We start from the raw sequence: 57,671 nt of genomic DNA on the forward strand, positions 1-57,671 counted from the left end.
GCAGCCAAAAGTAGTGGCTATGCCAACCCAGATCTGCTGGGTGCCGGCTACGGTATTGCTAAAGGCCGTATCCGGGCTGATAGGAGCCTGACCTGCAAGGGCATCTTCTTTAGTTATGTAATAGGCAACGGTAAGGCTGGTGTCTCCCCCATTGGCTTCTGTGTTTTTTGTGGTAAGGTCAAATACCTGCACCCCGTCCGTATCGTCATCGCAAAGCACATAGTCGCTCAGTACCGGTACTGCAGGCCTTGGGTGTACGATAAGCTCAATAGGAACTACGCTGCGGCAGTTGGTTGTAGTGCCGCTCTGGATAACACTTGCATACACAGGGCTTACAAGGTTGTCATAGTTTGATGGGTTCTGGATCTCGTTTGTGCCGAACTCCGCACCCTCAGGGGTTTCATGGTAGGTGATCGTCAGGCCTGTCTGCCCGTTTAAGATCTCAGCTCCGGCAACTGTTAAATCAAAATACGTCTGCTCATCGGCATTGTCCGCGCAGCGCTCTAATGGCGCGGCAGGGGAAACTGCAGGGGCGTAATTGATGGTAACTACAAAGTCTGACTCATCCTCGCATACCGTAGTGGAATCCCCGCTTACAGCATAGATATAGATCGTCTGGGTAGCAGTTATTATATCGCCCGCAAAAAGCTGGATGCCTGTACCGCCAGGGCCGGTATAGTAGTTACCTTCGGAAAGGGCCGGAAGAGTATAAGAATCACAAACTTCAACATCTTCCATCTGCTGTGCCTGTGGACTATCAAAAATAGTTATATTGAAACTGGTTTCATCAGTACAAATATTAGGCACAGTGCCTGTTACTGCATAAACATAGATTGTCTGGCTTGTTGTAATTACAGTGCCTGCAGGAAGCATAGTACCAGTTCCACCGGCCGCTGTATAATAATTACCTGTTGTTGCAGGCTCAAGCGTATAAGAATCACAAGATGCTACATCATTATAAACTCCAACTTCTGGCTGAGGATTTATAACAAGTGTAAGCGGAGCAACATTATATACAGTTGAATCTGTAGCAGATGTATCATCAATTCTTACCCATATAACTTCATTAGTTCCTGGATATGATGAAGGATTTGCTATAGGGTTTGCAGGAGCTTCTGCATCAGCCTGATTATTGTAATACGTATATACATATTCTGCAGGTATAGGATCTGCAACAGTCATTTCATCTGTGTATGAAGTAAGATCGAAATTTTCAACCTCATCATAAGGAGCAGGCTCACAAACATATGCTGTATGTGGCTCCATATCAATGTTACATTCATTAATATGAAGAACAAATGTTTTTACTACATAACACGAAGTAGAAAAACCAACAGCTTTTGCATAAATTACTTCGCCATCATATCCTTCATACCCTACATTCTGATCATAATAAATCATAGGATATTCGTCATCAATTTCCTGTTGGCTATGATAATACTCAATATCATACTGATCGGGATCGGCGAGTGTTGCCTTCATAACTGCATCATTTTCATGAAGGTCGAAAAAAGAAGTCTGGGCAGGATCACCACATACTGTAAGATCATTAGGATCTGCCACATTAACCTGGTCTATTGTAGCTGTAAATTGACGTTCAAATGTTTGTCCGCAATTGTCAGTTACAGTAAGTGTATATGTAGTTGTTTCCGTAGGAGTAAAAACCGGATTAGGTAAAGTTGGATCACTCACTCCTGTGGTTGGTGACCATTGGTAGCTTGCTGCACTCACATATGTACCATCAATATCTGTAATACTGCCACCATTACATACAATCTGATCATAAAAACCGGAAGCAACAAAGGAAATATATTTAAAACAAACGGACTGTTCATTTGAAGATCCGCCTGTTGAACCAGTAAAACCAAAATATACAGTAGGATATCCTCCGAAAACAGAAATAATTATCTGATCTGAATAATTAATACGCTCAACACAATCAAAATATACTTTTAAAGTATGGGTACCGGCTCTCCAAGTTATTTTTACTTCATGCTGCTGATTATCTTTTATATTAGTAGAAGTTGATGAAGCCTGAACCGGGGAAACAAGGTTATGAGTAACACTACCTCCACTTTCTACACCAATATGATCATATGAAGGATCGCCCTGATTTGTATTACTATATGTATCAAACTCAATCGCCAATGACTGTCCCGGAATATTTTGATAACCAAGTCCCTCGCCAATATTACCTATTTCAGCAGTAGATGTAGACTTTAACACAAATGCAATACCGTCAGCCCCGTTAGGGTTTGCTCCAAAAAAAGCATTGAATACTATATCAAAATCTTCAGACAGATCAATAGCATTACCATACCATGCGGCTCCTGAATTAGATTGTGTATTTGTTGTAATTGTATAACAATTACCACCTGTGGAAACAGCACTTCCTATGTATGTAGGTGTAAGCTGTGCAAATCCTGCGAGGGGAAATAATACACAAAATAAAAAGACTTGAGATCTTGAATTAAACTTATTAAACAACTTTTTCATTATGAATATATTATCAGCTTTAAATAATAATTATTTATTCCGGAAAAAAAATAATCTTAAACTTTAAAATACCTCCTTTATAAGGAAAACTATATAAAAGTCCCCAAATCTAAAGATTTTTATTAAGATTTAAATCATGTAAAATTTAACATCATAAAAAAATATTAAAAAACTTTATAAAAACGTTTTACTATACTGTATTTATTAGCAATTTAAATTTAACATATAACAGCCTTGCACAGATTTACCCTCACAAAAATTATTAAATTTATATACAACTCCGGCAACGGCACATATTATTAAGAATATAATAAACTGTAACCTGCAATTCATAAAAAAAAGCAGCTATACAGCTGCTTTTAATTTTAAATATCTTTTTAAAGTGAATTCAAAAACTTAAGTACATCTTCCCTGTCTTTTGCAGAAAGTTTTTTAAACTTATTTTTAGAAGCCTGTGCCTCTCCTCCGTGCCAAAGTATAGCTTCTGTTAAATTTCGGGCTCTTCCATCATGAAGAAAATTGGTATGCTTATTTACTGTTTCAATTAATCCTATACCCCATAAGGGAGGTGTGCGCCATTCGTTACCGTTAGCAAGAAAATCTGTAGCATTATCTGCAAGCCCTTCCCCCATATCATGCAATAATAAATCTGTGTAAGGGCGTATTGTCTGATTGCGGAATCCTGAAATAAAATAACTATTCCCTGTTTCCATCTTTGGTTTGTGACAAGCAGCACATTTCATATCATTGAAAAGTTTTTTACCGTTAAGAACATCCTGATCTTTAAAATTACGTCTTATTGGTACTGAAAGTGATCTTGAATATAAAACAACCCTGTCAAAACTTTCATTTGTTATTTCAGGTGATCCACCGTTGGGATAAGATCCACAATCTACTCCGGGAGGACAGTGTTCATCTGGAAAAAGATAAGATGTTATTCCCATATCATTAGAAAATGCTCCTGCTACCTGCTGCTTAACATTAGGCTGATTTGCTTTCCATCCAAAGCGTCCCATTTTTTGAGAATTACTTTCAATATCATACACATAATTTGGCCTTCCGGAAATACCATCACCATCACTATCATTTTCATCGGCAAAAGCTAAAATAGTAGCTTCCGGAACTGCTTCCAGTAAACCTAAGCCTATTATCTGGCTTCCTATACGCGGTGATATCATTACATTTGATGCCAATGGCCCGTAACCAAGATTATTTACTGTATATACAGGCTTTTTTAATTCTACAGTAGTACCATCATCAAACGTTTCAGTAATTGTTTGATAAGTTATACTCATTTGTCCTTTTGCAGTAGGCCCCAAAATAACATTATCCTGAAGCTGCACCCCATAAACAGGATCTCCTAAAGCAGCACCATGAGCATCTGTACCAGGTACTGTTAATCTTAATAATAGTCCCCTACCCAGCTCACCATCAAACATTGGCGGCCTTCCGCGTCCGTCTTTAAAGTGACAACTTGCACATGCTACGGCATTATAATAAGGCCCCAACCCATCGCGTGCTTTAGTTGATGAAGGCGCAGAAACCCAACTCTGCCTGAAAAAAGAGTTACCCACACCAAAATCCGTAGCTTCTTCATTTGTAAGTCCGCTATATGCAAAACCAAACGCTTCTTCTGTAGCATTGTTTACGGTAGCAACACCACCTGAAAACTCCTCACCGTCTTCAGCAGTAAGTTTTACATAATCATCATCATTTTTGCTGCATCCTATACTTACAAAGGAAGCCAGCAAGAGTGTGGAGATAAGTTTTTTCATCTTTTAATTATAACCGAAAAAAGTGCCCTTGTAAAAAAGGCACTTTTAAATCTTATTTTTTTCTAAGCCGCAAAGTTACTCACCTGAAACCGTAATTCCAATTGATGAAGCTCCTGCAATTAAATTAGCGCTTAATTCATCACGTAAAACGTTTACAACAGCTTTAACTTTTGCTCCTTCAACAGATTCTGCTCCACCTGAAATAGCAAAATCAAAAGGTATAGCCATAGCAGCAATATCCGTTCTTGTTTTATTTATTGCAGTTTCTGTATCTGCAGCGAACTGAGGATTAGCCTGCTCAACAAGATCTGCAAGAGACGGGCCGCTTACAGAGCCATATTTACCTGTATAAACATTTGCAACACCTTCAAAATTTAATGCAACATCTCTGTGTGTATTATCGCTAAAACAAGAATGCTCATCTTCCTGATCTTTGTTTGTAAGCGCAACATCAATACGCTCAACAGCTAACTCTGCATAAGAAAGTGTTACTATTCCTAAATACATATTTTGTAACGCTGTATTAACAGGTAAAGCAAGAAAGATAGTTCTGTATTCTCCTCCAGTTTTCCACTGGTCTACAAGATATGCCAAATGATCAGTAAGTAAATCTGCAACAACATTAAGATAGTCACGTCTTCTGTCCTGATTCATAGCTGTACCACCATCAACATAATCTGTATATTCTCTGAGTCCTGCTTTTTTTTCAGAAGGCGCAGTTAAGTCCTGTCCCCAAAGTAAAAACTCAATAGCATGATAACCGGTACTAATATTTTTCTCTCCTCCATCTTCATTAAGACTGATTAAAAGATCTTTAGTTATATCCGGAAACGACACAGCATCATTAATGATACCTCCATTTAATACTGTACCGTTATTATCAACATAATCAATATAGTTTTCATCCAGAGGCCATGCGTTTATTAACCCTTCAGGTCCGTCTTCATCATCAATCGGCCCGTTTGCAAAACGGAATGCCTCTGTAGTACCGTAGCTCTCCCTGGCTTCTTTCCATTTTGTTTTTGCATCTGCAAAACCTTGCTCAGTTGGATTGGCAGTAAATGCGTTAATTGCTGTTTCAAGCTCTACAGCATCATCGTAAGCATCTTTATAATTTTGATAAACAATATCAGCGTAGTTTGCAACAACTTCAGCTTTAGAAACGTTATTAGTGTTTGTGTTTTTGTCATCATCGCTACTGCATGAAGCTATAATAAGTCCGGTAGTGGCAAGTAACGCAAGACCAAGGGTAAGTTTTTTCATGTTTAAAACACTTTTATTTAGATTGATTAAAAACAAGGCAAATGTAAAAACTTTTTTATCACTCCAACAAGAAAATACATCAATATTTTTTTTAAGATCAAAATTATTTAGAATAAATCCATTTAAGTAATCTGACTTTTATATTTTTGCACCAAATTTCAAGGCATGAAAAAAATAATAATTGCATTCTGCATTTTTGCTTTTGCTGTAGGGTGCTCTTCCAGCGACAATAACGAGACAGAAACCACTAAAGGGTACGACCGTACAGCTATACTTACTAACTGGGCAGATAATTTAATAATTCCTGCATATGAAAATTATCAGGCTAAAGTAACTACCCTTGCAAATGCCACCCATAGTTTTACAATTTCGCCGGATGAAACCGCACTCGCTTCATTAAGAGCAGCCTGGATGGACGCTTATATAGCTTATCAATATATTTCTATATACGATTTTGGAAAAGCTGCTGACCTTTACCTGAAACAAAGTGCCAACACCTACCCTACCGACGTTGCAGGTATAGAAGCAAATATTACAGCTGGTACTTATGATTTAAATTTACAGGCCCAGTTTAGCAAACAGGGTTTTCCTGCTATTGATTATTTAATTAACGGACAAGGAACAGATAATGAAACTATAGCCTATTTTTCAGGTGCTAATGCTGCAGCCTATTTAAATGCCATAGCCAGCCAGCTTAAAACAATTGCTGCTACTGTCACAAGCGACTGGAAAACAAATTATAGAGCACAATACCTTGCCAATAATGGTACATCGGTAACAAGCTCTGTAAATAAGACCACTAATAATTTTATTAAAAATCTGGAAAAAGATATTCGTACAGCCAAGCTAGGCATACCGGCAGGACTTTTTTCTAACGGAATTACTTATGCTGATAAGGTGGAAGCTTATTACAAGAATAATATTTCTAAAACTTTGCTAAATACAGCAATACAGGCAGAGGTAGATTTTTTTAATGGAAAAGCTTTCAACAGTAATTCAACAGGAGCAAGTCTTAAAAGTGCGCTTGATGCTGTAAATGCTGTAAGAGAGGGCAAAAAACTTAGTGATGTTATAAACACTCAGTTTACAACAGTTGCAACAACTAATAATGCTTTAAGTGATAGCTTCTCTCAGCAGGTCACAAACGATAACAGTAAAATGGTGACTTCATATAACACACTGCAACAAAATATAATTTACCTGAAGGTTGATATGATGCAGGCGTTAAATATGACAATTGATTATGTAGACGGCGACGGCGATTAATCATGGTTTCCAGCATAAAAGCATATTTAAATACCTATACAAATGCAGCTACACTTGCATTTTACCGAATAGCGTTTAGTTTAATGATGCTTTTAGGCCTTATACGATTTACTTTGAACGGCTGGATTGATAAATTTTACATTCAGCCGTCTTTTCATTTTACATATTATGGTTTTAGCTGGGTTAAACCCCCGGGCACATATACCTATCTTTTATTTATTATTTGTGGACTAGCTGCTATATTTATGGCTATAGGCTATAAATACAGATTGGCGGCAATAACCTTTTTTTTAAGCTTTACCTATATAGAATTAATGGATAAGACAACTTATCTTAACCATTACTACTTTATATCTGTTATAGCTTTTGTAATGATATTTCTTCCGGCAGGCAGTTATTTTTCCGTGGATGCTTATAAAAATCCCGACAGAAATTTTGGAAATATACCTCTCTGGACTATTGATATATTAAAATTTTTACTGGCTATAGTCTATTTTTATGCCGGGCTTGCAAAACTAAACTCAGACTGGTTAGTAAATGCAATGCCTTTAAAAATATGGCTTACAGCGCATACTGATTTACCCTTAGTGGGACCTTTAATGGTTAAAAGCTGGCTTCATTATACCTTTAGCTGGTTTGGTGCTGCTTATGATCTTTTTATAGTATTTCTACTTATAAATAAAAGAACACGGGCTATAGGTTTTATATTTGTAGTAGTGTTTCACCTGCTTACAGCCCTACTATTTCCAATAGGTATGTTTCCTTATATTATGATCGTTTCATCACTTATTTTCTTTAGTGGTTCATTTCATAAAAAATGCTTATTAGTATTAGCCAAAATAACACATTTACCTCAGTCAATACTAAACAGTACCAAAAGCTATATACCTCGTTATAAAACAACTTATAAACCAACATTGGTATTACTTTCTGCTTTTTTATTCATTCAGTTAGTACTTCCTTTTCGTTATTTGCTATATCCCGGAGAATTATTCTGGACAGAAGAAGGCTTCCGCTTTTCATGGAGGGTAATGCTAATGGAAAAAGCAGGTTACGCACAGTTTATAGTTACCGATGCAAAATCACATAAAAACATAATTGTAAACAACGAAGAATTTCTTACCCGCTTTCAGGAAAAACAAATGTCTTTTCAACCTGATTTTATTTTAGAATATGCCCATTTTTTACATGACCATTTTCAGGAAAAAGGCGTAACTAATCCCGAAGTAAGAGTACAATGCTATGTAGCCTTGAATGGCAGGCTTAGCAAACAATATATAGATCCAAAAATAAATTTAGCCGAACAAAATGAATCATTCAAAAGCAAAGACTGGATACTTCCCTTCCAAAATACAATTTGGGGTCTTTAGCATCCTGCTCCTGTTTAGTGTAACTGTAACTTTTGCACAAAACACTATTTCCGGTACAATAATTAATCCGGAGGGTAAGCCTTTGCCTAATGTTGAAATTTACAACAAAACATCTGGGCAGTCTTTTTCGGCAAATGCAAAAGGGGCTTTCAATCTTAAAGCTACAACACCACAAACGCTAGTATTTTATATTCAGGATTATGAAGTACTGGAGCAGACCATCTCACCTTCTGACACCCCTGTTACTATAACTCTTCAAAAAGTAATAGCTCTTGATGAAGTTCTTATTCAGAAAGAAAAGTTTTTTGCCCTTAACAAACTAAAAGATATTGACGGCACAACTATTAACGCAGGTCGGAAATCAGAAGTTATAAGTATAGAAAAGCTAACCGTAAATAAAGCTACAAACAATGCGCGCCAGGTTTATGCACAGGTAGTTGGCCTTACAATTAATGAAAACTCTGACGGCGGATTACAGTTGAGTATTGGCGGGCGTGGGCTTAACCCCAACAGAACTGCCAATTTTAATACCCGCCAGAACGGCTACGATATAAGCGCTGATGTTTTGGGATATCCTGAAAGTTATTATACTCCACCTGTAGAAGGTTTAGAAGAAATACAGGTAATAAGAGGTGCGGCTGCATTGCAATATGGCACCCAGTTTGGAGGTTTGGTAAACTTTAAAATGAAATCGCCGGCAGTAAAACCAATGGAAGTACTTTCCCGCACTACGGCAGGATCTTATAACCTTCTTACAAATTTTACCAGCCTTAGCGGTACAAAAGGTAAATTTAGTTATTATACTTATTTCAATTATAAGCAGGGTGACGGTTTCAGACCAAATTCTGCTTTCAATAGCCGTAATTTTTTTATAAATCTTAATTACCAGTTTACCGCTAAAACATCGGTACATTTTGATTATACCCTTTTTGATTATCTGGCACAGCAGCCGGGAGGATTAACTGACAAAGCTTTTCATGAAGATATGTTTCAAAGCAACAGAGCACGTAACTGGTTTGATGTAAACTGGAACCTCTTTGCTTTGCGCCTAAATCATAAATTTACAGAAAGAGCACGATTTTCACTCCAGCTATTTGGTCTGGATGCCAGCCGCCAGGCACTTGGATTGCTATCGAAAGCTGCGGGAACTCCTGATGATGGGGTTTCTGAAAGAAACCTGCTTAAAGGTGACTTTAAAAACTGGGGTGCAGAAGCACGTTTTTTACAACAATATACTCTGAAAGGGAATATAAGTGCATTTCTAATAGGGGCCAAATACTATCAGGCTCGTAATACCGCTGTGCAGGGAGCAGGAAGTTCAGGAAGTGGTGCTGATTTTAAATTTTATAATGATGAGTTTCCTAATTATCCTAACCAGTTAAACTACACCTACCCTAACCTTAATTTCGCTCTGTTTGCCGAAAATATGTTTAGGCTATCACCCTCATTTACCTTAACACCCGGAGTAAGAATTGAAAAAATACGTACAGAAGCTGAAGGATATACCCGAAAAACAAATGTTGATCAGGCAGGGAATATAATTTTAGATGAAATAATAAATGAAAATGTAGTTAAAGATCGTAACCTGATCCTGTTTGGCATAGGCGCAAGCTATAAACCCTCTGCCAGCATTGAATATTACGGCAATGTATCTCAAAACTACAGATCTATTACTTATAGTGATATTGCTGTATATAACCCTTCTCTTATTATAGATCCGAATATAACTGATGAAAAAGGTTTTACTTCTGACATTGGGGTAAGAGGTAAACTAAATAACAAACTTTCTTTTGACAGCAGTATTTTTGGCTTGTTATATAATGATAAAATTGGTGAATATTATGTGGCTCAAACTGACAAAAGAAACAGAACGAATATTGGTACTGCCATTACATACGGCTTTGAAACACTATTAGACTGGAATATTGGTAAAACCTTTTTTGAAAATAATGAATTTACATGGAATATATTTACAAATACAGCCATTACAGGTTCTAAGTATCTGAAATCAAAAATTAACAGTGTAGAAGGTAATGAAGTAGAGTTTGTTCCGCTACTTAACTTAAAAGCAGGCACAGGCTTTGGTTACAAAAGTTTTTTATGCAGTTTGCAAATAACACATTTATCGTCTCAGTTTAGTGAGGCTACAAATGATCCGGGATCAGAACTGGATGATACATCGGGTATTTACGGAAAAATACCTTCTTATTATGTGGCTGATTTTTCTGCATCCTACCAATGGAAAATGTTTAAGCTGGAAGCAGGTATCAATAACTTTACAAATAATTATTATTTTACACGCAGGGCTACCGGATACCCGGGGCCGGGTATTATACCATCAGATCCAAGAACATTTTATACCACTTTACAGTTTAAATTTTAAAATAATACTATTAAAAAACAGGCAGCCGGGTGGCTGCTTCTTTTTTTCCGATATTTGTCCCCTTATAAAACAAAAGCATGTCTGACAACTATATAATTGAACAAAATTTTAATGAAATTACATTTGGTATTGAAGATATAATATATAAGGATTTTGAGCGGTGTACATTTAATAACTGCGATTTTTCAGCCTGTAATTACACTGGTGTAGCATTTATAGATTGTACATTCATATCATGTAATTTCTATGAAGCAAAAATAAATTATGTAGCTTTTAGAGGTGCTCTGTTTACAGATTGCGATCTTAATGGTGTCAACTTTTCTATGTGCGACCCCTTACTGTTTGAGTTTGAATTTAAAGACTGTATTTTAGATTATGCTAAGTTTTATACCTTAAAAATTAAAGGAACAATATTCAGCAACTGCAGCCTTATAGCAGTCGATTTTATGAATACTGACCTTACCGGAGTAATTTTTGACAACTGTAACCTGCACAAAGCTGTATTTATTGATACTATTGCTAATAAGGCAGATTTTACCACCAGCTATAACTTTTCCATTGATCCTGAAAGAAATAAACTTAAAAGAGCTATATTTTCGGAAGTAGGGTTAAAAGGTCTGTTACTTAAATATGACTTAATTATAAAATAATTGTAGTTTTTATTAGGCTTTACAGTTTTAATAAAATACATTTGCAGCTCACTATTAACCATGTTACAACGGTTAGTAGTTTAAAGACCCAGGGGCTTCCACTCACGGGTCTTTTTTATTTTTACATTTTTTTATTTGAACAAATTGAATTACTCCCTGATAATGTATCTTGAAAACCTGAATTTATCAGAAGTTATAGTGAAAATATAAATTCCTGATTCAAAATTAGATATATCAACATTTTTCAAATTGTCAGAAATTGGTTCTTCCAATAGAGTTCTTCCATTTATATCCAGCACACTAATTTTAAGGTTCGCATAGCTTATTGCATCAGGAATATTTGCAAATACGAGAGATTTTGAAGGATTAGGATATATCTTGATATCTAAATAATCATAATTCTCCATACTAGCAGTATTGATATCAACATTAACTTCAGCCGAATACATATAACAGTTAACGCCATTACTAAGACGTACTCTATATTTATAACCATCGAAGCTTAATGGAAGCCCTGTAATACTCATTGTACCTGTTGTCGCTCCTGTGTAAGAAGGTGTTGTTCCTCCGTTGCTAATATCATCCCAATTTGTTCCATCTGTGGTAACCTGCCACTGGTATTGTTCTACATTTGAAGCGATGACCGATAACACTGTATCACTCCCCTCTATAACTGCAACATCTTCGGGTTGGTTGGTAATATTAATAGCTTCGGGTTCGTTAACAATAACACTTATATCATCTGTATTCCCAAAGCTATCTATTACTGTTACTACATAATTACCGGCAGCTAGGCCTGTCGCAGTAGCTTCTGAACCACCGGATGGTGACCAAGCATAAGTATAGCTTCCCGATCCACCTGTTACGCTTATTGTTACACTGCCATCGCTTGCCCCATTACAACTTACATCAGCTACTGTAGCTGAAATTTGGAGTGATTCTATATCTTCAACTATAGTGGTTGTAGTTGCATTAGTTATAATAGGCAGATTATAATCAAAATAAATGGAAGAAGCATTACCATTTATTACATCATCTATCTGTAGATTAGCAGCCGGTTTAATTTTGTAAGCAATAAAACCATGGCTTCCGGGTTCGTCAGCAGCTTCATTAGGTAGGTTGATATTATCAAAAGTAAATTCAACTTGATTGCCTTCTTTAATTTCTACTTTGCAATTATGGCTGGAGCTTACCATCTGGAATGTATTCCAGTCAAGGTTTTCACTAAGAACATCATTAATCTTAACTTTAATGGCACTGGCAGTACCGGTATTCTGGAACCTGATGATATAATCTAAATAATCATCTGTTTGACTTTCAAAAATTTCTTCCCCCTGTAAAACTCGTTTATCATTAGGATCAAAAGAATTAACAATCATCTGAGCCAAATTAAAAGTATTATCATCAGGTGTAAAATCGTCGTTATTTGGCGTAATAGTTGCCGTGAAATTGGAAATTTCGTTTCCATTTACAACAGGCGGTTCAAATAACTTTGTTTTTAAATCAATTATCGTCCTCTGAAATGGTTCCAGATTAGTAATTGTAAAGGTAAGCTCATTGGCAGTTGTTGTTGTAGGAGCCGGATTTGCACTAACAAATGTTTGTAATGCATCATCAAAACTTAAATTTACCGTTGCTGTAACAACATTTTGTGTTCCCATATTCTGAACAACGAGCTGATAATCTGTTTCAAAACCTGGGCGTGCCTCCGCTAGTGGCAGTAAGGTAATATTAAGATCATTTATTGTTTCATTAGCGGTAAAGCAGAAATTGAGGGTTTCAGTGTTTCCTGATCCTTCAATGGTAATTTCGGAAGTCGCAGGGGTAATGGTGTAGTAATTCGGCACATTAAGTAATCCTATTGTATATGTGCCTTCCAGAAGTCCCAGATTATAGTTTCCTTCATTGGTAGATGATGAATAAGAGAACGTACCACTATTAGCTGTAATTAAAAAATTACTAACTTTAATATCTTCGCTTGTACAGCCGTTATTATCCTGATCAAAGGTTAAATTGCCAGCCAAATAATTATTAGAACATTCTTCTCCTAAACTATCTCCCTGAATAGTCCATTGCATTTCGTTAACCAAATAATCCCGTACTGCGGTGTCACAGTACTTCAATCCTTCTGCACCTAACCATTTGCCTTCTATTCCCACTTCCACCAATTTATTTAGGAGTGAATCGTAATTATCGGTATCTAGGCCGCAATGGTCTAAGAAATTCTGAAAATTAAAATTTCCAAAATTCCATGTAGAAATATTCTGATTAAAAGCAGCAGCATTGTAGAACATACCATAAATTGCAGCTGTAGAAGATAAATTCCAATTATTCAGAGGCTGATTAAACGAGACTGCATCGGTAAACATATTAGACACATCATTAACTCCAGAAACATCCCAATCGTTTATGACTTGATTGAATGTGGCTGCTCCGGAAAACATATTTTGCATCGTATTTACACTATTAACATTCCACGATCCAATTTCTCCATTGAATACAACATTATATGCAAACATGTAGGCCATGTTTTTTACTTTGGAAACATCCCAGTTCCCTAGTGGTTGATTAAATGCTTCAGCGCCATAAAACATGGAGTTCATATTAGTAACACTTGAAACATCCCAGTTATTCAATGGCTGATTAAACGATTTTGTGTTATAAAACATCTCACGCATATTAGTAACATTTGCTACATTCCACTCATTTATAGGTTGATTAAACGAAACTGCATCCCTGAACATGTAGGACATGTCGGTAACATTAATACCCTCCCAATTATTAAGTGGCTGATTAAATGCATCGGTGGCATTAAACATACTCCCCATCCAAATTACAGCAGATACATTCCAGTTATTCAGGGGCTGATCAAAAGCAGAGGCCCAACTGAACATACTTTCCATACTTATGCAATTGGATACATCCCAGTTATTCAGTGACTGGTTGAAAGTATAAGCTGCGCGAAATAATCCTGACATATAAATTACATTAGATGTATTCCAGTTATTAAGTGGTTGATTAAATACACTCGCACCATTAAACATATTGGACATATTCGTAACACCTGATACATCCCAGTTATTAATTGGTTGATTAAATGCAACAGCATCATTAAACATATTGGACATATCGGTAACACCAGATACATCCCAGTTATTAAGAGGCTGGTTGAATGATGATGCCCCTTGAAACATGGCCCTCATTGTCGTTATATTTGAAACATCCCAATTATTTATAGGCTGATTTATTGCACTGGCACCCTTAAACATTTCTGTTAAGTTTGTTGTCTGGCTTAAGTCAGGTACATCGCTAGCATTTAGTGTTAAGTTAGAGCAATCCTCAAATGCACGATACATGTTGGTCCAAACAGTATCTCCCCATTGTTCTACCGTTTTTATGTTTCCTTTATCAGGTTGGGAAACAACTATCCTATTAAAATTACCTGATATTATAACAGTATATATACCTGGATTACTATAGATATGTGAGATAATTTGTGTTTGATCTGTTAATATAGTTCCATCTCCAAAATCAATAGTATAATTTGTGGTACTGTTGATTTCTAAAGGGGTATATAATTCCAAATCATCATCATTAAATTCCCATGTAGTAATAAAAGGTGCCTGTGCATTAGCAAATATTGACGAAAAAAGAAAAAATAAAAAGTAAAGTTTTTTCATAATATAGTTGGTTATATATATACAATATTAGTTATTTATATATAACAACTATTAAAAAGTCTATCTTTTCGTAAAAAAAATTTACTTATAAGCATTAATAACTATAACCTCATAAGTATTCTTTGAAAGAAGCAATTGAAGAACAGAACCGTCGTTTGCATTCCAGGCCAGATTTATTTTAGATTTATTTTTGAGTATAGAAGAATTTAAAATATCCTCATTTGCATTATTATTGTTATTAGAAACATCATTACTATTAATACTCCTGAAAATATCAGGTTTATCAAACGATAATCCGTTCTCAAACAACATGCCCTGTACCAATGTAGTAGCTGCACTTATTCCGTTTGGTGTTTGCGGGAACACCATAGTTACATTGTTAGATTTTCCCAGCCTTAACCACTGTCCTGTTACGGGAGCAGAAGCATTATAGTTACCCTTAACATCTAATCCGGTTGCCCCGAAAGTCTGGGCATTACAAAATACTCCTGCCAGCAATAATACTATCATATAAATATTTTTCATAATTAATGGTTTTTAGGTGAATCCTAAAATTAAAAAAAGCATATCCGCATTAAAAGCTTTTTAACAAAACAAAAAATCCCTTCCGCATAAACGAAAGGGATTTGAATATGTTTAAAAATAAATGTTAGAACACAAATATCGGTCTTTCACTCATCATTTCATTAACCTCATCAGCAACCTGTTCAAGAACCTCTTCATTGGTATGGTTCATTATAACACGGTCAATCATATCAACTATAGTTTCCATATCAGCTTCTACAAGACCGCGTGTTGTAATTGCAGCAGTACCTACACGGATACCTGAAGTTACAAACGGTGATTTATCATCAAACGGAACCATATTCTTGTTAACTGTAATTTCAGCTTTTACAAGAGCATTTTCTGCTTCTTTTCCGGAAATATTTTTATTTCTAAGGTCAATTAGCATCATATGGTTGTCTGTACCTCCGGAAATAATATCATAGCCGCGTTTTACAAAAGCGTCAGACATAGCCTGTGCGTTTTTACGGATCTGCATAGCATAGGTAAAGAATTCATCAGATAAAGCTTCTCCGAAAGCGACAGCTTTAGCTGCAATGATATGCTCTAACGGGCCACCCTGATTACCAGGAAAAACAGCTCCATCAAGAATAGACGACATCATTCTTGTTTCGCCTTTTGGGGTTTTAAGCCCAAACGGATTTTCAAAATCTTTACCCATAAGGATAAGACCGCCTCTTGGCCCTCTAAGGGTTTTATGTGTAGTTGTAGTAACAACATGGCAGTGAGGAATTGGATCATTCATAAGCCCCTTAGCTATAAGCCCAGCAGGGTGAGAGATATCAGCAAAAAGGAAAGCACCTACACTGTCAGCAATTTTTCTGAAACGCTCAAAATCCATATCACGGGAATAAGCTGAAGCACCGGCAATAATAAGCTTTGGCTGCTCTTTAGTAGCTATTTCCTGAATTTTATCATAATCTAAACGCCCGGTTTCTTTTTCAACACCATAAAATACAGGAACATATAATCTTCCTGAAAAGTTTACAGGAGAACCATGTGTCAAGTGCCCGCCATGAGAAAGGTCAAAACCTAAAATTTTATCACCCGGCTTAAGGAAAGCATGAAAAACAGAAGCATTAGCCTGAGAGCCTGAGTGTGGCTGTACGTTAGCATATTCAGCACCAAAAAGTGCTTTTGCCCTGTCTATGGCAATTTGTTCTATCACATCAACTACTTCACATCCTCCGTAGTACCTTCTGCCAGGGTATCCCTCAGCATATTTGTTAGTAAGCACAGAACCTGCAGCTTCCATAACCTGGTCGCTCACAAAGTTTTCTGATGCAATAAGTTCCAAACCGTGAATTTGCCTGTCTTGTTCCTCAAGAATAAGGTCGAAAATTTGTTCGTCGCGTTGCATTTTATAATTTTTCGTTAATTTGCCGTCAAAAGTACGAAAAACGTTTGGCATAACGAATGACTAAACTATATTTGACGATTCAAAACAATAAAAAAACACAACAAAATATGCCTATTACAGCAAATGATCCTTCAAGAAAATCCTGGCTTAATGTAGAGAAAGACAGTGATTTCCCTATACAAAATATTCCTTTTGGCGTTTTTATAACCAAAGATGATGTTGTTACTATAGGAACAAGAATTGGCGACTATGCCATAGATCTTGGTGCTCTTCAGCAGTTAAATTACTTTGAAGGCATAGAACTTACTGATGATATGTTTATGCAGGATACCCTGAATGACTTTATATCTGATGGTAAAAAAACATGGCGGCTGGTACGTAACCGCATAGCTGAACTTTTTGATGCAGATAACTCTAAGCTAAGAGATAATGAAGCACATAAAGCTATTGTTATTTTTAATATTGATGATGTTGAAATGCAGCTTCCTGTTCTTATTGGCGATTATACCGACTTCTACTCAAGCCGTGAGCACGCTACTAATGTAGGGATTATGTTCCGCGATCCGGAAAATGCTTTGCTGCCTAACTGGCTTCACCTGCCTGTAGGTTATCACGGAAGATCATCTACAATTGTGCCATCAGGAATTCCTGTACACCGCCCAATGGGACAAACATTGCCAAATGGTGAAACACAGCCTGTTTTTGGCCCTTCTAAACTGGTAGATTTTGAGCTTGAAATGGCTTTTATTACTACGGATGCTAATATAATGGGTGAATCTATTGCAGTGGAAGATGCAGAAGAACATATATTCGGAATGGTATTATTTAATGACTGGAGCGCGCGCGATATACAAAAATGGGAATATGTACCGCTAGGCCCATTCCTTGCTAAAAACTTTGCTTCATCCGTATCTCCGTGGATCGTAACTATGGATGCGCTTGAACCTTTCCGTACTGAAGGGCCATCACAAAATGACCCCCAGCCACTTGAATACCTTAGACAGGAAGGCGCTCATGCATTTGATATTAAACTACAGGTAGCTATTGAGCCGGAAGGTGCAGAAGAAACTGTAGTTTCTAACTCAAACTTTAAATACATGTACTGGAGCATGGCACAGCAACTTGCACACCATACTGTAAATGGCTGCCGTGTAAACAGTGGCGACCTTATGGGAAGCGGAACAATATCGGGCCCTACTTCTGACAGTTTCGGCTCTATGCTTGAACTAAGCTGGGGTGGTAAAAACCCTATAAAAATGAAGGATGGCAGCGAGCGTAAATTTATTAATGATAACGACACTGTTATTATGAGAGGTTACTGTCAGAATGATGATGTAAGAATTGGATTTGGTGAGGTATGCAGTAAACTTCTGCCGCCTTTCACTAAGAAATAATATAAAAATTAAACGCCCCGATTGGGGCGTTTAATTTTTATAACAGATTTGGTTAGCTTAGATAAAAACCAAAATATCTTTCACGAGAATATCTCCATGTGATGCAGAATAAACAGCCCTCCCCTTTTTAATAACAATTATTTGTGGAGACTGATGTATAACCTCAAAGCGCAATGCAATTTCGTTTGATACTTCCCTGTCTGCTATAACATCAAGAAAATAAGGCTTAGCACTATCAGCGTTTAAATTATAATCCTGCTCAAATCTTTTTAGCATAGCACTGCTCATATCGCAACGGGTGCTGTGTTTAAATACTATTATAGTAATAAGTTCTGATTCCTGAATGATTTCGTCCAATTCATTTAAACTGGTCAGATCATTCCATGCTGTTACTTCTACCGAATGGTTTTTGCTATCCTTATCAGAAGAAAATTTTCCTTTAATACTCATTAATATTAAAGTTTATATTTTACATCTTCTGCATCAATATCGCTATGCGATGCATTATAAACAGCTTTTCCTTCTTTAATAATTATTAATTGAGGTGATTGATGCTGAACGTTAAAACGTTCGGCTATTTCATTAGAAATATCCCTGTGCTCTAAAAGGTCAAGAAAGTAAGGTTTAGCACTTTCAACTTCAATGCTATACTCCCGTTCAAAGTTTTTTAGTGCCATGCGGCTTATGCTGCAACGGGTGCTGTGCTTAAAAATAATAACAGGCATTTTAAAAGATTCTTCAGCAATTGTATCCAATTGTTTTAGTTCTGTTAAATTATTCCAATCTATACCTGAAGATGAATTATCTTTATTGTTAGAATCGCCAAAAAGGTTACCAAATATACTCATAATGACACTTTTAAGACATATTGTCTGCTAAATTATTAAGAAACCAATCAAAATCAGACAATTAGTCAGATTTTTCATATTGGACTGTAAATTGAAATACACTTATCAAAATTAAAAAAATTAATATATGAACTTTGCCAATTTTACTATAAAATCTCAGGAAGCCATACAAAGGGCACAGCAGATTGCCCAAAGTTATGGACACCAGCAGATTGAAAATGAACATATAGTCAAAGCTATTTTAGAAGTAGATGAAAATGTAACACCCTTTCTTTTAAAAAAGCTTAATGTAAACCTTCCGCTTTTCCAGCAAATACTGGATAGCACATTACAAAGCTTTCCTAAAGTATCTGGCGGTGAAATGGGCCTTTCACGAGACGCATCAACAGCGTTAAATGAAGCCTCTAATATTGCCAGAAAAATGAACGATGAATTTGTTTCTATCGAACACTTATTGCTTGCTATTTTTGCATCAAAAAGTAAGGTTGCCCAGATATTAAAAGATCAGGGAGTTACAGAGAAAGCATTGAAATCTGCTATTGATGAACTTCGCAAAGGTGAAAGGGTAACATCTGCAAGTGCAGAGGAAACTTATAATTCACTTAATAAATATGCTAAAAATCTTAACCAGCTTGCTAACGACGGAAAACTTGACCCTGTTATAGGCCGTGACGAAGAAATACGCCGTGTGCTGCAAATACTATCCCGCCGAACTAAAAACAACCCTATGCTTGTGGGTGAGCCCGGAGTTGGTAAAACAGCTATAGCCGAAGGTTTAGCACACCGTATTATTCAGGGTGATGTTCCTGAAAACCTAAAAAATAAAGTAGTTTATTCTTTAGATATGGGTGCTCTTATTGCAGGTGCCAAATATAAAGGTGAATTTGAAGAACGGCTAAAATCTGTAGTAAAAGAAGTTACCTCAGCCGAAGGAGACATTGTACTCTTTATAGACGAAATTCACACCCTTGTTGGTGCAGGTGGCGGAGAAGGTGCTATGGATGCTGCAAACATACTTAAACCTGCCCTTGCACTTGGCGAACTTCGTGCCATAGGAGCAACCACCCTTGACGAGTATCAAAAGTATTTTGAGAAAGACAAAGCATTAGAGCGTCGTTTCCAAAAAGTGATGGTAGATGAACCTGATACCGAAAGTGCGATATCTATACTTCGTGGTATTAAAGAGAAGTACGAAACCCACCATCAGGTACGTATTAAAGATGAAGCCATTATTGCTGCAGTAGAATTATCTCAGCGCTATATTACAAATCGTTTCCTTCCGGATAAAGCGATTGACCTTATGGATGAGGCGGCATCTAAACTGCGTATGGAGATTAACTCCAAACCCGAAGAGCTTGACGTACTTGACAGAAAGATCATGCAGCTTGAAATTGAAATTGAAGCCATAAAACGAGAAAATGATGAAAGTAAGTTAAAATCACTTGGCCTTGATCTCGCCAATCTCAAAGAAGAGCGTAACGAAATATATGCACGCTGGAAAACTGAAAAAGATGTTGTAGATAATATCCAGGCAGCTAAAACAGAAATTGAAAACTATAAACTTGAAGCCGAACGTGCCGAACGCGAAGGAAATTATGGTAAAGTAGCTGAACTTCGATACGGTAAAATTAAAGATTCTGAAGAAAAGCTTAGCCAGATGGAACAACAGCTTGCCGAAAATCAAAATGGCCATAGCCTGATCAAAGAAGAAGTTACCCGCGAAGATATTGCCGAGGTTGTAGCAAAATGGACAGGAATACCAGTTACAAAAATGCTGCAGGGAGAACGTGAAAAACTACTTAACCTTGAAGATGAATTACACAAACGTGTTGTGGGTCAGGAAGAAGCTATAGAAGCTGTAAGTGATGCTGTTAGAAGAAGCCGTGCCGGATTACAGGATCAAAAGAAACCAATTGGTTCATTCCTTTTCTTAGGTACTACCGGTGTAGGTAAAACAGAGCTTGCAAAGGCCCTTGCCTCCTATTTGTTTGATGATGAAAATGCCATGACACGTATTGACATGAGCGAGTATCAGGAACGCCATAGTGTGAGTCGCCTGGTAGGAGCGCCTCCGGGATATGTGGGATATGATGAAGGCGGACAGCTTACAGAAGCCGTAAGGAGAAAACCTTACTCTGTAGTGCTTTTAGATGAGATAGAGAAAGCCCACCCGGATACATTTAATATTTTATTACAGGTATTGGATGAAGGCAGGCTTACAGACAACAAAGGCCGAGTGGCTGATTTTAAAAACACAATTATAATTATGACCTCAAATATGGGCAGTGCTATAATTCAGGAAAAATTTGAAAACCTGAAAGGTAATACAGAAGCCGCTATTGAGGCTGCCAAAACTGAAGTGCTGGGGTTACTGAAACAAACTGTGCGTCCGGAATTTATAAACCGTATAGATGATATTGTAATGTTTACACCTTTAAGCTCTGAAAATATTAAAGAGATTGTAGGTCTTCAGATAAAATCGGTTACCAAACTGCTTGCACAGCAAAATATAACGCTGGATGCTACGCCGGAAGCTATAGAATACCTTTCTAAAAAAGGCTACGATCCGGATTTTGGAGCAAGACCTGTAAAACGTGTAATTCAAAAAGAGGTAATGAATGAATTGTCTAAACAAATACTTTCGGGCAAAGTAACCACAGACAGCATTATACTTCTGGATAGCTTTGATGGTAATCTGGTTTTCAGAAATCAAAGTGATCTTGTAAATCAATAATTTCAGGAATTTTTATAAATATAAAAACCCACGCAAAAGCGTGGGTTTTTATTTAGCCCCTCAGATATTATATTTTTAACGAGCACTTTTATACTCATAATACTGTCTTATGGTCATAACATCTTTGGTAAGATGCCTGCGCTTTCTCGATACAAAAAAACCTACAATAGCAACTACTAAACAGGATAGTAGCAAAAAGAATAGTGTATTGATAAGATAATCGCTAAAAGTTATATTATCAAAATTAAAATCGTTTATGATAAGATAGCCAAAAACAAACAAAGCTATCAGCAAAAGTAAATAGTATAGTGGCTTCATAAATTGCAAGGTGTTTAAATTAATCTTCTCTCAAACAACACTGCAATTTCATAATTTAAATCATTACGTTATAGAACTTTATGACTATATAACTTTTGTTTAAGAATAATTTTGTAGCTATTATTTTATAGGATTTTTACAATCTCCTTAAATCATTGATACTTTCATAAAGCAAAAGTCATATAATTATATTTCATGTTAATATTTATCTAAACACTCTGCATAATATCTAATTTATAGTCAAATTTGTATAACTATTACTAAAAAAATACAGATATGAACTTAAAAAGAGTTTTTGGAGCTATACTAACCATTTTGGGTATTGTAAGCCTGATTTATGCCGCTTATATATTTGCAAATACTTCTACCGGTGAGCAAAATATCAAGACCACCGCAATATATGGAGTACTTGGGCTAATATTTTTTATTTCAGGAATAGGACTTATAAAAAGAACTAAAGATGAAGCTTAATATTAGGAGAAGCATATTACTCATTCTTTTACCTTTTCTATTGATAGCCTGTGGTTCAGCAAAGCAAAAAAGCAATAGTGATCTTTTTAAAAACAGAAGTGAGGAACTAAAATATATAGCTGCTTATAATAAAAGCCTGAAACTATGGCCTGTGCCCTATATAGAGAAAGATATTGAAACCAGTTTAGGAAAAGCTCATATTATTATTAGCGGCCCTGAAAACGGCGAACCCTTAGTATTGCTTCATGGTATGGATGCCTCTTCTACTATGTGGTATCCTAATATAAAATCATACAGCAAAAACTACAGGGTATATGCCATAGACTATATTATGGAAGCTGGCAAGTCTGTTCTTAAAGAAAATCAAGGCCTCAGCGATGAAGAAATTGTACAATGGTACAATGAAATTTTTGATGGTCTTAAAATAAACCATATTAATCTGTTAGGGACATCCCGCGGAGGGTGGCTTGCAACACTGTATACCATACACCATAAAGAAAGGGTAAAAAAATTATTACTACTGGCACCGGTACAGACCTTTAGGAATATAAGTATGAATACTGACCTTATAAATGCAGCCAACTTTAAAATTGCACCTAATCATAAGCGCTTAAAGAAACTGATAAACGATTTTTCTTTATATCCGGAAAAAATAGATCCTGCTGTTAAAAATCAAATCTATTTAGGCAATAAATACAGTAAAACCAAATTAGACTTTTTTTCTATGGTTCCGTTTAGTGATGAAGATTTAAAAAGTTTAACACTGCCGGTTTTGGTACTTGTCGGTGATCATGATATTTTAAATCCTATAGAAATTGTAGCTATTGCGGCAGAAAAAATTCCCGGCTCCCAAGGCGCAGTAATTGAAGCAGCAGGCCATTTTTTAACCATAGACCGGACTGAAGAAGTAGATAAAAGAGTAATTGATTTTCTAAAAGGCAAATAATATCAATAACTAAAGGGTTGTTAATTAACTCAATATTGGGTACGTGATTTTGTAATTTTAAGGTACAAACTAAAAAATTACAAGCTATGAAGTCACTTATTACAAAAAACAATATTAGAATAGATGCAACTGTTACAAGGGTTTGGGAAGTGCTTACTACACCCGAATATATAAGAAAATGGGATAAATTACCTGAAGATTTTGGTGATTATGAAATACACCCTGCTACAGTTATAGAATGGCCGGGAATGGCAAAACTAAGCGTAGTAGAATTTGAAATTAATAAAAAACTACGCTATTCACTATATGTGCCTACCTGGAATGATGAAAATATATCTAACATAGGCTACACATATTCGCTTACCGTAGATGAGAACGGATATACCTGGCTGGGTATAGAAATAGGGGATTTTGCAATACTTACTGAAGGTGATAAATATTACGATGAAAGTAATAACTTTGGTGAGACAGCTTCGCAAAAAATCAAAGCTCTCGCTGAAAAGAAACAAATAGCACTCTAAATAACTATTACGTTGAATATTACTATCACCAACCATAACCTTACGGCCCATATTAATCCTATGGGTGCAGAGCTTACATCATTAAAAGACAATGAAAACGAATATATATGGGAAGGTAATCCTGATTTTTGGGGTAAGCACTCTCCTATCTTATTTCCTATTGTAGGTACTCTGAAAAATAATACCTACGAATATAATGATAAGCAATACAACATAACACGTCATGGATTTGCAAGAGATAACAAATTTGTGGTTAAAGATCATGATAGCAGAAGCGTTACTTTTGGTTTTACATCTAACGAGGAAACTAAAAAGCAGTTCCCTTTCAATTTTGAATTAGAATTAAAATATACTTTAAAAGAAAACACGCTGTTTTTAGATTACAAAGTAAAAAATACAGGAAAAGAAACCATGCTCTTTTCTTTAGGCGCGCATCCTGCATTTGCTTTACCGGGTAATTTTGAAGATTATAATCTGCAGTTTCAGGAGAATGAAACGTTAAAAAGCAGTCAGCTTGAGAATGATCTGATTTCTGATAAAGAAATAGTAATTAAAACAAATAATGGTAAACTTCCTTTATCTTATAAGTTATTTGAAAATGACGCCCTAATATTTAAAGGTTTAAAATCTAAAACTATAGCGATAAATAAGAACGACAAAGAAGTTATAAAAGTTAGTTTTAAAGATTTTCCCCATTTGGGGATATGGACTAAAAAAAATGCTCCTTTTATATGCATTGAACCCTGGCAGGGGTTTTCAGACAGCTATAATTCATCAGGAATACTTAATGAAAAAGAAGGAATTGTGAATTTAAAACCTGACAGTGAATATAATGCCGGTTTTTCTATACAGATAATGCGTTAAATTTGCGTTTGCCACGCAACCCTGTTTTCATCTTTTCATCTATATAAAAACAAAGCAATATGAAAACTATAAAATTTAAATTCATCACACTTTTAGTAGTATTGTCAGGCATTGGTGCCGCATGCTCTGTAGATGATAACGACAATTATTGTTTCAGTTCAAGATATACTGAACCAAAATCTGTAAGCGGTCCCGAAACAACTACTGTAAACACACCTATTACTTTAAATGTGTCTTATATTCCACTGGGAACCTGCGGACAGTTTAACCGTTTTACTGAAACCGATACATTTCCAAAAGAAATTAAATTACTGGTAGATTATGTAGGATGTGACTGCCCTCCTACCGAAGAAGTTTCAATTGAGCCTTATACCTTTACCGCAACAACAGCAGGAGTATATGAATTAAAATTTCTCACTGCTAATGCAAATGCGCCTATAACTAAGACTATAACAGTTACAGAATAAATTAAAAAATCTTCCTTAAGGAAGATTTTTTAATTTAGGGAGAGTTCTTATATATAATTCCTCTACTTTTTTTCTGGCCCAATCGGTTTTACGCAAAAAGGTAAGACTGGATTTTACACTAGGATTATCATTAAAACATTTAATTTTTATAAGTTCGCCTAAAGTATCAAACCCATAAAAAGCTTCAAGATCTTCCATTATCTTTTTAAGTGTAACACCATGCAGCGGATCATTAGAAATTTTCTTTTCCATAGTGTAAATGTAGCAAATAAGCATTTTCTATACTGAATAACAAATCAAAAACATGCAAAATTTATATTAATTGTAACTTATCTTACAGTTGTAGCATTAAACTATTGTACTTACCTTTGCAAACCTTATGCAAAAAACGATTAACATATTAAATAAGAGAGCCAGGTTTGATTATGAAATAATTGAAACCTTTACAGCGGGTATTGTACTTGCCGGCTCCGAAATAAAATCCATTCGTTTGGGGAAAGCTTCTATTGCCGAAAGTTTTTGCGAATTTCACGGACACGAGCTTTTTGCAATTAATACTAATATAGAAGAGTATGCTTATAGCCGTAATTTTAGCCACGCACCTAAAAGCGAGCGAAAACTGCTACTTAATAAAAAAGAACTTAAAAGCCTTTTAAAAAGTGTTCAGAATAAAGGTTTAACTATTATTCCTTTAAAACTTTTTACAAACGAAAAAGGTATAGCTAAGCTTGATATAGGACTATGTCGCGGTAAGAAAAATTACGACAAGCGCGAAACAATGAAAGAACGCGATACTAAACGTGATATTGACAGGATTAAAAAAGAATACAAGTAAAAAAGCCTCTATGAGGCTTTTTAATTTTTATTTTCAAGCAGAGGCACAAATCTGAATTCTCCAAATTCATGCTTTTCAAACTGTGTTTCATTTTTACGGATAAGCATTGTCATTATCTGCGGATCTTCACCTACAGGTATAACCAGCCTTCCTCCTATTTTTAATTGTGCTAAAAGCGGCTTAGGAATTATAGGTGCTCCTGCCGTTACTATAATACTATCAAAAGGCGCAAAATTAGGCAACCCTTTATAACCATCGCCAAATGACAGATGTTTAGGGCGGATACCTAATTTAGGAAGCAACAAAGAAGTAGATTTAAACAGTTCGTTTTGCCTTTCTATACTATACACTTTCGCGCCCATAGCACATAAAACAGCCGTTTGATAACCCGAACCGGTTCCTATTTCAAGTACCTGATGCCCTTTTTCTACCTGTAGCAATTGAGATTGAAAAGCAACTGTATAAGGTTGTGAAATAGTTTGGCCTGCCCCGATAGGAAAAGCCTTATCCTGATAGGCATAATCTTCAAAACTGGAATTTAAAAAAAGATGGCGCGGTACTTTTTTTATTGCCTCAAGAACATTTTTATCTGTAATGCCCTTCTGCTCAAGTACTGCTGAAAGCTGATTTCGAAGTCCTTGATGTTTGGCTGTATCTTTCAATGGTAAGGGTATTAATTTCTGTAAAAATAGAAAACAATATGACATTTTCAAATCTTAAAATCTTCTTAAACCAAATATTTAATGGCTATAAAAGAAAGAAGCTTTTTTGACCGAAGCTTTTTGTTATATCAAACCAAATAGTAGTATTTTTGTTTTTAAAATATATTCTCATGCTAAAAGTTGGCGTATTGGGCGCTGGTCACCTCGGAAAAATACACCTGAGATTGCTAAACCAGTCTGAAAAATATGATCTTGTAGGTTTTTATGATCCTAACAGCGAAAACGCAGATAAGGTAGCAGCAGAATTTGGCTACTATAAATTTGAAACTATAAATGAACTTATACAAGCCGTAGATGTTGTAGATATTGTAACTCCTACTCTCTCTCATTACGATTGTGCAAAAGATGCCATACAGGCAGGAAAACACGTTTTTATAGAAAAACCTATTTCCAATACCCTTGAGGAAGCTAATGAATTAATACTGCTGGCTAAACAATATAACGTAAAGGGACAGGTAGGTCATGTAGAGCGCTTTAATCCGGCATTTATAGCGACAAAAGAAAAAATTGAAAACCCAATGTTTATAGAAACACATCGGCTTGCGGAGTTTAATCCGCGTGGTACAGATGTTCCTGTAGTATTAGATCTTATGATACATGATATTGATGTTATATTAAGCGTTGTAAAATCTAGAGTCAAATTAATTAATGCAAGCGGGGTTTCTGTTATTAGTGATACTCCAGATATTGCCAATGCCCGCATTGAGTTTGAAAATGGCTGTGTAGCCAATCTTACCTCAAGCCGCATTTCATTAAAGAACATGCGTAAATCACGTTTTTTTCAGAAGGACGCTTATATTTCTGTAGATTTTCTGGATAAAATATGTGAGGTAGTAAAAATGAAAGATGCTCCGGAAGTACCTGGAGATTTTGATATGATACTTCAAAATGCTGAAGGCATTAAAAAACAGATTTATTTTGATAATCCCGATGTGTATGCCAATAATGCTATATTAGATGAGCTTGAAACATTTGCCGATGCCATAAACAATAATACTACACCTATTGTAACACTTGAAGATGGTACTGAAGCTCTTAGAGTTGCACATCAAATTATTAATTGTTTTAAAAAATAGAGAACAAACAAACCCTACATACAAACAACAACAAAATGAAAAACATTGCAGTTATAGGTGCAGGAACAATGGGTAATGGTATTGCCCATACTTTTGCACAAAGCGGATTTAGCGTAAAACTGATTGATATCTCTGAAAAATCGTTAGATAAAGGTATGGCTACCATTGCTGCCAACCTTGACCGCATGGTTGCTAAAGGCACTATTACCGAAGAAGACAAAGCAAAAACTATAGGTAACATTATTACCTATACTGATATTAAAGACGGTGTGATTAATGCTGACCTTGTAGTAGAAGCTGCTACTGAAAACGTTGAACTTAAACTGCGTATCTTTAAAGATCTTAGTGATTTTTGTGACGAGAAAACTATTCTTGCTACAAATACATCGTCTATCTCTATAACACAAATCGCTGCTGTAACAAACAGGCAGGATAAAGTTATTGGTATGCACTTTATGAATCCGGTGCCTATTATGAAACTTGTTGAGATTATCCGTGGTTATAATACTTCTGACGAGGTTACTAAAGCTATCATGGATCTTTCTGAAAAATTGGGTAAAGTTCCGGTAGAGGTTAACGACTACCCCGGATTTGTAGCAAACCGTATCCTTATGCCGATGATCAATGAAGCTATCGAGACACTTTATAACGGTGTTGCGGGAGTTTATGAAATTGACACGGTAATGAAACTTGGTATGGCACACCCAATGGGCCCGTTACAGCTTGCTGACTTTATCGGCCTTGATGTTTGTCTTTCTATTCTTAACGTAATGTATGACGGATTTAAAAATCCTAAATATGCTCCGTGCCCACTACTTGTAAACATGGTAATGGCAGGTAAACTTGGGGTTAAATCAGGCGAAGGTTTTTATGACTATAAAGAGAGTAAAAAGGCGGAGAAAGTAGCAGCAATGTTTACTAAATAGTTTAGGTTACTTAAACAATATGTTCTGTCATTCTTAGTGAAGTGCAATGGAAATGAAGAACCTCTTCAGATTCCCCCTCTTCATAAGAATGACAGTGCTTTTTAAACAACAATAACAATTGGCAAAAATAGTTCCTTTTAAGGCAGTTCGACCGGCACGCGATAAAGTAAGCCTTGTTACATCGCGCTCGTATGACGAATACAGCCCTGCAGAACTGGCTTCACAACTGGATTATAATCCGTTCTCTTTTCTTCACATATTAAAACCTGCCTACATGAATATGCAAAAAATTGCAGCTCCTGTAAGGTTTAAATCGGTTAATACTAAATATGGAGAATATAAAGATGAACAAATACTAAAAAAAGAAGCTACGCCTGTATTTTATCTTTATGAAATACAAAGTAAAAACAGAACATATACAGGAATAATTGCAGGCACATCTATAGATGATTATAAAAATAATGTAATAAAAAAACACGAAGACACCCTGCCTTATCGTGTAGAATATTTTAAAGATTATTTACATTTAACAGGTTTTAATACAGAACCTGTACTGATAACCTATCCTGAAAACCCGGAATTAGAACAATGGATAGCTGTAAAAAAACAGAAGCGTCCGCTTTATTTGTTTACATCTTTAAACAGGGAAAAACATGTACTTTGGCGTATTAAAGATGAAGGCGAAATTAAATGGCTTCAAAAGCAATTTGAAAATATAGAAAGCCTGTATATAGCAGACGGCCATCATAGGTCTGCATCTGCGGAAATGCTATATGAACAGGATAAAGCATCGGGAAATGAAAACCTCAACTATTTTATGAGCTTTCTGATATCTGAAAATGATCTTAAAATATACGAATATAACAGGATTATACACGATCTGAACGGGTTGACAAAAAACCAGTTCATCAATGCACTTGCAAAAGATTTTATAGTAGAAAATAAAGCCCAGGAACTTTGGAAACCCGAAGAAAAATTTAGCTTCGGGATGTATCTGGATGGTGAGTTTTATGCATTAAAATTAAAAGATACAAAATTTGACTCCGTTCTTGAAGCATTGGATGCACAAATACTTTATGAAAAAGTGCTTCATCCATTATTAGGAATTACCGATCTTCGTAATGATACAAGAATAGAATACATACCCGGCAGCAGACCTATTACTACCATAAAACAAATGATTGATGAAACTGAATTTGAAGTTGGTTTTATGCTGTTTCCTGCAAGTATTAATGAAATAAAAGACCTTGCTGACAATAACCTTATTATGCCGCCAAAAAGCACATATATTGAGCCTAAATTTAGGAGTGGGCTGGTTATGTATGAGATATAAATAAATTAAATAGACCATGTCGATAGAATCTAATCTTAATGAAATAAAATCTTCCTTACCACCTTACGTAACTCTTGTAGCGGTAAGCAAGACCAAACCTGTACCCGACCTTATGGAAGCCTACAATGCCGGACAACGCATTTTTGGAGAGAATAAAATTCAGGAAATGGCAGGTAAATATGAGGAGATGCCTAAGGATATCGAATGGCACATGATAGGTCACGTACAAACCAATAAGGTAAAATACATGGCACCTTTTGTGAGCCTAGTACATGGTGTTGACAGCCTGAAGCTATTGGCAGAAATAAATAAACAGGCAAAGAAGAATAATCGTGTTATTAATTGTTTATTACAGATACACATTGCTGAAGAAGAAACAAAATTTGGGATGGATGAAAAAGAATTGAATGAACTTTTATCTTCGGATGAATTTAAGCTATTTCAAAATATAAAAGTTACAGGACTTATGGGAATGGCAACTTTTACTGAAAACGAAGATCAGATACGAAAAGAATTTATGCATTTAAAAACTATTTTTAACAGCTTAAGTGCCTTGTCAACGCATAACTGTCAACTGTCAACTTTATCTATGGGCATGAGCGGAGATTATACTATTGCTGTAGAATGTGGCAGTACCATGGTGCGCATAGGCAGCAGCATTTTTGGACACAGATAATTTATTTTAATAATTTTGAACCTAACAGAATAGTTTAAATTTACGTACTTTGTACCCTTAAACCTATAACCCTAAACCGTAAACTTTTTTTTGTACGCGATACTTGACATAGAAACTACTGGCGGACAGTATAATGAAGAAGGGATTACCGAAATTGCCATTTATAAGTTTGATGGGCATGAAGTAGTAGACCAGTTCATAAGCCTTATAAACCCTGAAAAAACCATTCAGCCATTTGTTGTAAAACTAACCGGTATAAATAATGCCATGCTGCTTAGTGCACCTAAGTTTTATGAAGTGGCAAAGCGCATTATAGAAATAACCGAAGGGTGTATTATTGTAGCACATAATGCGCAGTTTGATTATAGGGTGTTAAGAACAGAATTTAAAAATCTTGGATACGACTTTGAAAAGCAAACACTTTGTACCGTAGAACTTTCTCAAAAATTATTGCCTGAACAAAAATCACACAGCCTGGGCAAACTGGTTCGTGCATTAGGAATTCCTATGAGCGACAGACACCGTGCTACCGGGGATGCTATGGCTACTGTTCAGTTATTTAAACTGCTACTCTCTAAAGACACAGAAAAAGAAATACTTACCAGCCTTATAAAAACGGAAACAAAAAAAGGAATTTCACCAAAACTTATGGATCTGGTTGAAAGACTTCCTTCAGTTACCGGGCTGTACTATATTTATAAAGAAAATGGCGATCTTATTTACATTGGTAAAAGCAAGAATATTAAAAAAAGAGTTAATCAGCATTTTACCAGTGTTGCCAGAAAATCAAAAAAGCTACAGCGTGAGGCTTTTTCGGTACAATATGAAGAAACTGGCAGCGAATTGATTGCCTTACTTAAAGAATGCCAGGAAATAAAAGTAAATAAGCCTGTTTATAACCGTGCGCTTAAAAAAACTGTTTTCCCCTGGTCACTTTATGCCGAAAAAGACGAACATGGCTACATTTGCCTTAAAATACAAAAAACCGACAATCGTAAAAAAGAAATAGTTTCTTTTCCGGGCATTGTTGAAGGAAGAAATGCCTTTTTTGCAATTATTGATAAATATAGGCTTTGCCAAAAAATCAATGAAATTGAAATTTCGGGTAATGACAAGCCACACTGCTTTGCTTATGAACTGAATAATTGCAATGGTGCCTGTATTGGTAAAGAAACTCCACAGGATTACAATGTTCGTGTTATGGAATTTATAAATAATAATAGTTTTCATAACCAAAGCATGATAATTATAGACAGAGGCCGCACTATAGATGAAAGAAGTGCAGTGCTTATAGAAAAAGGAGCTTACAAAGGTTATGCTTTTTTCAATTTAAATTATCAGGTAACAAAAATAGATATTCTTAAAAACATTCTTATTCCGATGGAAAATAATAAGGATGCAAAAAAGATCATCCAAAGTTATTTACGAAAAAAGAGAGGCTTAAAAATAGTGCACCTCTGATAGTTTCTTTATTTTTGATACTGCTTGTTTATAAACAGCTGTTTTCACCGAACTGAGTAATAAATTTTATCATTCTTCAGTACAATTTCAATGAGTGCGCTTTCTCCAAAAAAAAATCTTATTACAATTATTGGCCCTACAGCTATAGGAAAAACTTCGCTTGGTATAGAAATAGCCAGTCATTTTAAATGTGATATTATTTCAGCTGACAGCCGGCAGTTTTTTAAAGAAATGACTATTGGTACTGCCGTACCTTCAAAAGAAGAACTTAAAGCGGCTAAACACCATTTTATACAAAATAAAAGCATCTTTGAAGAATATACTGTTGGTGATTTTGAACGTGAAGTCATAAACAAACTCGATGAGCTTTTCGCAGCCAACGATTATGCAGTTATGGCAGGCGGATCAGGGTTATATATAGATGCCGTACTAAAAGGATTTGACGATTTTCCGGATATCGATATATCAGTAAGAGAGCAATTAATTGCAAAATATGAAGAATTTGGGATTCAATATCTTCAGCAGGAACTCGAAAGACTTGATCCCATACATTATGAGAACGTAGCAAAAGAAAATCCGCAACGGCTTATGAGAGCCCTTGAAGTTTGTATAGGTTCCGGCAGGCCTTACTCCTCTTTTCTCAATATAAAAAAAAACAGCCGCAACTTTACTTCTATAGTAATTGGACTTGAAGCTGACAGGGAAATTATGTATAACAGGATTAACCAACGGGTTGATATTATGATTGAATCAGGCCTTGAAGAGGAAGCACGGGAACTATACCCAAATAAAAAATTAAATGCACTTCAAACCGTAGGTTACCGGGAATTGTTTAATTATTTTGACGGGGAGTTTTCAAGGGACTTTGCTATTGAAGAAATAAAGAAAAATACACGTCGTTTTGCTAAGAGGCAGATGACATGGTTTAAACGCAATGAAGCCGCAAAATGGTTTAATTTTACAACACCACCTGATGAAATTATTAACTACATAGAAACACAAACGCATGCCAATATCTAGCAAATTTACATCGGTATATTCACAGGACTGGGAAATAAATTTTTTGCAATGCACACCAAACGGGTTACTTAAACATACCGAACTATGTAACTTATTACAGCTTACAGCCGGCTCACATGCTGAACTGGGCGGATTGAGCTTTACCGATATGCAGGAGCATGATCAGGCTTGGGTTTTAAGCCGTATGCGTGTTGAAATTGATGAATTGCCTAAGTGGCGTGACACAGTTACCGTAAAAACCTGGATATATGATCTTCAGGGTTCACGCTCTATACGTGCACTTGAAATGTACATAGGCGAAAAAAAGATAGCAGGCTCCGTTAGCTACTGGGCAGTTTTTAATACAAAACTGAGAAAAGCTGAAGCTTTAGCTTTGCCTCATGAGCATTTTGAAAAATTCCCTGAAAAAGAATCTACAAAAGAGTCATTTAAAAGGATAAACCTTTTGCGAGACAACATTTCCCTTGCAATGGAAAAGAAAGTAGTATTTTCTGATCTTGATATTGTTTCTCATGCTAACAATGTAAAGTACCTTGAATGGTGCCTTGATACTGTAGATCCACGTCCTGTTCTAAAACAGCAGCTAAAAAGTTTTGATATGAATTATATGCGTGAACTTATGCTTGGAGATGAAATAAAAATACATACCGCGACTGAGGATAATCAAACATTTTTCTCGGTCAGCAAAGAAGATAAACCAAGTTTTGCACTCGAGTTGAACTGGAAATAAAAATGCCCCTGTTATCAGGGGCATTTTTATTATTTTTCTTCAGCTACCTTGTTCTTAACAACAAGTCTGAAGCCTTCACCGTGGATATTCAGTATTTCTACATCTTCGTCCGGTTTCAGATATTTCCTAAGCTTTGCTATGTAAACATCCATACTCCTGGAAGTAAAGTAGTTATCGTCTCTCCATATTTTTGTAAGTGCTAATTCTCTTGGCATTAAATCATTTTCATGAAGTGCAAGCATTTTTAGCAGCTCATTTTCCTTAGGTGATAATTTTATTGGTTCATCATTATCAAAAGTAAGAAATCTTAATTTTGAATTAAGGTGAAACTTACCGATCTGGAATTCAAATTTAGAGTTATCAGTTTTTGTTTCCGATGCTTTTCTCTGAATAATTGCTTTAATTTTCATCAGCAGGACTTCAGAGTCAAAAGGTTTATTAAGGTAGTCATCCGCTCCAACTTTATAACCTTTTAAAACATCTTCCTTCATAGATTTTGCCGTAAGGAAAATGATAGGCACTTCCTTATTCTTTTCTCTTATTTCCCTTGCAAGTGTATATCCGTCTTTGTAAGGCATCATAACATCAAGAATACACAGATCAAAATTATCCTTCTTGAATTTTTCGAAACCTTCCATTCCGTTTTTAGCTAGTGTAACATCAAAATCGTTGATTAACAAATAGTCTTTCAGTACGGCCCCAAAGTTTGGATCGTCCTCAACTAAGAGAATCTTTTTGTTTGCTTCTTCCATATTTTTTTTAATTAATTAATGGCATTTTTATTATAAAGGTGCTCCCCTTTCCTTTCTCGCTTTCCACATAAATGTGGCAATTATGATCTTCTATAATTCTTTTAACATAGGCCAGTCCTAAGCCATGCCCTTTCACATTATGTATATCTCCTGTATGCTCTCTGTAAAACTTCTCAAAAATCCGCTTTTGAGTAACTTTAGACATACCTAATCCGTTATCTTTTATTTTAATAAGAATAAAATCCTTTACATTCTCAGTATAAATATCTATAACGGGCTCATCAGGAGAATATTTGATAGCATTATCTAAAATATTAACAAGAACATTTGTAAAATGTACATCATTTAGCAATGCAGTTGTTCTCTGTGCATCAAAATGTCTTGTTAGGCTTCCCTGTCTTGCTTCTATAATTAAATATACATGTTCTATTGCCTCTTCAATAATATCATGAATGTCTGCCTGGTCTTTGGTAATCTCAAGTTCTTTTCTGTCCAGTTTAGAAATCTGGAGTACATTTTCAACCTGGGCATGCATTCTTTTGTTCTCGTCCCTTATCATTTGCAGGTAGCGCTGTACCTTCTCACCATCATTAAATATTTTTGGGTTCTTTATAGCATCCAATGCAAGGTTAATTGTTGCAATAGGCGTTTTGAACTCATGTGTCATATTATTAATGAAATCAGTTTTTATTTCTGATATCTGTTTTTGTTTTATCAACTGATTAATAGCGCTTAAATAAGCAATTATGATAATCAGGGTAAATATTATAGACAACAATGTAATACCAAATATTGACCGAAACAAAAATGTTTCCTTTTTGGGAAAATTTATTAATAATGCAAATCTTGGACCTTCATCATCTTCGAAAATCTTATGATCCTGGATATTTTCAAGATAGCTGAAATTCTTCGACTTTATTTTTGTAGGCATATCATTCTTGAATATAGCAAACTCAAAATCTATACCAACCTTTTTGTCTTCAAGCTCTTTCGCTATCATTTCACGAACTTTTTCAGTAGAAAGCCACGATTCAACTGAATTATACTCTCCAAAGTCTCTTAAATACAGCTTTTCTTTAACTACTCTTGCCTGTTCAATACTATTAGCCTCTTTCCCCGATATACTCTTACCGGTGTTTAGTTTTTGTTCAGGAACTTTTTTTTCTTTATCTCCCAGACTGTCAAAGCTAATATCCCTATAATCTTTTCCTGTTAAACGGTCAGAATAAATAACGTTCGAAAGATCTTTATTCTTACTGTATTCGTATAAGGAATATAAATCTACCCGTGAAGGCTTGTGCCCTGTACTATCTTCATAATTCTCAAAGATCTCTCTAAATTTTTCTTCTTCTTCTGCCCTTATTTTAAATGATGTTTTTTCAAGGACTTCCTGTATATTATATTGGAATTGTTCACCACTTGTTTTTAAAGATGAATTTACCCAATAAAGCTGTACCAGTATTATACCTACAAGAGATAAACTCATAAAAAAAACCAGTAAGCGAAACCTTGTCTTATTCATCGATACAAAATTAACATTTTAACATTTAAAGCTTAAATATATTAACCAAACATTAACATCAGTCCTTATTTTTCCATTTTATTTAGAATTTTAAGGATTTCGTCTGCTTTATTAAGTGCTGTTTTTAAATCATCATTAATAATAATAAAATCACTTAAAGCAGCCTTTTTTTCATCATCCCACTGAGCTGTCATACGTTCCAAAACTTTCTCTCTGGTAGTATTATCCCTTTCCATCACACGTTTTATTCTTACCTCTTTTGGTGCAGTAACCAGTATTATTTTATCGCAGTCTTTATAACTCCCACTCTCAAATAGTATTGCAGCTTCACGAATTATAAATTTAGCGTTGCTGTGCTGCTTCATCCAGGCTTTGAAATGCTTTAGGACCTTCGGATGTATAATACCATTAAGAATTTGAAGCTTGTCATGTTCTTTAAAAACCAGTGCAGCAATTTTTGCCCTATCCGGAAGCCCATCGGTAAAAACAGATTCTCCAAAAGCTTCTTTTACCTCTTTAATAACTTCCGGTGTAAATAATATTGCCTTAGCTTCTTCGTCAGCTATGTATAACGGGACGCATTTGGATTTAAAAAAGTTGGCTATGGTTGTTTTTCCACTACCAATTCCTCCGGTAAGTCCAATAAGTTTTGTTGCCATTACTTAAAAAATAATTCAGGGAAAGCTTTTTTTGGATCATTTTTTAAAACATGAACCAATATAAATGATTTTAAATACCCGCTGCCATATCCATAAAACTGAATCAATACTGCAATAACAGACAGTCCCCCTATTTTTATACTTTTATTTTGAGCTGATGATACACTAAATATCAAAACTATGTACAAAATATAAAGATATAGAAAGAAATACACATTAATTAACAATAAGATAAGAGAACCTGCCAATCCAAGTATAAAAAAAGAAGGAAAAAGAAAAGTGACTTTTTTATATTCAGGATGCCATAAATCCAGTATAGGCCTTGCCTTACCAAATTTATTTACCTGTTTTTTAAATTTTTCCCAGTCTATTCTTCTTTTATGATATACAAAAGAATCTGTAAACAATTTGGTCGCATATCCAAGCTTCCATAATCTTATAGACAAATCAGGATCTTCTCCCGGGTGTATATGGCCAAAACCACCGGATGCTTCAAAAGCCTGCTTAGAAAGCCCCATATTAAAACTTCTCGGCTGAAATTTCTCTATCGTTTCAGAGTTTCCTCTTATTCCTCCTGTAGTAAGAAATGATGTCATAGAAAAGTTAATTGCTTTCTGAACCTCGCTAAAAGAATCCAATGCGGCATCAGGCCCACCAAAACAATCTACATAATTATTCACGAGATTTTTGTTTACACTTTCCAGATAATGAGGAGGAATTATACAATCCGAATCTAATATTATAAAATAATCACCTTTAGCAATTCTCATCCCATAGTTTCTCGAATCACCAGGGCCACTATTTTCTTTATAGTAGTATGATATATTTAGTCTGTCAGCATACCTGTCAACTACATTTTTGCAGTCGATAGCAGAGCCGTCTTCAATAATTACAATTTCATATTCACCTTTAAATGTTTGCAGGGTAAGGCTTTCCAAAAGTTCTTCTATCTCATCAGGCCTATTGAATACAGGAATAATTAATGACAATAACATGAGTTCAATTTTTTAACAAAGTTACTCTTAAAAATAAAAAAGCCACCATAAAATGGTGGCTTTAATTTTTAACCTTAAGAATTATCTTTCGGTCATATTCAATTATTGTTTTTTAATAACCTTAATTGTTTTTACAGTATTGCCTGCAGTTACATTAACCACATAAGCACCATCTGCAAGAGAAGACATATCTAACTTAACTTCTGCAGTATTAGGATTTTGATTAACAACCAATTGTCCTAATAAATTAAATACCGTAACAGAAGTTATTTCTGTAGAGTAAGAAAGGTTTAATACATCTTTAACCGGGTTTGGATAGAAATCAAATGCTTTAACATCAAAACCTTCTCTTCCAAGTACAATATCTACCATTACAGTATATATACCTGTACTTGTACAGTTACCTACCGTCTGCGTAGCATAATATGTTGTACCCTGTGTAAGCTGCATATCTGAAGATAAAGGATTAGTACCAGCCATAGCATCTTCTTCAGATGCATACCATGTTACTGTTCCTCCTTCAATCAGACCAGCCATAAGATCTTCAACTGTAACATCTGACGCTACATCACCGTTAATAGTTTGTGTAGCCTCTCCTGTAGGAGCCGGTACATTTGCTATAGTAATAGTGAACATATTTTCATCAGAACATACAACATTCACACCTTCTTCAGCATATACATATAATGTAGTATCTTCAGTTATAACAGTACCTGCAGCAATTTCAGTTCCCTGACCATTACTTTCAGTAAAGTAAGCACCACTAACCAATTCAGGAAGTGTATACTCTGAACATTCATTTACATTTTCAGGAGCATCGGCAACTACATTATATACAACTGCAGTTACACCTAATCTTGTCATCCCTTCACAACCATTAATAGTCTGAGAAGCATAGTACATTGTACCATCAACAAGAGTAGTTTCTGCTGTAAGCATATTTCCGTCGGTTTCAGCATCATACCATGTAATGTTATCGCCTGTAACCATAAGATCAGCAATAGTTGCAGAATTACAGAATTCCTGCTCATCATCACCTGTTGGAGCAGCAGTAACATTAATAGTAGCTGTTACCATACCTCTTATTAAACCTTCACATCCGTCAACCGTTTGAGAAGCATAATACATCATACCGTCAACAAGAGCAGTAGAAGCATCTAAAGCATTTCCTCCTGTTTCAGCATCATACCACATAATTTCAGCACCATTAGGCATTAAGTCTGCCACTGTAGCTGAATTACAAAATGTTTGTTCTGCATTATCAATTGCCGGAGCAGCAACTACATTAATGTTAGCTGTTACCATACCTCTTAAAAGCCCTTCACAACCATTAATTGTTTGTGAAGCATAGTAAGACATTCCGTCAACAAGAGCAGCAGAAGCATCTAAAGCATTACCACCTGTTTCAGCATCATACCATGTAATACCTTCGCCATTAGGCATTAGGTCTGCTACTGTTCCTGAGTTACAGAATGTTTGTTCTGCATTATCAATTGTTGGAGCAGCAGTTACATTAACTGTAACAGCAACCATAGTTCTTGCTGCACTCTCACATCCATCTACTGTTTGAGAAGCATAGTAATTACCACTTGCCAAAGTAGCAGCAGGATCTAAAGCAGTGCCACCTGTTGCTACATTATACCAGTTAATGTTATCATCATTAGGCATTAAATCCGCCACTGTACCTAAATTACAAAATGTTTGCTCTGCATTTTCGATTGCCGGAGCAGCAACTATAGTAATATTAGGAGTAAGCATAGTTCTAAGTACGCTCTCACATCCATTAACGGTCTGAGATGCATAATATGGAGTATCATCTACTAACGCTGTTGTAGATGCTAAAGCATTGCCGCCTGTAGCTGCAGCATACCATTTAATTGCTGTACCAGTAGCCATTAGGTCTGCAATAGTACCTGCATTACATACTTCCTGTATAGGTGCAGCAACTGTAGGAGCAGGTGTAATTACTAATGTAATATCAACTGTTTTAACTCTCTCACAACCTAATGCAGTAGTTACAGTTGCATTATATGTAATATCTGCAGTAGGTTTAGTGTAAACTGTCGCAACGCTTTGTCCTGTATAAGCCACAGTAGCAGCTGCATCAGTAAATAGATTTGTGACAGGAGACCACACAACAGTATTGTTTGGATTGAATCCAAAAACTATATTAGGCCTTAAATTAGATGCAGAATCTATACTAAAACTAGTAAGAGCATCATAACTCTCAAGACCAGCAGGAGTAACACTATCCTTTGCTCCTGTATATACACTATTAAATGTTGTTTCTGTAGTATTGGTTGTGGTACCACTACCGTTACCACTATTACCCTGATTATGGGCTATTTCGACAATAAGGTTGCCTCCAGTCCATATGTATGGAGTAGTAAGCGTAAATGGTACTAATCCTGTAGCTCCATCTGTTGGAGTATAACTCATGTTATAAACAGTTGTTAATGTAGCCGAAGAAACAAAACCACCTGTTGTGTTCTGATTAGAAGTTGTACCAATTTTTATCCTGAAATCATTTAATGTGTTTGCTTCTGAAGCATTAAAATCAAAAGAAAGTGTACTTATTGTTGAGCCTGGCATTAAACCCTGAGCGTTAAGCTCTTCTGCTGTAAACAATATCTGCGTTTTAGTACCACCATAGTAGGCACTAAACGGATTTGGATAAGATGTTGTACCAGGAGCTGTTGTACCATTACCTATAGCAGCAGATAAAGCCCCAACAGCATTAGTTAATGTAAGAGGCTGGGTTGATTCCTGACAAACTGATGTTGCAGGCGTAATTGTTATTGCCGCTGAAGGCTGTAGATTTACACCAACGTTTACCACTACAGGTTCTGCATTACATAAAGCCCCTGAAGATTGAGAAGCCTGTAATGTATACGTTGTAGAAGTTGTAGGATTAAACACCCATCCTGTTGCAGCAGTTCCTGTAACACCAGCTGATGGTGTCCATACATAAGTATCATAATCCGCAGCACCTGTTAAAATTGTTACCGCTGTAGTAGACTGACCTTCGCAAATTACTGCAGGATCAGGGCTTAATGTTAAAGCTGGCGGTGTATTTACCGTAGCTAAAACCGGAACCCTTGCTGAACCACATCCAATCTGGCCCGCTAGCATAACATTCAACCTTTTAGTTGAAAGAGTGCCTGTTTCTGCAGTTGTATTTGTTGCATAAAGCAACATATTAGCCGTAGTAGCAGTATAATAGGTACGTGCATTATTAATATCATTAGCACCATCATGACTTACTTCTATCAATATAGATGATGTACCATCCCATGCATAAGGTGTACTAAATGTAATCGTTTGAAGTCCTGAAGCCGTATGGGTATAGGTTTGTGGACCATACACAGTAGTAAGACCTTCAGTTACAAATGTTGAAGATGTAATTGAATTGCCTGTACCCGGTCCCATCCTAACAGTAAAGTTATCATTACTGGCACCATCACCTAATGTTGTAATATCAAATGTTAGAGATGTTATATTACCTGCACTAAGCCCAAAAGCTTCAAGTTCATTGGCTGTATATAAAATTTGCATTTTATAGCCACTCCAACGGTTACAAAAAGCTGTTGGCTGTTCTGTATCACCTGTTAAAGTTGTATCTGTACCGGTTGTTATAGAACCCGGACTTGAAGTAACCGCAGATGCGTAAAAAGTTGTAGTTGAATTTATAGTAGGTGTAGTAAATGCAGTGCCAGATCCTAAAAGGTTACCACCTGTAATAGCATCATACCATTTTATAGTTGCATTAGCAGTTCCTGAAGCATTTAAAACAACAGTACCTGCTCCACATCTTGTAGCCCCTGTAGAATCTGTAACGCCATTAGGGAATGTTATTTGTACCGGAGCAGAGGTTCCGGTTGCAGGACCATCTGTACAAGTAACATTTACTCTGTAATATAGTGCAGCTGTTGGAACAGTTGTATATGTTGCGTTAGTTGCATTCTCAATATCAGTATAAGTAACGCCATCAGCAGAACTCTGCCATTGATAAACAACTCCTGAACCGGCAGTAGTATTCTGTGTAGAAAAAGTTACTGAAGTTCCCTGACAGATATTATTTGCTGATGCAATAGTATTTCCGGGAGCCGGAGTACCTGAACAGCTATTAGAATCAGCAAAAGAAAGGAATCCTGTAAAATTAGCTGCAGCTAAAGCATTATTAGACTGTGTAGTATTTGGAGTACCAGCTGTAAAGGTAGCGATACTTCCAAAAGAACTTGCATAAGCACCATCTGCAGCAGCAGCCATTACAGGAATACTTGTTGCTACAATATTTGCATCACCAACTCTCACTTTAATATCGGTAATAACACCTGAAACAACAGGTGTTTCCCATCTTCTGTCTGCAGTTAGATTAATAATAGAAGGGTCTAATGTTCCTGTATTACTATCAAAAGCTTCTGCTTTCATTACCGTTACTTCAGTAGTTGTGGGAGCAAGGAAAACAGGAGCAAAAGCAGCTTTACCAACCGGGAAAGCAATATAATTAGTATTTGCGTTTCCTGAAGCAATCGTTCTTGCTAAAGGTCCGTTAACATAAGCAGTAGCACTGCTGCCTGATAATGATCCCTGAGCTGTAGCAGTTCCTAAAGTAAGTAAGTTTACATTCGAAGTATTAACCATACCTGATGTTAAAGTAAGCGTACCACTAACTGAAAGAGGAACACTTAATGTAACTCCTGATGCATTGGAATTATTTACAGTTAATGAATTTAAATTAGCCGTAACAGATGCAGGTGTTTCGTTATTTGCAAAAATTCCGGTTCCTGAAATTGTTTGAGCATTTGTACCTGCAGCAGCAGTTCCATTTAAAAAGGTTGCTAAACTAAGAGTTCCGGTATTTACAAATAAACCGTTATTAACTATATTTCCTGCAACACGTACTACTTTACCATTATCACGAAACTCACTATTAGCATTAACAGTTAAATTACCGTTTATACCATAGTCATAAGAAGATGTAATGAACCTGTTAGTACCTGCGCCAGAATCTATAATTATATTATTAAATGTAATTCTGTTTGAACCTGCAAAAGTATTTATGCGGAAACCATAAGTAGAGCCTCCTGCATCAGTTGATGTACCATTACCTAAACGTAATGTATGACCTGTTGTAACATCTACATTCTGTGTACTGTTTGTATAAGTAATTGTATTTGAAGACGAGCTGTTAGCGTGAGGGTCAACAATAGTTAATGTACCGCCAGTCCAGTTTATAAATTGTGAGCTTAACTGAACAATTGATGTTCCTGATGCAACTGAATTTGCTGCATCTCCGGCTGCATTTCCATCAACAATTATATCTCCGCCACTTTGGTTGAAAATAGAACCCGAAGTATTATTTAAATTACCATTAATTGTAAGTGTACCTCCTGTAACTGTAAGTGTACCGCTATTTGTAAGTGTATTATTAAATAACGTACAGCCAACTGTTAGATCTCCTGAAGAAACAACTAATGTTCCACCTGAAGCTATACTAACATTTTTTGCATTATTTCCGGCAGAATTTACTGTAACAGTCATACCAGAGCCAATAACAACAACGTCATTACAAGCAGGTACAGTACCTTTATTCCAGGTTGCGGCTGAATTCCAGTCACCACTTGATACGCTTGTAAATGGCACATCTGCAGCGTTTACACCTAAGTATAAACCTGTAGAAGAGGTTAAATCTGCAATAGATATATTACTTCTTTGAGCAGCTGCCAACGAACCTGTAGCTACATTGGTACCACTTAATGCCGCATTCTGCCCAACTACTCTACTGTTAGAGTTTATAGGATAGTAAGCACCTGGCGCAAATATTGTTACCCATGCAGAAGCTTCTGCTGTTGGATTGCCCTCTGTAGTTACCACAAAATTACTATTTGTTCTGTCGGTAACAGTATAAGCTCCGTCAGCAATGCTTAAGCCATATGTTAATCCAGCAACCTCATTATAGGTAACTCCATAAGTACCTCCTGCTGTTGGAGTAGTTCTTCCTAAAAGTAAAATTCTTTGTGAACCACCTGCAGTATAAAAAGGATATCTGCCTGAAGAAGAAGAAGGAACAGATGTAGGCCCTGAAGTTGTATAACCAGTTCCTGAAGCCGTCCACCATCTTACAAATTTACCTCCCGGCATAAAGCCTCCATTGGTAATTGTAAAAGTATTTCCTGCTGAAGTAGCACTTGTTCCGTAAGTAAGCTTATTAGAACCTAAGTTTATTTTAGCATTAGAAATATTAAGATTATAATCAACACTTAAGTTGTTAAACTGCCAGTTAATATTTGGTATAGATGGACTCGTATTATTAAAAACAAGATTTCTAATTACATTATTAACAAAAGATCCGGTTCCACTTAAAGTTTGAACTCCAGATCCGTTAAATGTAAGATTACCACTTGAAGTTGAACCTACAGAAACGTTCATAGAGCCATCATTCACAATATTACCTGATACAAACAAGGTTTTTCCTGTTGTTCCTTCGTAAACATTTACAGCTCCTGCGGCACCAACATTAAGATTGCCCGCAATTGTAAAAGATGATGGTGTAGAACCATAATTTAAAACACCATTTACAGTTGTATTTGGCGAACCCTGACCAGCAGCATCAATTGTAACAGTATGCCCAGCCGCAATTGTAACACTACTATCAAAAGTTGTAGGTACAGCATTTAGATTCCATGTAGATGGAGAAGACCAGTTTCCTGATGCAACTGAAACAAAATTTCCAGGAAGACTAGAAGTTAAAGAAATATTATCAATAGCTGCAGGAGGCTGAGCTCCGTCACTTGTATCACTTTTCCAGCTAAAAATAAGCCTGAAAGTTGTGCCTGCCAAAGATGAAGGCAGATAATAATTTGCTGTCTGAGAAGTTCCCTGAAGGTTACCGTTGCCTATAAAGGTAGCTCCGGAAATTCCTGCCGGAACTAGTGTAGCCCCACTTCCAGGATGAGTATTAACACCAACAGGTGTTATTGTTGTAGGTGCAATAAATACCTGCCATAAATCCCAGGTACTTTCTCCCTGACCATACCAATTAAAACTTAATTGAATTTTTGATTCACCTGCAGGTACAGTTATGTCCCTGTAAAAGTAATTAGTACATGGGGCAGCATTGTCATAAGCATGCGTTGTACCCGATGTACTTGATACATAAGCAACATTGCCGGTCAAAGAACCCTGAGCAGCAACAGACCCTACATACCAGGGGTTGTTGGCAGAATTGGAAGCGGTCCATCCGTTTGCGGTAAACGTAGCTCCGTTAGCGAAGCCTCCATCACCTGAAGGATCAACCAGTACCGTCTGCCCATACCCAACCGTAATAACGGAGAGTAAGAATGCAATTAGTAAAGTAATTTTTTTCATAAAATGATTAATTAATTAAAAGTTAATAAAAGTAAAAATTTTAAGTATGCTTATTACAACACATTGTTAAATAGTTATATTTTTACACATAATTAAACAATACTGTAATTTTATTGATTAAAAATTATAAAAACAGAATTTTTAAAACACTTTTTAAACAACAATCAAAAAAATTTCACAAAACGCAAACGTTTTTAGTTGTTGTATTTACACTTTAATATTACATTTTATATATAAAAAAACCCCTTAAAGGGGCTTTTTGTTATTTATATCACAAAGACTTCAATTAAAATATAACTATTTAATACTTTCAATTGCTACCACTTCATTAGTATCTGCTTTATAATCTACATTTTCATAATCAAAACCAAAAAGATTATAAAAGTCTTTTCTATATCCTTCAAGGTCGCCAATTTCAGCCAGATTATCTGTATCGGCTTTTTTCCATAACTCTGCTACTTTAGCCTGAACATCATCACGCATTTCCCAGTCATCGATTCTTATTCTCCCTTTGTCATCAAGAGGCATTTCGCCACCATTATAAAGCCTTTCAGCATACAAACGCTGCATTTGCTCAATAGTCCCTTCATGAAGCCCCATTTCTTTCATAATTTTATATAACAAAGAAATATATAAAGGAATAACAGGTATTGCAGAGCTTGCCTGTGTAACCAATGCTTTATTTACCGAAACATACGCTTTGCCATGTATATCTTTTAGTTTATCAGAAATTTCAAAAGCAGTTGCTTCAAGATGGTCTTTTGCACGGCCAATAGTTCCTTTTCTATAAACAGCTTCCGTTAATGCAGGGCCAATATAAGAATAAGCTACTGTCAGGGCACCCTCTGCAAGTACACCGGCATCTTTAAGAGCATCTATCCACATTGCCCAGTCTTCGCCTCCCATTACAGTAACTGTATTTTCAATATCCTCTTCATTTGCAGGCTCTATAGAAACTTCAGATACCTTGCCTGTATGAAAATCTACTGTTTTATTAGAAAATGTCTGCCCTATCGGCTTAAGGCTTGAACGGTGAGTTACACCAGTTTCAGGATGCACACGTACAGGCGAAGCAAGACTGTAGATTACTAAATCTACCTGACCTAAATCTTCCTTAATAAGATTAATAACCTGTTCTTTAATTTCTTTAGAAAATGCATCACCATTAATGCTTTTAGCATATAAGCCTGCTGCGTGAGCTTCTTTTTCAAAAGCGGCCGAATTATACCAGCCCGGTGAAGCCGTTTTACCTTCCATAGGAGGTTTTTCAAAAAAGACACCTATTGTAGAAGCATCGCTTCCAAAAGCGCTGGTTATTCTTGATGAAAGACCAAAACCTGTTGAAGCACCTATAACAAGTACTTTTTTAGCACCGTTAATGGCTCCTTTAGATTTTACATATTCTATTTGTTTTTTTACATTTTGCGCTGCACCTTCCGGGTGGGCTGTCAGGCAAATGAATCCTCTCATTCTTGGTTCTATAATCATATCAATGAAATAATGGTATTATCTTTCTATTGTTTGTTTGAAGTGGTACGCAAATATAAAGCGTTTTTTTAGTTAAGCAACGCTTCGGCATGCTTTAAGGCCGAAGCCGATATATCCTTTCCAGATAACATTTCTGCTATTTCTTTTATTCTTTCATCATGTGAAAGCAGTTTTAATTCAGATACGGTGGTTTCTCCCTGTGTATATTTAAATACTTTATAATGCTGATCTCCCTTTGCAGCAATTTGTGGCAGGTGCGTAATAGCAAATACCTGCATCCCCCTACTCATAGACTTCATAACATCACCCATTTTGTGTGCTATTTCACCGGATACTCCTGTGTCAATTTCATCAAATATTATGGTAGGCAGTTTAGAATATTCCGCCAGCACAGCTTTTACGGAAAGCATTATACGCGACATTTCGCCTCCTGATGCTACTTTTTTCAGCAGTCCAAAATCAGTTCCTTTATTTGCGGAAAACAGAAGGCTTATTTCATCTTTACCGTTATTATGATAATTGTCTGAAAGTTTTACCTCAAAATTAAAGCGTGCATTCGGCATGCCTAACTGTGCAAGTATAAAAGTTATTTTATCTGTAAGTACAGGTACAGCTTTTACTCTTTTATCATGAATAGTTTCAGCTGTAGTATCAATTATAGTTTTAGCTTTTTCCGCTTCTTCTTTTAGTTTATTAATAGTTCCGTCAAGTTCGTCTGCAAGTACTACCTTATTATCCAGTGCTTCCTGAATTTCAATCAGTTCTTCTACAGTGCCAACCTGATGCTTTTTCTGCAGTGTATAAATAAGTTGTAATTTCTGGTTGATAAGTTCCAGCCTTTCCGGATCATTAATGAGCTTCTCAAAGTTTTGTGAAAGCTCATCTGTTATATCATCAAATTCAATTAAGAGACTTGAAACCCTTTCAGAATAAGCAGCATATTCAGATGATATACCACTTACCTTTTGCAAAGCTGTTTTAATTTCTTTAAGGTTTTGCAAAACACCAATCTGCTCCTCATTAGCTAAGGCTAATGCCTTACCTACAGACTCTTTAATAAATTCAACATTACTTAGTTTTTCAAGCTCCGCCTCCAACTCATCCTGCTCCCCCGTTTTTAAAGAAGCACTAAATAATTCCTGTAATAAAAATGAATTATAATCCTGTTCTTTAGACAGGGTTTCTTTTTGCTCCTCAGCCTTTTTTAATTGCAGCAGCAATGACTTATACCCTGAAAGCTGGCTTTTATAGAGAACTACATTTTTAGCATTATCAGCTACAGCATCCAATATCTGAATTTGATATTGTTCATCAGAAAGTTCACGGGTTTGCTGCTGCGAGTGTATATCTATAAGATAAGTACCCAGTTTCTGCAACTCCTGTAGATTTACCGGACTATCGTTCACAAAGGCACGTGATTTTCCTGAAGGTAAAATTTCTCTTCTAATAATAGTCACATCTTCATAATCAAGATCATTCTCCGCAAAAAAATACTGCAGATCATAATCTCCAATCTTAAAATGTGCTTCAACAACACATTTCTGCTCCTTATCTTTTAAAGAAGTAAGATCGGCACGATTACCGGATATAAGCCCAAGCGCTCCTAAAATTATAGATTTACCGGCACCTGTTTCTCCAGTTATTGTAGAAAGCCTGTTAGAAAAATCAATATGCAGATGCTCTATGAGAGCGAAGTTTTTTATATGTAGTGTTTGCAGCATATGTTATTTAACATTACAATACAAATATAGTATTTAGCAAGTAATTATAATATTTAAAACAGTATATAAGACGTTAATTTTAAAGAATCATTTAATTTACAGATAGTATGTATAATGCCAATTAAAAAATAACAGTCATAAAAAAACCGCAGAATAATACTGCGGTTTTTTTTTAATTATATCTGCTATCTTATCTTATTCCACTTAGCTCCGTTTAAGGGTGAAACTTTGTTAAGTGTCTCAATTAACTCAGCAGTATTTACTGTAGGACCTCCTGTAAACATAGCAACGATCTCATCCGATTTTGAGTCAAAAAATGTTCTGGTTAAAAGAGCATTTGGGCGGACACTCTGCACTTTAGAAAGTGTTTTTATTGATGCCATAACTTTTTCCTTTCCTCCCTTTAAATCATCAGCCATAGTATCAAGTGCTCCATAGTGATACTCATACAAAGCCTCTCTGAAAGGAGTAAATGTATTGGATAAAAGATCGGTAATAAGAAAATATCTGTTTTGATTATTACCATCCTGCTGACTCCACCCTTTATAGTTTCCAGCTCCAAGACTGGCAATATTTTGTGCAACCTGATAGTATTTAGTTCCGCTGTTTTTTTCAAAAGTATCTGCATCCATTCCAATAATAACATTAGCATAAAAAGCTATCACTCCAACAAGGTTTGAATCAAAACTATTTGGATTATAATAAAGATTTTCACCTTCATTATACCTGAATGAAAAATCTTTATCGTTAAAATTTAATATCGGTGAAGAGTAAGTTGAATTAAAAATAGGCCTTGATGACTGCACCTGTAATGTTGCCGTAAAAGAATTTGATGAATATGCCGATATGTTAATAAACATTGAGCAGTCTATACGTTCATCCCTGTCAAAACTTCTGTTTGTCCAGTTAGTATTGTTCACAAAATCATTTAAAGACCTTTCAAGAGTTTTAAATATCTGTGGATTTGCATCTGTAATTCTGTCAAAACTTACTTTTACAGTACAGTTAAGCTCCTGACCATTTACAGATAATGAAAACATTACTAACAACAGTCCTAACCATTTATACATTGTAATGAGATTTTATCTTATTTATAATATCCTGCGCTACTTCTTCTTTTGTTTTAAGTTCTAACGGTTCAAGACTAAAATTCTTATCTATAAAAGTAACTTTATTTGTAAGTTTGCCAAAACCGGCTCCTTCATCGTTAAGTGAATTTAAAACAATCAAATCTAAGTTTTTTTTCTTGATTTTTAGCTTTGCGTGCTCAATTTCATTTTCCGTTTCAAGCGCAAAACCAATAAGAAACTGTTGCTCTTTTATTTCGCCTAAAGAAAACAGAATATCCTGAGTCTTTTCAAGCTCCAGAAAAAATTCCTCTTCATTTTTCTTAATCTTTTGAGAAGCAACATGCTTAGGCCTGTAATCTGCTACCGCCGCCGCTGCAACCGCAGCATCAACGCCATCAAAATATTCATGACATGCATTATACATATCCTGAGAGGAAACAACCCTTACAACTTTCACAAGAAGATGCTCCAGTTTTAAATGAGAAGGCCCTGTTATAAGTATAACTTCTGCACCTTCATTTGCGGCCGCTTTAGCTATATCAAATCCCATTTTTCCCGACGAATGGTTACCAATAAAACGCACAGGATCTATAGGTTCGTATGTAGGACCCGCAGTAACCAGTATTTTTTTTCCGCGAAGGGGTAATTTGCTTTCAAGGTCTGCTTCTAGAAAAGCAATTATATTTTCAGGCTCAGCCATTCTTCCTTCTCCCGAAAGTCCACTTGCCAGTTCTCCGCTTTCTGCAGGAATTATGATATTGCCATAAGACCTGAGAGCATTAAAACTTGAAAGTGTAGAAGGGTGTTTATACATATCAAGATCCATTGCCGGAACAAAATATACCGGACATTTAGCCGAAAGATATGTAGCAAGAAGAAGATTATCTGAATTACCAGCAACCATTTTAGAAAGTGTATTGGCTGTGGCCGGGGCAATTAAAAACAAGTCGGCCCAAAGTGCCAGATCTACATGGTTATTCCAAACCGCATTTTCATCTTCCTCATTAAAGAAAGAAGAATGAACCGGATTTTTTGAAAGAGTAGATAAGGTAAGAGGAGTAACAAAATTTTTAGAAGCAGGCGTCATTATAACTTGCACATGCGCGCCTGCTTTTATAAAAAGCCTTACCAATGAGGCTGTTTTATATGCGGCTATACCCCCGGAAATACCGAGCAAAATTTTCTTACCGCTTAAAACAGACATCGTTGTAATTATTTATTTTCTTTTCTGTAAGATACCTTACCGTCAAGCCATTCCTGAACTGCCAAAGCATGAGGCTTAGGAAGTTTTTCATAGAATTTAGAAACTTCAATCTGTTCTTTGTTCTCAAAAATTTCCTCCAGGCTGTCGTTGTAAGTAGCAAACTCCTCAAGCTTCTCGATCAGTTCCTTTTTAATTTCGGTATTGATCTGATTAGCTCTCCTAGCGATAATAGTAATTGCTTCGTAAACGTTACCTGTCGGCTCTTCTATCACATTCTTGTTATAGGTAATCGTGTTAACGGGAGCTGTTGTTTTCTTTAAATCCATGACTCGTTTATTTAGAAAATTTTTGTAATTCAGTATCTATTTTTTCAAGCATCTTGTCTGCCTGCTCTTTATATTTTGTTTCCGGATTAAACTTAACCAATGCATTGTAGTTGGCTTTTGCTGCTTCCAGACGATCTTTCATTTTTACAAACACACTATTTATAGCCAGTTGATATGACGAATCAAATTTATAATATAATGCGTCTTCTTTATACTTTGTACCAGGATAATCTAAAATAAAATTATCCAGCGCTTTAATAGCGGCATTATGGTCACCATTATATTCCGAAATAGTATTGTATTGCTTAGCTATTTCAAAAGCCTTTTTCTCAAGTTTCTCTCTTAGCTCCTTTACTAATCCGTTAGCTTCCGCCATATACTGGGAGTTCGGATAATTATCTATAAACTGCTGTAGTTTATCAAGGGCTTTATAGGTATCAACCTGATCTAAAGAAAATCTTGGTGACAGCATATAATAACTTTTCGCACTCAAAAAAGATGCTTCTTCTACTTTTTCGCTGCCCGGATAGTTTGCAGTAAAACTTTCAAACTGGTAACCTGCTGTATAATACTGTTTGGTTTTATATAATGCCTGAGAATACATATAAAACATTTTTTGCGCCTGAGCTTTACCTCTGTATGAAGGTGCAATTTGTTCAAAAAGCCTTATAGCTTTACTGTATTTTCCCTTATCATACATCTTTTCAGCTACATCATATTTTTTTGCTATATCATCATTCTTAATCGCTTTCTGATATTCACTGCACGATGTAAGCGCAAAAGCAATAAAAAGTATATAAAAGTATCTTGCCATATTTGTTGGTTATGCTGCACGCAGCGGCTATTTTAAAGCAACTGCAAATTTAGTTAATAATTAGAGAATACAAAATCTTTTTTTTCAGCCTGTTTGCTATAAAAAAAGATGCCTTTATCAGGCATCTTCCTTAAAACTTAAATGTGTCTTTTTTATTGCACAATGTTGTGTCCGTTTGCGGTAAAATTCTTCATATCATTATCAAACATATAAAGGCCGCCTTTATCATCTCCTATAAGATCTATTTTATCAAGTATTACTTTTGCAGTAGCTTCTTCTTCTATCTGCTCGGAAACATACCATTGAAGAAAATTATGTGTAGCATAATCTTTTCCTGACAATGCAATATCAACTAAATCATTAATACTTGCCGATACTTTTACTTCATGTTCATACAACTGCCTGAAAAGCGTTCTGAATGATGTATAATCCAGTCGGGGTTCATCAAGCGCAGAAACAACAGCTTCGCCGCCACGCTGATTTACATATTTTAAAAGCTTTAGCATATGCAGTCTTTCTTCGTCAGACTGTTTAAACATAAAGGCAGCAATACCTTCAAACCCTTTAATTTCAGCCCATGAAGCCATAGCAAGATATATCTGGGAAGATTCTGCTTCCATTCTGATCTGATTATTAAGGGCTTTCTGCATGTTTTCCGATAGCATAGTAAACTGTTTTAAGGTTATCTACACAAATTAACGGATTTTTTTCACAAAATCGCCCAGCCTGCCTGCCAAATCTTCGTTAACGGAGACCAGAGGAAGCCTTACAACATCTTCACACAAACCTAAATGTTTAAATACCGATTTAATACCTGCAGGGTTGCCCTGTTCAAATATCATATCAATAGCATCTGCCAATAAATAATGTAGTTTATAAGCTTCATCGGTTTTTTTCTCAAGACCAAGACGTACCATATCTGAAAACTCTCTTGGGAAACCCTCACCAATTACAGATATTACACCCGCCCCGCCGGCAAGTACCATAGGAAGGGTTATCATATCGTCACCCGAAATAACCAGAAAACCTTCCGGAACTCCCTGTATAAGTTTCATTGCCTGAACAATATCACCCGCAGCTTCTTTAATAGCAACTATATTGGCAAAATCATTTGCAAGGCGTATAACTGTAGCTGGCAGCATATTACTTGCTGTACGGCCAGGTACATTATATAATATTACAGGAACCGGAGATGCCTGGGATATGGCTTTGAAATGCTGATAAATACCCTCCTGTGTTGGTTTATTATAATAAGGAGAAACAGAAAGTATAGCTGCAAAGGCAGAAAGATCGCGGGTTTTTAATTCTTCAACTACTTCAGCGGTATTATTACCGCCTACACCAAGAACAACAGGAAGTTTACCTCCGTTTGCTTTTAACACAGTCTTTATAACAAGTTCCTTTTCTTCCTTGGTCAGTGTAGCAGCTTCTGCTGTAGTACCAAGTACTACAAGATAGTCTATACCGCCATCAATCTGATAGCTCACAATTCTTTCCAGTGCTTCAACATCTACCGAAAAGTCTTTTTTAAAGGGGGTAATAAGCGCAACGCCTGTACCTGTTAATGACTGCATGTTAAATTTTATTTAGAATTTTTAAATACTTAAGTAATTCTGAGGCAAACTCAGTATATTTTTCAGCTTCAGTGCTTATCATAAAGCTATTAAAGCGGTTATCGATATTTGAAAAACCCACTTTAAACTTAGCTTTAGATTTTACTGTAGCCAATAAAAGCGCAGGCTTTTCAACATCATAATAATTAATGAGCATATCAAAGGGCTTATTTATAAAAGCGGCTACATCTTCTTTCAGGAATATACCCGTTGAAGATATATTTTTACGGCTATAATAAAGATAATCCAAAACCTCTTTAGACTTTACCTTTTCCTTAAAGCTGAGTGTTTCTATGTTTTCTTTTTTAATACCATCTGAAGCCAGCTTTTCAACAAGAGCTTCCCTATCAGAAAAATAACTTTCATCTACAATAATTCCAACTGTAACGATCCTGTCAGGAATAGCAAATGGTATACTGCCCGATAAACATTTCTTAATATACTTTTTAAGGGCAAAATTTTTAATAAATCTCAAAAACATAGTACATTTACTTGTCGGTTACAAAAATAATTCAAATAACGGTCTTTGCAATGATAATATCTAAAAAGTATAACACACCCGCGTGGCGGTTTGTTTTATTTTTAACAATGCTTCAGTTTACTGCCTGTGGCACTACAGGCCTGCATAATACAAAAGTTGAAGCAAAAAAAATAGCAATAACGGATGTATTACCCGAAACTACTGCTATAGAGAGTTACATTGCTCCTTACCGAAACATTATAAACAGGGAGCTTGACAGCGTTTTAGCGTATGCTCCAGAAACATTTGATAAAAGTAAGGGAAAATGGAATACAACTATAGGAAATTTACTTGCCAATGCAACTTTTACTAAAGCCGATACCCTTTTTTATATCCGGAAGCATTTACATATAGATTTCTGCCTTCTTAACCACGGCGGTATAAGATCTGTAATAGCTAAAGGCCCGGTCACTACAAGAACAGCCTTTGAAGTTATGCCCTTTGAAAACAGCGTAAAAATAGTAGCCCTTAAGGGAAGTCTGATATACGAAATGGCCGATTATATTGCCCGTGAGGGAAGAGCACATCCGTTGGCGGGAATTACTATAATTCTCAATCCTGATAAGCAGGTCAAAGAAATTTATATAAAAGATAAACCTGTTGATAAAGACCATATCTACAATGTAGCCACTATAGACTACCTGATAAGCGGTGGTGACAATATGTTTTTCTTTGCAGAAAATGAAGGTATTTATGACCTTGATTATAAACTACGTGACCTGTATATAGACTATTTTAAAGATATTGACACGCTTCCTGTAATTACTACTCAGCATATTATAACCGAATAATGAAAAGAAGGGATTTTATACAAAAAACAGCAGCAGGTTCTGCATTGGTGTTAGGAGGCTTATCACTCAGCAGCTTTGCTGCGCCTGATATAAAAAAAATTACCATACTGCACACTAATGACGTACACAGTCATATAGATCCTTTTCCTGTTGATGACCCGAAATACCCCAATCTTGGCGGTGCGGCACGAAGAGCCACTGCCATCGAGCAGATAAGGCTGGAAAATCCTAATACACTCTTGTTAGATGCCGGTGATATTTTTCAGGGCACGCCTTACTTTAATTATTACGGAGGTGAACTCGAATTTGAACTTATGAGCATGATGCAATATGACCTTGCCACCCTTGGTAACCACGATTTTGATAACGGGCTGGAAGGTTTCCACAAACAATTGCCACACGCTTCTTTTGATTTTGTGTCTGCTAATTATGATTTTAAGAATACTATACTTGACGGGCTCATAAAGCCTTATAAAATATTTATTAAAGACGGAATTAAAATAGGCATATTTGGTTTAGGTATTGCTTTTGAAGGACTGGTAGATAAGAAGAATTATAAGGAAACTGTATATAATGATCCTATAAGCGTTGCTCAGGATATGGCCAGAACATTACGCCATACCGAAAAATGCAATCTTATAATCTGCCTTTCACATCTTGGTTTTATCTACAGGGATGAACCCTCCAGAATATCTGATCTTACACTGGCACGGAATACCAAAGATATTGACCTTATAATAGGCGGGCATACACATACTTTTTTAACTAGACCCTATATTCAGAAAAATAGTGTTGGTAAAGAAGTATTAATAAATCAGGTAGGCTGCTACGGACTTAACCTGGGACAAATTGACTTTTACTTTGAAGAAGGTAGAATGTCGTCCAGCGCGCGTACAATACTGGTATAATCTATTTCTTAATAGTTTTTTTAATCTTTTTCTGTCTTGAGCTAAACACTATGGCCACTATGAATATTATTATAAGAGTAATAATAAATAATAATACTACAGCACCAGCAATAGAATTACCACCCAAAACAGAAACGGCCATCAACGGAATATATAAAACAGCTATAAGCGACAACGTACCCATAAAAACATCAAATCCTGTAGACTTAAGAAGTTCATTCTTTTTAAAAACTACCACAAATATAAATGCCATAGGATATGCCATTGCCAAAAACCCTATAATTACGTTATCTAAATTTAAATACACCGACAGTAACCACAATATTACAAAAAACAATATTTCAGATCCAATACCTATTAAACAACTATTTCCAAAATACTTCCATGGGTTATATTGCCGGTTTGATATAAAATCGTTTTCTTCTAATAAGTCTTCCATAAAAATCCGCTAAATAACAAAAATACTATTACAGCAGCATTTAATACGTTCTGTTACCAAAATTATCAGTTCTTTCCCCTGAAAAAAACACTTTTGTAAACACTCCCAATATGCAAAAAGCCAGGCCTATATAAATAATAACATCACTTGTCTGTCTTTGTTCCTCACGTTTATTAATAATTTCCATACTTGCATCCTGCGGTATCATGCCTATAAAAACAACATCATAAGCTAAACCTGCTAAAATTATAATCATTCCCCCTAAAATAAGTTTACTTGAAGCTTTCATTTTACTTTCTGATTTTAATGTAAAAGGAACTCTTCCTTCTACAAAAATTAAATATTATTATTTTTAATTACATAAAAATTAAAGCAACCGCACAAATACTGTAATTACTACAGAATCCTGCATTATTAACTTTATTTTCTGTTGTTATTGGGGGCACTGTAATTTACAGTAGAAGTAACAAGGTTCACTATTATGCTGAGCAACACCATAATCGAACGCTCACAAAATGCTTTACAGTTTATGTTATTACATAAATACATCCCGCCCGCTCAGGCAGACGAGGATGTATCTGAATTAATAACTAAAAACTATTGTTTAAGTATTTAAACTTTATTAATTTGTATATATTCATAAATCTTTTAATAGTTGACAGCGTAAAATTACAATACACCAATCACCTATATAAGAGTATTTTTACCTGATTTTGGAATGTTTAAGCTTTCTTTTTATTAATCGTGATAGTATAAGTATTATCAAGGCAGATATACCAAACTGCAGAATGAAAAAATTAAGAAAACTTACTAACTGAAGAAAAAATGCACTACGGAAAAAAGCCCCGCTAAAAACAATTTTAAGTAGATTTATAAACAAATTACTTACCGAAAAATAAGCAATAAGCCCCAAAAGAGCGAGTACTTTAATTTTGCGCGGCAATAAAAAATTCTGAGTATTACTTGTAAACATCCATACAGCTGTTATAACCGGAAATAACAAATAAAAGGCATACATAATTACAGCATTGTAGCTTGTAATCCAAAAGGACATTACTATCTGCAATACTACTATCTGCGATGCTGCAATACCATAAAACAGCATAAACCACCTCCAGGGATTGTACTGTGGTTTTATAAAATCCTGTTCATTAAGAAGATCCTGCATATAACAAAGATAAAAATTTTGAGAAATGAAAAAATTCAGCAATTGCTAATTTTAACTTATAAAACCTCACCGTTAAATAAAATCCCGTTTCCAAAAAAAACCTTATTTTAGCCTTACTAAATAATTACAATGATTTCTGAAACCCAATTTCAGCACGAACT

The 57,671-nt window shown here is 35.7% G+C and carries 49 protein-coding genes and 1 pseudogene (1 of these 50 running past the window's edge); 22 read left to right on the plus strand and 28 right to left on the minus strand.

Annotation, left to right across the window (positions count from 1 at the left end):
• The 3 genes and pseudogenes from NHE85_RS00005 to NHE85_RS00015 form a co-directional block, all read right to left on the minus strand.
• Positions 1-2,496, minus strand: a pseudogene (locus tag NHE85_RS00005) (L-type lectin-domain containing protein); the annotation flags it as partial.
• Between the two features lie 377 nt (positions 2,497-2,873).
• Complete coding sequence (locus NHE85_RS00010; RefSeq protein ID WP_252808508.1) at positions 2,874-4,271, minus strand: di-heme oxidoredictase family protein; 1,398 nt, start codon at positions 4,269-4,271, stop codon at positions 2,874-2,876.
• Positions 4,272-4,346: 75 nt separating this feature from the next.
• Entirely contained in the window at positions 4,347-5,534 is a 1,188-nt protein-coding gene (locus NHE85_RS00015; RefSeq protein WP_252808509.1) for an imelysin family protein, read from the minus strand.
• Between the two features lie 165 nt (positions 5,535-5,699).
• On the opposite strand from NHE85_RS00015, the gene NHE85_RS00020 reads away from it, so the two are divergent.
• The 4 genes from NHE85_RS00020 to NHE85_RS00035 all read left to right on the plus strand — a co-directional run bounded on the left by NHE85_RS00020 (position 5,700) and on the right by NHE85_RS00035 (position 11,203).
• Positions 5,700-6,800, plus strand: a complete 1,101-nt coding sequence (locus tag NHE85_RS00020; protein WP_252808510.1) for an imelysin family protein — start codon at positions 5,700-5,702, stop codon at positions 6,798-6,800.
• Positions 6,801-6,802: 2 nt separating this feature from the next.
• Positions 6,803-8,170, plus strand: coding sequence for an HTTM domain-containing protein (locus tag NHE85_RS00025; RefSeq protein WP_252808511.1), 1,368 nt, complete (start codon positions 6,803-6,805; stop codon positions 8,168-8,170).
• Positions 8,109-10,553, plus strand: a complete 2,445-nt coding sequence (locus tag NHE85_RS00030; protein ID WP_252808512.1) for a TonB-dependent receptor domain-containing protein — start codon at positions 8,109-8,111, stop codon at positions 10,551-10,553. The genes NHE85_RS00025 and NHE85_RS00030 overlap by 62 nt, the downstream gene beginning before the upstream one ends.
• A gap of 77 nt (positions 10,554-10,630) precedes the next feature.
• Positions 10,631-11,203 carry a pentapeptide repeat-containing protein gene (locus NHE85_RS00035; protein WP_252808513.1) on the plus strand — a complete coding sequence of 191 codons (573 nt, stop codon included), beginning with the start codon at positions 10,631-10,633 and terminating at the stop codon, positions 11,201-11,203.
• Positions 11,204-11,352: 149 nt separating this feature from the next.
• Here NHE85_RS00035 and NHE85_RS00040 read toward each other — a convergent pair whose 3' ends face one another.
• The 3 genes from NHE85_RS00040 to glyA form a co-directional block, all read right to left on the minus strand.
• Positions 11,353-14,883, minus strand: coding sequence for a BspA family leucine-rich repeat surface protein (locus tag NHE85_RS00040; protein ID WP_252808515.1), 3,531 nt, complete (start codon positions 14,881-14,883; stop codon positions 11,353-11,355).
• Positions 14,884-14,964: 81 nt separating this feature from the next.
• Positions 14,965-15,408 carry a hypothetical protein gene (locus NHE85_RS00045; RefSeq protein WP_252808516.1) on the minus strand — a complete coding sequence of 148 codons (444 nt, stop codon included), beginning with the start codon at positions 15,406-15,408 and terminating at the stop codon, positions 14,965-14,967.
• A 124-nt stretch (positions 15,409-15,532) separates the two neighbouring features.
• Entirely contained in the window at positions 15,533-16,807 is a 1,275-nt protein-coding gene (gene glyA, locus NHE85_RS00050; protein WP_252813261.1) for a serine hydroxymethyltransferase, read from the minus strand.
• Positions 16,808-16,914: 107 nt separating this feature from the next.
• On the opposite strand from glyA, the gene fahA reads away from it, so the two are divergent.
• Positions 16,915-18,201: a fumarylacetoacetase gene (gene fahA / locus NHE85_RS00055; RefSeq protein ID WP_252808517.1), complete on the plus strand. Its 1,287-nt coding sequence runs from the start codon at positions 16,915-16,917 to the stop codon at positions 18,199-18,201.
• A 57-nt stretch (positions 18,202-18,258) separates the two neighbouring features.
• Here fahA and ytxJ (NHE85_RS00060) read toward each other — a convergent pair whose 3' ends face one another.
• Both ytxJ (NHE85_RS00060) and ytxJ (NHE85_RS00065) read right to left on the minus strand, forming a co-directional pair.
• Complete coding sequence (gene ytxJ, locus NHE85_RS00060) at positions 18,259-18,651, minus strand: bacillithiol system redox-active protein YtxJ (RefSeq protein WP_252808518.1); 393 nt, start codon at positions 18,649-18,651, stop codon at positions 18,259-18,261.
• 5 nt (positions 18,652-18,656) lie between these two features.
• Positions 18,657-19,049, minus strand: a complete 393-nt coding sequence (ytxJ, locus tag NHE85_RS00065; protein WP_252808519.1) for a bacillithiol system redox-active protein YtxJ — start codon at positions 19,047-19,049, stop codon at positions 18,657-18,659.
• Positions 19,050-19,176: 127 nt separating this feature from the next.
• Here ytxJ (NHE85_RS00065) and clpB point away from each other — a divergent pair, with 127 nt between their 5' ends.
• Positions 19,177-21,783 carry an ATP-dependent chaperone ClpB gene (gene clpB / locus NHE85_RS00070; RefSeq protein WP_252808520.1) on the plus strand — a complete coding sequence of 869 codons (2,607 nt, stop codon included), beginning with the start codon at positions 19,177-19,179 and terminating at the stop codon, positions 21,781-21,783.
• A gap of 75 nt (positions 21,784-21,858) precedes the next feature.
• On the opposite strand, the gene NHE85_RS00075 is transcribed toward clpB, so the two are convergent.
• On the minus strand, positions 21,859-22,101 hold the full coding sequence (locus NHE85_RS00075; protein ID WP_252808521.1) for an intracellular growth attenuator family protein: 243 nt from the start codon (positions 22,099-22,101) through the stop codon (positions 21,859-21,861).
• A gap of 276 nt (positions 22,102-22,377) precedes the next feature.
• On the opposite strand from NHE85_RS00075, the gene NHE85_RS00080 reads away from it, so the two are divergent.
• The 5 genes from NHE85_RS00080 (at position 22,378) to NHE85_RS00100 (ending at position 25,370) form a co-directional block, all read left to right on the plus strand.
• Entirely contained in the window at positions 22,378-22,572 is a 195-nt protein-coding gene (locus NHE85_RS00080) for a hypothetical protein (protein WP_252808523.1), read from the plus strand.
• Entirely contained in the window at positions 22,562-23,518 is a 957-nt protein-coding gene (locus NHE85_RS00085; protein WP_252808525.1) for an alpha/beta fold hydrolase, read from the plus strand. The genes NHE85_RS00080 and NHE85_RS00085 overlap by 11 nt, the downstream gene beginning before the upstream one ends.
• A gap of 86 nt (positions 23,519-23,604) precedes the next feature.
• Positions 23,605-24,039 carry a hypothetical protein gene (locus NHE85_RS00090; protein WP_252808528.1) on the plus strand — a complete coding sequence of 145 codons (435 nt, stop codon included), beginning with the start codon at positions 23,605-23,607 and terminating at the stop codon, positions 24,037-24,039.
• A 12-nt stretch (positions 24,040-24,051) separates the two neighbouring features.
• Positions 24,052-24,903, plus strand: a complete 852-nt coding sequence (locus NHE85_RS00095; protein WP_252808530.1) for an aldose 1-epimerase family protein — start codon at positions 24,052-24,054, stop codon at positions 24,901-24,903.
• Positions 24,904-24,962: 59 nt separating this feature from the next.
• Positions 24,963-25,370 carry a hypothetical protein gene (locus NHE85_RS00100; protein WP_252808532.1) on the plus strand — a complete coding sequence of 136 codons (408 nt, stop codon included), beginning with the start codon at positions 24,963-24,965 and terminating at the stop codon, positions 25,368-25,370.
• Between the two features lie 15 nt (positions 25,371-25,385).
• Here the strand turns inward: NHE85_RS00100 and NHE85_RS00105 are convergent, their stop codons facing one another.
• The gene (locus tag NHE85_RS00105; protein WP_252808534.1) at positions 25,386-25,622 is read right to left on the minus strand and encodes a VF530 family DNA-binding protein; all 237 of its coding nucleotides are present in this window, start codon (positions 25,620-25,622) and stop codon (positions 25,386-25,388) included.
• 127 nt (positions 25,623-25,749) lie between these two features.
• On the opposite strand from NHE85_RS00105, the gene smpB reads away from it, so the two are divergent.
• Entirely contained in the window at positions 25,750-26,205 is a 456-nt protein-coding gene (gene smpB, locus NHE85_RS00110; protein ID WP_252808536.1) for an SsrA-binding protein SmpB, read from the plus strand.
• A gap of 20 nt (positions 26,206-26,225) precedes the next feature.
• On the opposite strand, the gene NHE85_RS00115 is transcribed toward smpB, so the two are convergent.
• A complete protein-coding gene (locus tag NHE85_RS00115; RefSeq protein ID WP_252808539.1) occupies positions 26,226-26,867 on the minus strand; it encodes a protein-L-isoaspartate(D-aspartate) O-methyltransferase in 642 nt (213 codons plus the stop codon).
• A 170-nt stretch (positions 26,868-27,037) separates the two neighbouring features.
• On the opposite strand from NHE85_RS00115, the gene NHE85_RS00120 reads away from it, so the two are divergent.
• From NHE85_RS00120 to NHE85_RS00150, 7 genes are all read left to right on the plus strand, one after another.
• Complete coding sequence (locus NHE85_RS00120; protein ID WP_252808544.1) at positions 27,038-28,003, plus strand: Gfo/Idh/MocA family protein; 966 nt, start codon at positions 27,038-27,040, stop codon at positions 28,001-28,003.
• A 35-nt stretch (positions 28,004-28,038) separates the two neighbouring features.
• Positions 28,039-28,929, plus strand: a complete 891-nt coding sequence (locus NHE85_RS00125; RefSeq protein WP_252808546.1) for a 3-hydroxyacyl-CoA dehydrogenase family protein — start codon at positions 28,039-28,041, stop codon at positions 28,927-28,929.
• 118 nt (positions 28,930-29,047) lie between these two features.
• Positions 29,048-30,262, plus strand: coding sequence for a DUF1015 domain-containing protein (locus NHE85_RS00130; protein WP_252808547.1), 1,215 nt, complete (start codon positions 29,048-29,050; stop codon positions 30,260-30,262).
• Between the two features lie 16 nt (positions 30,263-30,278).
• Positions 30,279-30,938, plus strand: a complete 660-nt coding sequence (locus tag NHE85_RS00135) for a YggS family pyridoxal phosphate-dependent enzyme (protein WP_252808548.1) — start codon at positions 30,279-30,281, stop codon at positions 30,936-30,938.
• Between the two features lie 90 nt (positions 30,939-31,028).
• Complete coding sequence (locus NHE85_RS00140) at positions 31,029-32,399, plus strand: exonuclease domain-containing protein (RefSeq protein WP_252808549.1); 1,371 nt, start codon at positions 31,029-31,031, stop codon at positions 32,397-32,399.
• Positions 32,400-32,489: 90 nt separating this feature from the next.
• Positions 32,490-33,419 carry a tRNA (adenosine(37)-N6)-dimethylallyltransferase MiaA gene (miaA, locus tag NHE85_RS00145; RefSeq protein WP_252808550.1) on the plus strand — a complete coding sequence of 310 codons (930 nt, stop codon included), beginning with the start codon at positions 32,490-32,492 and terminating at the stop codon, positions 33,417-33,419.
• Positions 33,406-34,149 (plus strand): acyl-[acyl-carrier-protein] thioesterase, encoded by a 744-nt coding sequence (locus tag NHE85_RS00150; protein WP_252808551.1) that lies wholly within the window; start codon positions 33,406-33,408, stop codon positions 34,147-34,149. Before miaA ends, NHE85_RS00150 begins: the two co-directional genes overlap by 14 nt.
• A gap of 29 nt (positions 34,150-34,178) precedes the next feature.
• Here the strand turns inward: NHE85_RS00150 and NHE85_RS00155 are convergent, their stop codons facing one another.
• The 14 genes from NHE85_RS00155 to NHE85_RS00220 all read right to left on the minus strand — a co-directional run bounded on the left by NHE85_RS00155 (position 34,179) and on the right by NHE85_RS00220 (position 54,159).
• Positions 34,179-34,901, minus strand: a complete 723-nt coding sequence (locus NHE85_RS00155; RefSeq protein WP_252808552.1) for a response regulator transcription factor — start codon at positions 34,899-34,901, stop codon at positions 34,179-34,181.
• Positions 34,902-34,908: 7 nt separating this feature from the next.
• Entirely contained in the window at positions 34,909-36,387 is a 1,479-nt protein-coding gene (locus NHE85_RS00160) for a sensor histidine kinase (protein WP_374676549.1), read from the minus strand.
• 101 nt (positions 36,388-36,488) lie between these two features.
• Positions 36,489-37,082 (minus strand): dephospho-CoA kinase, encoded by a 594-nt coding sequence (coaE, locus tag NHE85_RS00165; protein ID WP_252808556.1) that lies wholly within the window; start codon positions 37,080-37,082, stop codon positions 36,489-36,491.
• Positions 37,082-38,077 carry a glycosyltransferase family 2 protein gene (locus NHE85_RS00170; protein ID WP_252808557.1) on the minus strand — a complete coding sequence of 332 codons (996 nt, stop codon included), beginning with the start codon at positions 38,075-38,077 and terminating at the stop codon, positions 37,082-37,084. The genes coaE and NHE85_RS00170 overlap by 1 nt, the downstream gene beginning before the upstream one ends.
• A 102-nt stretch (positions 38,078-38,179) precedes the next feature.
• Positions 38,180-45,448 (minus strand): T9SS type A sorting domain-containing protein, encoded by a 7,269-nt coding sequence (locus NHE85_RS00175; protein WP_252808559.1) that lies wholly within the window; start codon positions 45,446-45,448, stop codon positions 38,180-38,182.
• 297 nt (positions 45,449-45,745) lie between these two features.
• Entirely contained in the window at positions 45,746-46,936 is a 1,191-nt protein-coding gene (gene fabV / locus NHE85_RS00180) for an enoyl-ACP reductase FabV (protein ID WP_252808561.1), read from the minus strand.
• Between the two features lie 68 nt (positions 46,937-47,004).
• The gene (gene recN / locus NHE85_RS00185; RefSeq protein ID WP_252808562.1) at positions 47,005-48,657 is read right to left on the minus strand and encodes a DNA repair protein RecN; all 1,653 of its coding nucleotides are present in this window, start codon (positions 48,655-48,657) and stop codon (positions 47,005-47,007) included.
• A 185-nt stretch (positions 48,658-48,842) separates the two neighbouring features.
• On the minus strand, positions 48,843-49,727 hold the full coding sequence (locus tag NHE85_RS00190) for a DUF4835 family protein (RefSeq protein ID WP_252808563.1): 885 nt from the start codon (positions 49,725-49,727) through the stop codon (positions 48,843-48,845).
• Positions 49,720-50,931, minus strand: a complete 1,212-nt coding sequence (coaBC, locus tag NHE85_RS00195; protein WP_252808565.1) for a bifunctional phosphopantothenoylcysteine decarboxylase/phosphopantothenate--cysteine ligase CoaBC — start codon at positions 50,929-50,931, stop codon at positions 49,720-49,722. The genes NHE85_RS00190 and coaBC overlap by 8 nt, the downstream gene beginning before the upstream one ends.
• An 8-nt stretch (positions 50,932-50,939) precedes the next feature.
• Positions 50,940-51,257, minus strand: coding sequence for a DNA-directed RNA polymerase subunit omega (locus NHE85_RS00200; protein ID WP_252808567.1), 318 nt, complete (start codon positions 51,255-51,257; stop codon positions 50,940-50,942).
• A 7-nt stretch (positions 51,258-51,264) separates the two neighbouring features.
• Positions 51,265-52,071, minus strand: a complete 807-nt coding sequence (locus tag NHE85_RS00205) for an outer membrane protein assembly factor BamD (RefSeq protein ID WP_252808569.1) — start codon at positions 52,069-52,071, stop codon at positions 51,265-51,267.
• Positions 52,072-52,223: 152 nt separating this feature from the next.
• Complete coding sequence (locus NHE85_RS00210) at positions 52,224-52,736, minus strand: ferritin (RefSeq protein ID WP_252808571.1); 513 nt, start codon at positions 52,734-52,736, stop codon at positions 52,224-52,226.
• Positions 52,737-52,766: 30 nt separating this feature from the next.
• Positions 52,767-53,645, minus strand: a complete 879-nt coding sequence (dapA, locus tag NHE85_RS00215; protein WP_252808573.1) for a 4-hydroxy-tetrahydrodipicolinate synthase — start codon at positions 53,643-53,645, stop codon at positions 52,767-52,769.
• Position 53,646: 1 nt separating this feature from the next.
• Complete coding sequence (locus tag NHE85_RS00220; protein WP_252808575.1) at positions 53,647-54,159, minus strand: hypothetical protein; 513 nt, start codon at positions 54,157-54,159, stop codon at positions 53,647-53,649.
• 113 nt (positions 54,160-54,272) lie between these two features.
• On the opposite strand from NHE85_RS00220, the gene NHE85_RS00225 reads away from it, so the two are divergent.
• Positions 54,273-54,995, plus strand: a complete 723-nt coding sequence (locus NHE85_RS00225; protein ID WP_252808577.1) for a 5'-nucleotidase C-terminal domain-containing protein — start codon at positions 54,273-54,275, stop codon at positions 54,993-54,995.
• Positions 54,995-55,903: a bifunctional UDP-sugar hydrolase/5'-nucleotidase gene (locus NHE85_RS00230; protein WP_252808579.1), complete on the plus strand. Its 909-nt coding sequence runs from the start codon at positions 54,995-54,997 to the stop codon at positions 55,901-55,903. Before NHE85_RS00225 ends, NHE85_RS00230 begins: the two co-directional genes overlap by 1 nt.
• A gap of 1 nt (position 55,904) precedes the next feature.
• Here the strand turns inward: NHE85_RS00230 and NHE85_RS00235 are convergent, their stop codons facing one another.
• The 3 genes from NHE85_RS00235 to NHE85_RS00245 all read right to left on the minus strand — a co-directional run bounded on the left by NHE85_RS00235 (position 55,905) and on the right by NHE85_RS00245 (position 57,510).
• Positions 55,905-56,342, minus strand: coding sequence for a hypothetical protein (locus NHE85_RS00235; RefSeq protein WP_252808581.1), 438 nt, complete (start codon positions 56,340-56,342; stop codon positions 55,905-55,907).
• 40 nt (positions 56,343-56,382) lie between these two features.
• The gene (locus tag NHE85_RS00240; protein WP_252808583.1) at positions 56,383-56,631 is read right to left on the minus strand and encodes a hypothetical protein; all 249 of its coding nucleotides are present in this window, start codon (positions 56,629-56,631) and stop codon (positions 56,383-56,385) included.
• Positions 56,632-57,045: 414 nt separating this feature from the next.
• The gene (locus NHE85_RS00245) at positions 57,046-57,510 is read right to left on the minus strand and encodes a hypothetical protein (protein ID WP_252808585.1); all 465 of its coding nucleotides are present in this window, start codon (positions 57,508-57,510) and stop codon (positions 57,046-57,048) included.
• Positions 57,511-57,639: 129 nt separating this feature from the next.
• On the opposite strand from NHE85_RS00245, the gene nadC reads away from it, so the two are divergent.
• A protein-coding gene (gene nadC / locus NHE85_RS00250; RefSeq protein WP_252808587.1) for a carboxylating nicotinate-nucleotide diphosphorylase crosses the window boundary here: on the plus strand, positions 57,640-57,671 show its 5' end (the start). 826 nt of this gene lie beyond the right edge of the window; only the first 32 of its 858 coding nucleotides appear in the window; its start codon is at positions 57,640-57,642; the stop codon falls past the right edge of the window.

The sequence above is a fragment of the Flavobacterium sp. NRK1 genome (assembly GCF_024054175.1).
GTDB lineage: Bacteria > Bacteroidota > Bacteroidia > Flavobacteriales > Flavobacteriaceae > Flavobacterium.

Bases quoted from the DNA above. Each gene is read 5' to 3' on its own strand.
- NHE85_RS00210 (WP_252808571.1), bottom strand. From the start codon at position 52,736: ATGCTATCGGAAAACATGCAGAAAGCCCTTAATAATCAGATCAGAATG.
- NHE85_RS00240 (WP_252808583.1), bottom strand. From the start codon at position 56,631: ATGAAAGCTTCAAGTAAACTTATTTTAGGGGGAATGATTATAATTTTA.
- NHE85_RS00015 (WP_252808509.1), bottom strand. From the start codon at position 5,534: ATGAAAAAACTTACCCTTGGTCTTGCGTTACTTGCCACTACCGGACTT.
- NHE85_RS00135 (WP_252808548.1), top strand. From the start codon at position 30,279: ATGTCGATAGAATCTAATCTTAATGAAATAAAATCTTCCTTACCACCT.
- NHE85_RS00080 (WP_252808523.1), top strand. From the start codon at position 22,378: ATGAACTTAAAAAGAGTTTTTGGAGCTATACTAACCATTTTGGGTATT.
- smpB (WP_252808536.1), top strand. From the start codon at position 25,750: ATGCAAAAAACGATTAACATATTAAATAAGAGAGCCAGGTTTGATTAT.
- clpB (WP_252808520.1), top strand. From the start codon at position 19,177: ATGAACTTTGCCAATTTTACTATAAAATCTCAGGAAGCCATACAAAGG.
- ytxJ (WP_252808519.1), bottom strand. From the start codon at position 19,049: ATGAGTATATTTGGTAACCTTTTTGGCGATTCTAACAATAAAGATAAT.
- NHE85_RS00205 (WP_252808569.1), bottom strand. From the start codon at position 52,071: ATGGCAAGATACTTTTATATACTTTTTATTGCTTTTGCGCTTACATCG.
- NHE85_RS00175 (WP_252808559.1), bottom strand. From the start codon at position 45,448: ATGAAAAAAATTACTTTACTAATTGCATTCTTACTCTCCGTTATTACG.
- coaE (WP_252808556.1), bottom strand. From the start codon at position 37,082: ATGGCAACAAAACTTATTGGACTTACCGGAGGAATTGGTAGTGGAAAA.
- NHE85_RS00200 (WP_252808567.1), bottom strand. From the start codon at position 51,257: ATGGATTTAAAGAAAACAACAGCTCCCGTTAACACGATTACCTATAAC.
- NHE85_RS00085 (WP_252808525.1), top strand. From the start codon at position 22,562: ATGAAGCTTAATATTAGGAGAAGCATATTACTCATTCTTTTACCTTTT.
- NHE85_RS00230 (WP_252808579.1), top strand. From the start codon at position 54,995: ATGAAAAGAAGGGATTTTATACAAAAAACAGCAGCAGGTTCTGCATTG.
- NHE85_RS00100 (WP_252808532.1), top strand. From the start codon at position 24,963: ATGAAAACTATAAAATTTAAATTCATCACACTTTTAGTAGTATTGTCA.
- ytxJ (WP_252808518.1), bottom strand. From the start codon at position 18,651: ATGAGTATTAAAGGAAAATTTTCTTCTGATAAGGATAGCAAAAACCAT.
- NHE85_RS00010 (WP_252808508.1), bottom strand. From the start codon at position 4,271: ATGAAAAAACTTATCTCCACACTCTTGCTGGCTTCCTTTGTAAGTATA.
- NHE85_RS00190 (WP_252808563.1), bottom strand. From the start codon at position 49,727: ATGTATAAATGGTTAGGACTGTTGTTAGTAATGTTTTCATTATCTGTA.
- coaBC (WP_252808565.1), bottom strand. From the start codon at position 50,931: ATGTCTGTTTTAAGCGGTAAGAAAATTTTGCTCGGTATTTCCGGGGGT.
- dapA (WP_252808573.1), bottom strand. From the start codon at position 53,645: ATGCAGTCATTAACAGGTACAGGCGTTGCGCTTATTACCCCCTTTAAA.
- miaA (WP_252808550.1), top strand. From the start codon at position 32,490: ATGAGTGCGCTTTCTCCAAAAAAAAATCTTATTACAATTATTGGCCCT.
- NHE85_RS00170 (WP_252808557.1), bottom strand. From the start codon at position 38,077: ATGTTATTGTCATTAATTATTCCTGTATTCAATAGGCCTGATGAGATA.
- NHE85_RS00125 (WP_252808546.1), top strand. From the start codon at position 28,039: ATGAAAAACATTGCAGTTATAGGTGCAGGAACAATGGGTAATGGTATT.
- fahA (WP_252808517.1), top strand. From the start codon at position 16,915: ATGCCTATTACAGCAAATGATCCTTCAAGAAAATCCTGGCTTAATGTA.
- NHE85_RS00225 (WP_252808577.1), top strand. From the start codon at position 54,273: ATGCTTCAGTTTACTGCCTGTGGCACTACAGGCCTGCATAATACAAAA.
- NHE85_RS00030 (WP_252808512.1), top strand. From the start codon at position 8,109: ATGAATCATTCAAAAGCAAAGACTGGATACTTCCCTTCCAAAATACAA.
- NHE85_RS00150 (WP_252808551.1), top strand. From the start codon at position 33,406: ATGCCAATATCTAGCAAATTTACATCGGTATATTCACAGGACTGGGAA.
- NHE85_RS00245 (WP_252808585.1), bottom strand. From the start codon at position 57,510: ATGCAGGATCTTCTTAATGAACAGGATTTTATAAAACCACAGTACAAT.
- glyA (WP_252813261.1), bottom strand. From the start codon at position 16,807: ATGCAACGCGACGAACAAATTTTCGACCTTATTCTTGAGGAACAAGAC.
- NHE85_RS00075 (WP_252808521.1), bottom strand. From the start codon at position 22,101: ATGAAGCCACTATACTATTTACTTTTGCTGATAGCTTTGTTTGTTTTT.
- NHE85_RS00020 (WP_252808510.1), top strand. From the start codon at position 5,700: ATGAAAAAAATAATAATTGCATTCTGCATTTTTGCTTTTGCTGTAGGG.
- NHE85_RS00040 (WP_252808515.1), bottom strand. From the start codon at position 14,883: ATGAAAAAACTTTACTTTTTATTTTTTCTTTTTTCGTCAATATTTGCT.
- NHE85_RS00105 (WP_252808534.1), bottom strand. From the start codon at position 25,622: ATGGAAAAGAAAATTTCTAATGATCCGCTGCATGGTGTTACACTTAAA.
- NHE85_RS00235 (WP_252808581.1), bottom strand. From the start codon at position 56,342: ATGGAAGACTTATTAGAAGAAAACGATTTTATATCAAACCGGCAATAT.
- recN (WP_252808562.1), bottom strand. From the start codon at position 48,657: ATGCTGCAAACACTACATATAAAAAACTTCGCTCTCATAGAGCATCTG.
- NHE85_RS00160 (WP_374676549.1), bottom strand. From the start codon at position 36,387: ATGAGTTTATCTCTTGTAGGTATAATACTGGTACAGCTTTATTGGGTA.
- NHE85_RS00045 (WP_252808516.1), bottom strand. From the start codon at position 15,408: ATGAAAAATATTTATATGATAGTATTATTGCTGGCAGGAGTATTTTGT.
- NHE85_RS00025 (WP_252808511.1), top strand. From the start codon at position 6,803: ATGGTTTCCAGCATAAAAGCATATTTAAATACCTATACAAATGCAGCT.
- fabV (WP_252808561.1), bottom strand. From the start codon at position 46,936: ATGATTATAGAACCAAGAATGAGAGGATTCATTTGCCTGACAGCCCAC.
- NHE85_RS00090 (WP_252808528.1), top strand. From the start codon at position 23,605: ATGAAGTCACTTATTACAAAAAACAATATTAGAATAGATGCAACTGTT.
- NHE85_RS00120 (WP_252808544.1), top strand. From the start codon at position 27,038: ATGCTAAAAGTTGGCGTATTGGGCGCTGGTCACCTCGGAAAAATACAC.
- NHE85_RS00035 (WP_252808513.1), top strand. From the start codon at position 10,631: ATGTCTGACAACTATATAATTGAACAAAATTTTAATGAAATTACATTT.
- NHE85_RS00155 (WP_252808552.1), bottom strand. From the start codon at position 34,901: ATGGAAGAAGCAAACAAAAAGATTCTCTTAGTTGAGGACGATCCAAAC.